The sequence below is a fragment of the Comamonas odontotermitis genome (genome assembly GCF_020080045.1).
GTDB classification, from domain to species: domain Bacteria; phylum Pseudomonadota; class Gammaproteobacteria; order Burkholderiales; family Burkholderiaceae_C; genus Comamonas; species Comamonas odontotermitis.
Genome location: NZ_CP083451.1, coordinates 1472094 through 1529568 on the forward strand (window position 1 = coordinate 1472094; position 57475 = coordinate 1529568).

The window sequence follows — 57475 nt, forward strand, 5'->3', positions numbered from 1 at the left end:
CTGGGCAAGACGCCCGAAGAAATCCAAGCACTGCTGCAGCACCTGGAAACCGATGAAGACACCAAGCTGATTGCTGCAGGCAAGCTCGATGAAGTGGTCAAGAAGCGCACCGAGCGCATGCAAGCTGATTACGACAAGAAGCTGCAAGCTGAAGCTGACAGCCGCACCAAGGCAGAAGGCAAAGCTGCAAAGCTGGCTGACCGCACCCTGCAAGCCGTACTGCGTGATGCAGCGGCCCGCGCTGGTGCCTTGCCTGAAGCGCTGGACGACGTTGTGCGCCGTGGCGCTGGCACCTGGGTGCTGAACGACGACGGCGATGTAGTGGCAATGAACGGTGACGAGGTCGTGTTGGGAAAAGACGGCAAGAAGCCGCTGACGACTCAAGAGTGGGCTGAATCCATTCGCGAGAGCGCTCCGTACTTCTGGCCTGCAACGCGTGGCTCTGGCGCTCCCGGCTCGGGTGGCGGCGGTGGCAATCAATCTGGCAACTTTGGCGGCAGCAAAGCCGAGCGAGTGGCCGCAATCAAGAAACTCACTTCCAAGGCCTGATAACAGGCAGAAAGGCAAGCTATGGCTTTGTCCGATATGAAGGTATTCAACGAGTACCTCAAGAGCGCAACCATTGAAACCCTGGCCCAAGATGTGGCCAAGTTCAATGCCGCATCCGCTGGTGCGATCCAGCTGACCACTCAAGGCATCGACGGCGACTTCCTGCAGGAATCGTTCTGGGCTGGTGTTCACAGCGCCCAGCGCCGTGTTGACCGCTATGCCGCCAACGGCGCCCAGGCTGCAACGCCCTTGGCCCAGAAGCAGTACGACAGCGTGAAAATCGCTGGCGGCTTCGGCCCGGTGCTTTTCGAGCCCAGCCAACTGAGCTGGATCCAGAAGTCGCCCGAGGAAGCGCTGGAGGTGATCTCGCGCAACCTATCCGAAGCGATCATGTCCGACCAGCTGAACACCGCGATCGCTGCCCTGGCTGCAGCCATTGGGAACCAAGCTGGTGCAGTCAACGATGTTTCCGCGACTGCTGGCGTGACCTATGTGGCCATCAACGGCGCGCATGCCAAGTTCGGCGACGCCTCGGCCCGCATCATCGCGCAAGTGATGACCGGTGCGATGTACCACAAGCTGATCGGTCAGAACCTGACCAACTCTAACCAACTGTTCCAGTTCCAAGGCGTGACCATTGTGGACATCCTGGGCAAGGCCGTCATCGTGACGGATGCGCCTGCATTGTTCACTGCAGGCACCCCTGACAAGGAGAAGGTGCTGTCGCTGGTGAGCGGCGCAGCAGTGGTGTCGGATGGCTCGGATCTGATCACCAACGTGCAGACCGCCAACGGTAAGGAGCGCATCGAAACCACGATGCAGGCCGACTACACCTTCGGCCTGGGCCTGAAGGGCTACACCTGGGACACGGCCAACGGCGGCAAGTCGCCTACCAACGCTGAGCTGGCGACCGGCTCCAACTGGGACCTGGTCGCAAACAGCATCAAGGCTTCGGCTGGTGTGATGACCATCGGCGACGCTGCCAAGTAAACGAAAGGGGCTCCGGCCCCTTTCTCTTTGGAGAAACCATGACCGAAAAGATTGCATACGAGAAGCATCCTGTGTCGCCTGAACGCAAGGCTGAGCTGCGCGCCCAAGGCTTCAAGATCATCGACGCCCGATTCAAGCCTGAAGAGGACCGTGTTCTTTCCGATGCCGAGCAGCGCGCAGATCTGATTGCGGAGCTGAAGGAGCGTGGTGTGGAGTTTGACGAGGATTGGCCGACTGACGAGCTGCGCGCCCTGTCCGTCACGCCAATACAGCCTCAGGAACAATCTGGAAAGCGCGGCCGCAAGCCCGCGCAGCCTCAGGAGTAAGCCATGCTGGTGGTCGCTCCAGAAGATGGCTATGACTCGCTGGTGTCGCTGGCTGAAGCGCAGAGCTATATGGAGCGCATGGGCTACGACTGGCCTGCAGAGGTGGCGAAGCAAGAAATCGCTCTGCGCCGTGGCACTCAGTATGTCGTGACCATGTACAGCATCCGGCCTGAATTCCTGAACCCGGTCGCTGAAGCCGTGAAGCACGCCACATGTGAGGCAGCGCTTCGTGCTTCCGATGGCTCACTGTTCTCCGACGTGGACGCCCAGGCCGTGACCGAGGAGTCGGTAGGCCCGATTACCACCAAATACGCCCAACCAGCAAACGGCGGACAGAAGCGCTTCGGCGTGATTGATGCCTTGATGCGTGGCATGACGGCTGGTGGGGTGGGGCAGGTCAAGTTTGTGAGGGCTTAGATGGCAGTCGTCCCCTTTATCCGCCCAGCACCTGAAGTTCAGCACGGCGCAGGGCAAGCCTTTTGTCTTGGTTGCGGGCATGAGTGGACAGCAGTCGCTCCAACGGGCACAAATCAACTGGAGTGTCCCTCCTGCAAGGCGCACAAAGGTCGGTGGAAGTTTGAGTTTTCGCCAGCCGAAGGCCAGATGGTGAGGGAGTGCAACTGTGGCAACCAGCTTTTCTACCTGACGCCCGACGGCCATATGTGCGCCAACTGTGGGATTTATCAAGGGTACTGATATGGCCAAGTTCGACTACTCCCGCCCAGCGGCGACTGCCAAGCGGCAGCTGGATCGATTCGGGCAAGACGGAGAGCTTTCACGCTCTACGCCTGGTGGCTATGAACCAGAAACGGGCCCAACCGCTCCTGTAGAGCTGCAGTCACCATGCACAGTCGCGCTGCTGGATTTTGATAACCGTCAGATTGACGGGGAGTTGATCCGGATCGGCGACCGCCGCGCCTTGATCGCTCCTGATGTCAGCTTCGAGCCGCAGGCCGGTGACTCATTGACTGTTGGCAGCGATGTTCTGCAGGTAGTGAGAAACCGGCCCGTGTCTCCTGCTGGTTTCGTCGTGCTCCATGATTGCGTAGTGAGGGTCTCATGAGCTTTGCTGATGATCTAGCCAAGTACTGCAAGGCGGCTGGCGACAAGGTGGAGCAGGTCGTTCGCAAGAGTGCGCTTGAAGTACTGGCGGGAATGATGTCTAAGTCGCCCGTTGACACTGGGCGTTTCAAATCGAACTGGCAGTGCGGCATAGGCGGCATCAACTCAGATACCAGTGCAGCGCCTAACAGCGATGCTTTGGGGCGTACAGGTGTTGTCCTGGAGACTTGGCGCCCAGGGCAAACGATCTTTCTGAGCAATTCGCTTCCTTACGCGAAGCGCCTAGAAAACGGATGGTCCCAGCAAGCACCTGCAGGGATTGTTCGCCTGACAGTCCAAGACTTCGCCCAGGCCGTCAAGCGCGCTGTGGAGGCTGCGAAATGAAGCTAACTGAGATCAAGGCGCTGCTGGAGCAAAAGCTGCTTGCTATGCCTGGAGTGCTGCCTACGGCCTTCGAGAACGTGCCATTCAAGCCGCCTGATGGACCGTATCAAGCTTGCTATCACTTGATCAACTCGCCTGTTGATCATGCCATGACCATGGATATGACAGAAGAGAGGGGCATATTGCAGCTCACTGTCCGTTATCCAGAGGGTAAAGGCAGGCAGCAGGCTGATGCAATGATCGACCAAGTCAAAGCGCACTTCAGGCCGCACCAGGTCATCAATGGTTCTAACTTCCGAATTGAGCTGACCAAGACACCAAGCGCCTCATCTGGCGTGCCTGACGAAGGGCGCTGGTGCATCCCTGTGTCCATTTATTGGCGAGCTTTCCAGAGCTAATTGCCATCTGTTCTAGCTGAGGCCCTCCGGGGCCTTTTTTTGTGCCCGAAGAGGGCGAAACCGACCCGTCATGCATAGCTGCTGGCGGGTTTTTTCATTCTGAAAGGCCCAACATGGCTTACTTTACCCCGGTCGGTTCGAAGTTCCTGTACTCGACCACCTTCGGATCGGCTGTTGCCGTCAACTCGATCTCCAACGCCTATCCGGCAATTGCGAATGCTCCAGCCCACGGCTTTGCGCCAGGCGCTGAACTGCTCCTGAAAAACGGCTGGGAGGACGTGTCCGACTCGATCTACCGCGCTGGCACTGGTACTGCTGGAAGTGTCATCACCTTGGACGAGCTCGATTCGGAAGACACCCAGTGGTATCCATCCGGCGCTGCCTCAGCTGGCACGGTGCAAGCGGTCAGCAACTGGCAGGAAATCGGCCAAGTGCTGGATGCCACTTCTGACGGCGGTGGAGCCAAGAACATCGAGTACCAGCCGCTTGCGCTGCGCAACTCGAAAAAGATGCCTACCGGCTTCGAGGCAGCCAGCTTTACCTTGACGCTCGGCTATGACCCAGCGCGTGCGGATCAGAAGGCTTTGAACCGTATCAGCCGCAACTTGAATCAACGAGCAGCATTCAAGTTCCTGATTGCCGGTGGCGCAGCCATCTACGCCTACGGCACGATTCAAAAGAGCGTGATCCCTCAGATGTCTACCTCGGATGTGATGAAGGTCACTGTGAGCGTGAACTTCGATGGGTTGGCCACCGCGTACGTAGGCTAAGCAACCCCAATAGTCCAGACGGCGCAGTTTCTTCTTCTTTGCGGGAGAAGGGCTGCGTCGTTCTGGCTTTTTCTTTCCCGCAAAGGATCAAATTATGTCGAATGAAGCAAAGATCGTAATCAAGTCTCTGACTGGAGAAGACAAGCCGTTTGTAGTGCCCGTCGATGTCGTAACCCTGGCTGGCGATGCCGCAGTCATCAACTTCAAGGGCATTGCCCGCAACAGGTCTGACTGGCTGCCAATTGCCAATGAAATGATGAACTCCCGTCTGGAGAAGGCTAAGAAGGCTCTTGAAGAAGCGCCAGTCGATGATCCAGATGCCAAGCCGGAGACAGCAGAGCAAGTGCGCGCGTTGCGCAAGAAGCGCGTCAAAGAGCTGACGGAGATGCAAAAGCGCGACCTTGCCAAGGAGTACAAGGGCACGGTGGATGACCAGATTGAGGAAGCCTTGAAGGTCGCCAGTGGCTGGGAGTTGGATGATCCATTTACCAAGGCGAACTTGGCGCTGGTCGAGGCGAAGTACCCAGGCTGCCTTGTTGCACTGGTGGACAAGTACGGTCGCGTTGTTAACGGAGAACGAGTAAAAAACTCGTAGAGGCTGTGTCCGCGCTCTACCCTAGGGGTGGCGGCGCAGCCAAAGTGGGAGCTGAGATCAAGATGGCAGGAGCGCACAACCTGGTTCAACAAGAGCCGGTTGCGCCCCGGTCAATTTGTCTGTTCATAGACAACATCCGCTCCTATGAAATCTTCCGACGCTTCCGCTCGCAGGTTGTGTCGGTGGGGATGGGTGGGATAGTTGGCCTCAACTATGTGCCTGTTCATCACTACTTGGATAAAACAGCCAAGGATGATGATGAGTGGGAAGACTTGTTTTCAGACTTCCAAGCCTGTGAGGCGGCAATGGTTGAGGCAATTCAAAAAATAAGGGACTGAGGCGCTGGCCACCATTCGGGAGTTCGCGCCGAAGAGCGATAAGAAGTAACCGAAAATGGCGGCAAGCATCTTGGAGACAGGGTGCTTGTTGAGGGGTGGTGACGCCAACAAGCATAGGTGGCGGATTTGTCTGCATAAGCTAGTATGACGCCTTTACTTACATGTTGAGGGTGCCATGGCAGGGGTTGACGGAGAAATTAGCCGCGAGGCACTGGAAATTGTCTCAACTGAGTCGTTCGCTCAGAATGTTGCCAGCCATCGATCACTGTTGCTTAAGTGGGAAAAAGAGGTCAAGGAGTCAAGGCCTAATTCAAAGCGTGCGCTGACTATCTATAAGGACGCCTTTCTCTTGCAAGGAGTCATCGAGCAACAGATCGCGGACGCAGGGGATAACGCGAGGCAACTGGGTGTTCCACCAGAAGCACTACAAGACAATCTTCGAATCTACAAACGAGTGATGGTTCTCGTTGCTTTAAAGATTGGGGCCGAGCTGGATTTGAATTCGCCCCAGGCTGAGCGGGTTCTGCAAGTTGCTGGAGATGATGGCGCTTCGGAAGAAGTCAAAGGCTTGGCGTCAAACATAAAAATGGCTAGGCTGTCGCTGGATAAGATCACAACGGCACCACAGGTTATTGATCTAATCGGTGGCGCCTTCTTGCAGTTGGCGCAGCAAATTCAAGGTCAGCTTGATGTGTATGGCGGTTTAAGCGCATTCAGTGGCACAGAAGCGAAAGCGCCAAGCTTCGACGCGGCACCGCCAGTTCCGCCAGGGGTGCCTCCGCGCCCTTCGGGAGGAGGCGACTCTGGTGGAGATTTGCCTAGGCGAGTCGACAAACTGGAAGAGAAAGTTGACAAGCTAAACGAAGGAATTGGCGACCTCAAGGTTCAACTTGGACGCATGGAGGAGCGCCTAATGCACTTAACAACCAAGTCTGATGTTGCGGCTGAACTGGGGCCTGTAAAGGTTTCCATTTCAAAAATTGATGAGCGCCTTACACATGTTCCTACCAAGTTTGATTTGGTTAAGGCGGCGATTGCGATTCCAGGGGCAACATGGCTTGTCACTAAATACGGCGACCCATTGCTGAATGCCATGCTGAGCTTTTTTAAGTAGTGGGCAGGCTATCGTGCTATTGCTGCAAATGGCGTAGTAATCCATCGCAAGCGCACATTGGCATTCCCAAGCCCTCCCTGGAGGGCTTTTTGCTGCACCATTGAATTCTGATTCATAGCCGCCCCCGAGGCGGTTTTTTTACGCCCGAACCCGCCCAGTGCGGGTTTTCTATTTGAGGCCCAAGCATGGAAGAAGTCACAGCAATCGGCGTCAAGATGCCGACAGATGATATTGAACGTGGCATCAAGAAGCTCGAAGAGCTATCCAAGCAAGGCCCCAAGGTTGAGCAATCGATGGCAGGCATCGCCGCCGAGAGCAAGCGTGTGGCGAAGTCCCTTGCTGACCTTGGCATTGGCGCTGGTGATGGCCTGAAGAAGACTGGTGATGCTGCGCAGAAGGCGGCTACTGGCCTGAAAGCTTCTGGCACTGCTGCGCGTGAAGCAGTCTCGGATACGGCCAGCCTGGCGCGTGCAATCTCTGGCCTCACAGTTGAGGAAGAGAAGCACATCCGCAAGCTGATTGAGGAGGCAAACTCTCTGCGCATGACTCGCGGGGAGATGGAGGCCTACCGCGCAGCTCAGAGAGGCATGAGCACTGGCGCGCAGGAGATCGCCAAGGCAATGGGGGATCGGATCTCCGGCCTGAAGGCAGAGCAAGACGCCCTCGCTAAATCAGCCTCTGCCACTGCAAACCTTGCATCGATCACTGGTGTGCTTGCGCGAGGCTTGGCGATCATTGGTGTTACGGCCACGGTTGGCGAGTTCATCAAGATGGCAGATGCCAGCACGAACGTCGCATCCAAGCTGAAGTTAGTCACTAACTCAAGCGCCGAGCTGCATACCGTGCAGGCAGAGCTTTTCAAGTCGGCCCAAAGCTCACGGGTCAACTACGTGGAACTGGTTGGTACGTACGCCCAGATGGCCCGAGCCACAAAGGAGCTGAATGTCTCGCAAAAGGACATGCTGGCCATTACACAGACAATCAGTCAGGCGGTGACTGTTAGTGGTGGTTCCGCACAGGCTGCACAGGCCGCACTGGTTCAGCTCTCCCAAGGTTTTGCTTCAGGCACTCTGCGGGGCGAGGAACTGAACTCTGTAATGGAGCAGACGCCTCGCTTGGCTATGGCAATCGCTCAGGGTATGGGAGTTTCTGTTGGTGAGCTGCGCAAACTAGGCTCAGAAGGCAAGCTGTCTGCTGAGGCAGTGGTGGAAGCACTGAAGAAGTCAGCCTCTTCGGTTGAGCGTGACTTTAGCCAGATGACTGTGACAGTCGAGCAAGCCTCTACCAATGTCACGAACAGTCTCACCCGTATGGTTGGGTCGTTTGACCAGGCAACAGGAGCGACCGGCGCGCTTGCTTCAGGCATGCAGTACCTGTCTCGCACCATGGATGAGGCTTCCGGCGAGATGGATCGCTTGGCCAAGGCCAAAAAACTGTCTGACTTCTTCCTGCTGGTGTCTGACACGACAGCCACCATGAATGGGAAGATTGGTGATGCCAAGGCAGAACTGGCTCGATTGGAAGCACAACTTGCCAAGAATCCTAACAACCTATTTTTGCAGGCGGCAATTGGCCGAACTCAGGATCTGATCACCAAGCTTTCCGAAGCCAAGGCGCATATGGTTGCGCTGGAGACTGGAAAGGATGTTGACCCGACAGGGCGCACTGGCACGCGCACAAGAAGCGATAGCTTTGCTGCATATGCGGATGCACAACGCAAGTCTGAGCAGGCGCTGATGGATGTGAGAGCGAAGGCGGCTGGCGTCAACAAGGACTACTTTGCCACCTTGAAGACATTGCAGGAAGCCAAAGCGCTGGGAACGATCAGTGAAAAGTCATACCTTGAGCAGGTCACGGCACTCGCTAAGGCCACGTGGGACTCTTCGACGGCAGGCAAAGAAGAAGCCAAGTCCAAGCGAGAAGCTGCTTCTGCAAGTAAGTCTGCTGAGTCGGCTCTGCAGAAGGAAATCCATGCGTACAACACCTTGGTTGCAGGGATTCAGGGAAAGATCGACGCTAATAACGAAGAGCTGCGCTACGCGGGCCGATTGAATGAAGCTCAAAAGGCTGAGGTCAAGCTAAACGCCGAACTAGCGTCTGGAAAGCTCAAGATCACAGCCGCCCATGAAGCCGATCTGAGAGCGCGCATTGCAATTTGGAAAGCTCAAGAGCAAGCCAAAGAGCAGACCAAACGTGACGTTGAGCTCTACAAGGAGCAGGTAACCGCTCAGGATGAAGTCAGTAAGGCCTATGCAAGGCAGTATGACGAAGTCACGCGGCTCAGGCTTGCGATCTACGAACTTCGTTCAGCCACCGAAAATGACACAAAACGCCTCCAACTGGAGGCGTCTCTTATTGGGGCGTCGAATGCTCAGCGACAGATTGCCATCCAACTGTATGACTTGCAGATCGAAAAGGCCAAAGAGTTAGAAAAGGTTGGCAAGGCAAACTATTTTGGTTCTCCTGAGGAGGCTCGGCAAGCCCGCGCAGAAGCGGAGGCTGAAGTAGAAAGAATCTACGCCCAGAAAGCTGCAAACGTCGCTGGCAAAGCATACATAGACGAGTGGAAGAACACCGTAGACCAAGTCGAAAACATCTTCGTCTCGGGCTTCGCTGACATGATGAACAACGGTAAGTCCGGCTGGGAATCGTTCTGCAAGTCACTCAAGACCTCGTTCTACACGTTGGTAGCGAAGGAAATCTACGCGATGTTCGCCAAGCCATTCGTGGTGCAGTTGGTTGGCGCTTTTCTGGGAATTACTGGAGGGGGAGCCGGAAGCGCCGCGATGCAGGTCGCCAGTGGTGGAAATGGAATGATGGGCTTGCTCTCCATGGGCAAGGACATCTTCTCTGCAATCACAGGCGGCTTCAACGCCCTTTCTGGTCAAGTCGCGGGCTACGTGCAAAGCGGCATGAACTGGATCAGTGGCTCTGGCGGGATGATCTCTCAGGGCCCTATTCAAGTAGGCGGTTTTGCATCAGGAGTCGGAGCGGCTGCAGCGTATGGCGCGGGGGCCTTAGGTGGCATCTATGGCGGTCGATTGATTGGTGGTGGCTACTCCCTAAATGGTGGCTCTGGAAATGGAACCATCAACGCAGGAACTGCAATAGGCGCAATCTTTGGCGGTCCTTTGGGAGCGCTTTTGGGTGGCATGGCTGGTGGCCTGGTCAACCGGCTGTTTGGTCGAAAGCTCAAGGAATCTGGGATCGAAGGTGAATTTGGTGGCGATACCGGGTTTGAGGGGCGTCTCTTTAAGTACTACAAGGGCGGACTCTTCCGGTCGAACAAAACGACCTACGAAGATTTGCCTGAGGAAATGCGCAAGGGTCTGGGCGATCAGTTCTTGGCAATGGATGAGTCCATTCGCACGATGGCTGATGCTGTAGGCCTGGGTGGGGAGGCTTTGGACGGGTTCACTGCCAAGATCAAAGTCAATCTCAAGGGGTTGAGCGAGGAAGAGGCCGCCAAGAAACTGCAGGAGGAATTCCAGAAGATCGCTGATCAGATGGGAGCCTTGGTGCTGACGAGTGAGGAATACACCCAGGCCGGGGAAACCCAGCTTGAAGCGCTCACCCGCTTGTCTACCTCGATCACACTGGCGAATGAATGGTTCAAGGCTGTCGGCGACACGTTGTACACGGTGGGCCTGGCGGGCGCTGACATGGCATCCGACCTGATGGATGCATTCGGCGGTGCAGACAAGTTCGCTGCCGCGACCAGCAACTACTACGACAAGTTCTTCTCGGATCAAGAGAAGGTGGCGAATCAAACGCGCCTGCTCGATGAGCAGTTGAAGAAGCTTGGCGTGGAGACAATGCCAGCGAGCCGCGAAGCGTTCCGAGATTACATCAACTCTATTGATGTAACCACGGAGGCTGGACAGAAGCTCTATGCGTCCCTGCTGCAGATGGCCGATGTGTTCGACCTGATTTACAGCTCAGCAGAGAACATTGCTGGCCTCAAGGAAGACCTGAACGTGCAGCTCATGCGCGCGAAGGGCGACGAAGAGGGTGCAACTCGCCTTGAACGAGAGAAACAACTTCGTGAGCTAGAGAAGTACAAGGACCCTGAACTTGTACGTCTGCAGGTTGAAGTCTGGGCGGCTGAGGACAAGTCCAAGAAGGATGCAGAGGCAAAGCAAGCCGCTGACGATATGGCTGAGAAACTGGCTGCTGCTCAAAAGGCGGCGCAGGACTTGGCCTTGAAGAACCTGGAAGCTGCCATCTCCCGTGAAAAGGAGTACTGGAACCAGTTCTCGGCAGACGCCAAGGACGCCCTGTCCAAAGCATCCAGCTACTGGACCCTTGTCACGGATGCCGCCAAGAACCTGCGCGGCTCTACGGAAGACATTTCTTCCTGGAGCGCCGCCCAGGGCATGGTATTCATCGAGCAAGCAGTTGCCAATGCCCGCAAGGGACTGGGGCTGTCTGATTACGACGCAACCAAGTCGGCCATCGACTCCGCCACTTCTGGACTGAGCATAGACAAATACGCCACTCAGGCGGAGTTGGACTATGACAAGAAAGTGCTGGCGGGGCAGTTGGACGAATTGGGTGATTTTGCAGGGTTGGCCAAGTCGGATGCCCAAAAGCAGATCGACTTGGCAACCGACCAGATCAAGCGCCTCGATGACACGCTCAAGTTCTGGCAGGACTACGGCAAGGAACAGGTGAATGCAACGCTTTCGGTGACGGAAGCAGTAAATGCCCTGTACAAGCTGCTGGATCCCAAGGAACAAGAGCGCATCCGCAAGGAAGAGGCAGAAAAGGCAGGCCTGACCGGAGGCGCGAAGCCGCCTACTTACACAGGTGGTGGAACGCTGGGCGGGACGGTCACTGGCTCGTCCTCGGGCACCAGCATCTACGGCTATGACAAGGACGGTCGCGCACTCTACTCGGATGGCTCCATTGGGGCCCGTCCAGGCGAGTACGACAAGAGCGGCGTGAGCAAGAACGCCTCCTTGTCTGAAGAGCAGTGGGAGCGCCTGAAATCTGGCCAGTCTGTCTACGACGGCTACTGGCTGGGTGGCAAGCAGTATGGCCTGGAGTCTTACTACTGGGATGAGCAAAAGCAGGCCTGGCTGAAGAAGGGCTCGTTTGCCGTTGGTACGAACTACGTGCCTTACGACATGACGGCCAACATTCACCAGGGCGAGCGGATCATCCCGGCAGCCGACAACCGGGCCTTGATTGCAGCGGTGCAGGGCGGAGGCAACTCTTTGCAACTTGCAGAGGTTGTAGCCGAGTTGCGCTCGGTCAAGGAAGAGCTGCAAGCCATCAAGGCAAGTGCCTCTATCAGTGCAGAGCAAAACCGCAAAGCTACTGACGTACTCAACCAGGTGACGGATGGCGGAAACGGCATGCGCTCGATCACGATGAACAAGGTTCTCACGGTCAGAACGACTTAAGAAAGGCGGGATTATGGCAATTGTCCTAGTCCCCATTCCCATCACCGACACCATGTTGCAGCCGGGCACCGTCCCGGCTGTTGACGTTGATGCAGGTGAATTGGCATGGGTATCAGGTCAGACGGTGACTGTGGGGAGCGAGCGGGTCTACAACAGGCGTATATGGAAATGCGCCGTTGTTCCTGTCAATCCAGCAGTCTCACCAGATAACGACCCAATAGCTTGGAGTGATATGCGGCCCTCAAACAGGGCCGCTCCTTTTGATGCGCAGGTGCAAACCAGGGCGGTCGGAAGGAAAGGTTCAGCCAAGTACATCATCGCAACAAAATTCGTGTCTGGGCTGGAGGTTCGCAACTTTGCTGGCCAGCGGCTCAAGATCACGGTCCGAGATGCGACGACCAACGAGGACCTGACGCCAGCGGTCGACCGGACGCTTAAGACCTCTCGTCCAAGCTTCTGGAACTACCTCTTTGGCTCCAAAACGCTCATCTCCAGCCATCGGATCGAAGGCATAGAAATGCGCCCCAGGGTGCTAGTCACGATTGAAGTAACGGGCGATGCGGCGGAGGAGGTTGGCATTGGCTATATCTCAATTGGCTCTTGGGTCACCTTGGGTTTGATGGATGGCCAGCCGGGAACTCTTTATGGCGCCCGCGCAGAAGCAGTGAACTACACCTTCCGAGAGGAAGCTCCAGATGGTTCCTATCGGCAACTTCCACGAGGCAGTGCAACCAATCTAACCCTGCCTGTGGCCATCAACCCCAACGACGCAAACCGGGTTTGGTCATCCATCCAGCAACTCAAAGACACGCCGGTGTCTGTCTATGCAAGCAAGTTGGAGAAATACCGCTATCTCTCCACAGTGGGCTTTGTGACAACCGATTTGTCCCCTGAGAACGGCGTAATGACGAAAGCAAATATTTTTGTGAAGGGAGTCGTGTAATGGCGATTCAACCTGTACCACCCATTGATCCGGCACTGCCAGACTTCCCCGGGCCAAATACGCCAGAAGCTCAGTACGACGATGCAGCATATAACTGGGGCTCGGCGATACCTGGCTACGGCAATCGTGTGAAGGCCATTGGGGATAACGTCTTCAACAATGCAAATGCTGCCGCTTCAATCTTGGAGCTGTGCGAAGATGCGCAGCGGCTTACAGAAATGGCGCGCGATACTGCAATGGGTGTCGCAAACTTCAAGGGTGATTGGGTAAATCTATCTGGCCCTTTGTCTCGACCTGCTACCGTTCAGCACAACAACAGCGTATGGCTGCTCATGCGCGATGTTGCCAACGTCGCAGCAGAAGTTCCGGGAGTGAGCACGGCTTGGGTCAACCAGACTGCCCGAGTTAGCTCCGTCAACGGTCGCACTGGGGATGTTGTCGGACTAGTAGAGGCATCAGGCCCTACCTACACCAAGGCTACGCCAATGTCCGCGGCTCCCATTGGGTGGGCGACATTTGCTGATGCAACTGGAGCGGGTACAGACTGGCCGACTACGCTTGCAAGTTCATGCTGGAACGTGTTCACATACGGCACATCAATCCGCAAGACGCAGCGCGCCTCACAGGTTTTGGCAGGCGGTCAGCAAGGATGGGTGTTTGAGCGTCAACTGCAAGATTCCACTTGGAGCCCATGGCAGCGCTTGTTCAGTGATCGGGCTTTGATTGAGTTTCATGCTCTGTTCGAAGCGCGCTCTGCTACAACCAATATCAGCTTCAGCAATGGATCGATCCAGACGATCACGCTGTATCAGAACACCAGCATAGTGATGCCCGCGCCACGAGATATTGGTGATCAGCTCACGCTGCGGATTATTCCCACTGGTGCGTTCAGTGCAAGCTTCTCTGGCACCCCAATTCGCCTGCCGATTGGCGCTTCGTTGCCGACCGTTGGGCCGTTCCAGCGTCTGACCCTGACATTTGTTCCTCGATACGACGGAGCGGTGTGGGACGCATTCATTGGCGGGGTGCATGAATCATGATGGCAAGAAACCTCATGATGAGCAGCGGCAGTGTTGGGATAACAATTGCTGCGACAGTGCGCAGTCCCGACATTGCTGCATTGGCCCGTGCGCGTGGCTGGAATGGCTATGGCCTGATAACTTGCACGATCAATGCCGGGGTAGACGTAGCCACTTTGAGCATTTCCGGCATTCCACATGATTGCCTGACGATCATCAACAACGGTCGTATCGGTGGTGTTCTTAACAGTGGCACAGGTCTCTACACACGCACCCGCATTCGTGTCTATAACTACGGAACGATCTTCGGCGGCGGAGGCAAAGGCGGCACGGGTGGTGGAGCGAGCGTCTGGCTGACATACGACCCAATTAACTATAAAGCGGATGCCTTCGGAGGCAGTGGTGGTAACGGCCAGGGCTTCTCTACGTCTGGATCTGTCACGCTAGTTGGCGCAACTGGCGGCGCGGCTGGTACGACTGGCTATACCGAGCGCTCGGGATCGGGAACTGCTACCGCTTACGGCGGCACCGGAGGCACTGGCGGTGCAGTCGGCCAGGCAGGTGGCCCAGGAAGTTCGGGGTCGTACACCGGCACTGGTGGCTATGGAGGTAACTACCTCGCTGGCGGCGCTGGCATAGCGGCTGGAGCCTATGTTGACGGTAATAGCTATGTGACTTGGGTAGCAAACGGCACGCGCCAGGGATTGGCTATCAACTGAGGATCAATATGTTCTACAACACAGAAACGGGCGACTTTGGCCTGACTGAGGGGGATGTGCGCTCCTATTTTGCGCAGTCAGAGTTCCTTATTGTCTGGCCTGAGCCCTTTGCGCCATACGAGCCTTTTGTGGCGGTCATCGCGGCAGAGAAGCCAACACACAACCTGGCAACCCACAAGGTGGTCGAGATCGCGCCCAAGGACACGTCAGACGGCTGGTTGCAGCAATGGAAGGTGGTCAAGCTGACCCAGGATGAACTAGCTCAGATCGAGGCCGAGCGTCTGGCAGCTGAGCAGGCAGCAAAGGATGCGGCGCGGATCACGGTCACCAAGCGACAGGTGCTTTTGGCCTTGTTCCTGCGAAAAGGGATCAAGGCGGATCAGATCGATGCGGTGATCAACGCCATTCCAGACGAAACCCAGCGCTACATGGCCCGGGTTGACTGGGATGGTGCTGCGGCCATCGAGTCGGACAGCCAGACAGTAGGGATGCTCTCCCAGGCACTGGGGCTGACAGAGGCGGAAATGCCTGATCTATTCGAATTCGCCCAGGCGCTTTGACCAGCAAAACACAACACATACCCGCATGGTGCGCCCAGCGGGTTTTTTCATTTTGAGAGGCCTGAATGAGCAATACAACTGAAAGTGCAGCGATTGTTGCCGGAAAAACTGCGGCCTACGGAGGGGCAACCACTGCGGTTGTGAGCGGTATGTCACTGTCAGAGATGGGGATCATTGTTGGCGCGATTGTCGGCGTTCTGGGATTGATCTTCGGTCAGTACTGGGCCTGGCGCAAAGACCGGCGAGAGGCGCGCGAGATGGAAGCGCGCATGCAGCACAAGTTTGGTACGGGATGGGATGAGCTATGACTGACGCATTGATTCCGAAAGAACCGAGCATTCCGGCTTCGCTGGCGCGCAAGGGGGTGATCCCTGCAGCTTTGTTGGCCGCGCTGACCAGCCCTCTGGCGTACACCACGTTGGAGCGCTGGGAGGGCAATATCAAACAGGTGTACGCGGACAACCTGGCGCATGGCATCCCCACGTACTGCGCTGGCCGTACTGACTGGAACGCCAAGGTAGGCGACAAGCTCACTGACGACCAGTGCCGGGCGGTGAACAAGGCAACGCTGCTTGAGTATGGCTTTGCCATGCTGGGGTGCGCAAATTGGGACTACCTGACAGCCAAGCGCCTGATCGGGTTGACCATGTTCGCAATCAACGTGGGCAAGGAGGGCGCTTGCGGCTCCCAGGCCGTCAAAAGTATCAACGCTGGCCAGATCGTGCAAGGCTGCAATCTGATCGCCCGCACGCCTTCTGGTGCGCCTAACTGGTCAAACGCTGGCGGAAAGTATGTGCAAGGCCTGCAGAACCGCCGCCAAGCTGAGCGCGCTTTGTGTTTGGAGGGACTGTAATGCTCCTGTTCTTCGCATTCATAGCCTGTCTGGCTGGTGCGCCGCTTTGGGGAGCGTTCTGGATATTCCTGCATTTCCTCATGAGGTGAGCCATGACCCTGCAGATTCAACTAGCGATAGCGGCCCTGGTGGCCGCTTTGTCATTTGGCGGAGGCTGGATGGTCAACGGCTGGCGCGGCGCATCCAAAGTTTCCGAATGCAAGACCGAGCAGGCCCAGGGCGTGGCCACCCGCGCCGAAGCCGCCCGGGCCGACGAAACCCAAACTGCACAACTGGAGAGCAAGCATGCCCAAGACACAATCTACAACGCTGACAAGCTGGCCAGCCTCAAAACTGGCATTGCTGTTGATGTGCGCTCTGAGCTTGAGCGTGCTCACCGGCTGCAGCTCAGCGCCGACAGCCGAGCCGCCACTTATCGCGCGCAAGCCCAAGCCGACGCCGCTGCCCGCAGCGATCTTGCAGATAAAGCCTCAGCCCTCGACCGACAGCTTGCAGAAGGCGTCGGAGTGGTCGCGGAACTCGGAGGCGCTCTTAAACAGCGAGACGCCGAAGTAGCTGCGCTGTGCGACCAGGTGAACATCGAACGGAGACTGAATGGTGAGGACAGCAACCAGGCCTGCAAAAATAGTTTGTTTGTTGATGAATGAATTTCTTGGTTGGCCCGCTTTATGAAAGAAGGATAGAAAACCGACAGATCAAAGAAAAAACCGAGAAATTACCGAGATTTCGGGGTTCTAACGATAGACAAGGCAGTGTTTTTTTGGTTACAAATTCAAGCATTAGTTAACAATCACTCCGCCCACCATGTCACTCCTCTCTCACTCATGGCTTGCCAGAAGCCTTATCAAGCTGGCACTTCCTGCTTTATTGACACTCGGGATGCTGGCTGCTCCGGCTCGGGCGCAGAGCATTGATACGACGCAAGTGGGTTACGGCGGTGTAGGCGCATTTGGTAAGAGTTTCACGCACACCTACGGTCAAACCATCACTGCACCTGCGCAGGCAGCAGTGCTGCACGGATTCAGTATTCGCATGTCCGCGCCTAGCAGCGGTTTGCCGTTTAAATTTTACGTGTACGCTTGGGATGACACTAGTAAACGCGCCACTGGACCAGCGCTGTACGTTGGTGCAGAGCAGATGACGACGGCAAACCAGTTCTATGGAGTTACTGGTCTGAATATCAGCTTGGTGCCTGATCAAAAGTATGTGCTGTTTGCCAGTGTCCTTGAAACATCCTGGCCCGCTCAAGCCGGTGCAATGTGGGGTTTCTGGAGTAGCGACATCTACCCGGGCGGTAATTTCGTTTACGGCTTCGATGCCACCACCGTATCCGAACTGACTACGAATGCCTGGGAGCAATCAACCTCTGGAGATCTGGCCTTTACCGCCGAGATTGCCTATACATCTCTGCCCATTGCACCCAATCTCTCCCTTGCTTCCAGAGGGGATAGCCAAGCCACATTCACAGTGAACGCTTCGGATTCTGGCGCCTATCCTCTGAAGCACTATGCTGTTAGCTGCACTCCGCAAGGTGGTGATTCGTCGGTATCTGCCACAGGCGCGAGCAGCCCGATCACGGTTACCGGACTGACGAATGGAACTACATACGACTGCACCGCGACGGTAACCAATCAAGGTGACATAACGGGACCAGCCTCGGCCGTAGTGAGTGTCACGCCCATCTCGGAACCTGTAATCACAGTGCCAAGCACGCTAGCAGGGCGCATTAACCAACTCTATAGCGTGACTCTACAGGCAACAGGCGGAGTTGCGCCCTACAACTGGTCTGCCTCAGGCCTACCAGCGAATCTGACGATTGACCCTGTATCAGGCATCATTAGCGGAACACCGACGGCAGCAGGTACATCGCAGGTTACTGTCACAGTTGCGGATGATGCGAGCCAAGTAAAGAACACATCTTTTGCAATTGTCATTGACCCGCTCGACCTGACGATTCCTGCTGATGGCCAAGCACTGCCTGCAGGGCAGGTTGGCCAAGCGTACAGTGCCCGCATCGTAGTTGCCGGAGGGGTGCCGCCATACTCGTTCACCTTGAGCGGAGCGCTGCCTGATGGCCTGACCCTGGACCCAGTAACGGGCGCGATCACCGGCACGCCAACCAAGGCGCAGACCAGCAATTTCAGCATCACTATCTCGGACAGCACCCAGGTAGGCGCGGCCAGCGTGGCCAAGGCTGCGGTGAACAATCTGACCCAGAGCTACAGCATCATGATTGCTGCTGAGCCTGTTGTCACTCCTACGCCAACTCCTGTACCGACTCTGGGCCTGTGGAGTGTGATCTCGTTGTCTTCATTGCTGGCGGTGTTTGGCCTGGTGCGAGGCCGTAGACGCTCAGCTTAGTCTGCCGAAATAGAGCGAGCCTCTCAGGTGCCAAATGCGGCGCCTGGGAGGCTATTTTTTCGTTTGTGCGGTCAGGTTGCTGGAATCACAGCAATGGACAGCTCTGAATCCATGGCATGGAAAGCAGCAGCCAAGATGTCAAAGTGTCTTTGTAATAGTTAAGGTGGGCTATTATTGATTTAAATTTTCTGTATTGCTTTTGTCCGGATCGAGATCAAAAGCTTTAAATATTTCTATTTTTATTTTCTGATTCTCAGGATTTCTTAAATCAAATTTTCTGTCATAACACTCTGTTGTACATGTCCAATATGGTTGATTGGATTTCTCTGTTATGCAAGATTGAAGAGTATTAATATTTAATCCGAATCCCGAGCTTTCTTTTCTGTATGGATTTTCTAGATGTCCATTGTATAGGGATTCATCTTCATGTGTGAGGTATTTGTTAAATTTTGAGATGTCGAGTTCTTTGTAAATAAGTCCGTGCTGTATGTAGACTTTGTTGCGATCATCGCTATTGATACTTTGGCTATACGAAATTGGCATATCAAGCTCATCGGTTGTAAGAGGTTTGTGACCAATTATCAAGTTTTCTCCATAGTAAAAATGATTGTCCATGATGAACTGCGATGGGAGTGCCATTGTTCTCGAAAGCTCATCAAGATCGACATTTATGCTGTTGCTTGTTTTGTGATACACCTTCACGACAAGGCACTTTCCCATCAAATTTGTCAATCCATAGTGCTCATTTCTTTGGATTTTCTTGGTTTTTATGTTCTTTTGTACATCGAATAGTATTCGTCCAAATCCCCATTTTCTTCTCTCTATTTTGAAGGCAAAGAAGTCGCCTTCTTTGTATTTGCAGTGAGTTCTGTTGGCAGTTCTGAATTTTTCGATGTCTTGAAGATCATCTTTTGATGAATCAGCAATCCACTCTTTAAGCCACAACTTCAAATACTCGATATTTTTATTGGTAAATCTTTCACTGTGATATTCAGTCTGAGTTGTGTAGTTGGAGATAGTAAGAAAGCTTTCAGAGAATGAAAAATAGACCCCTATTCCTTTGAAGGTTTGGGTGGCAGTGAAGTTAAGCTTCTTGGGTTTTCCTTTTTCCGTTTTTGGGAGTAGGATGGTTCGATTCTCTGTCGTTGTTTCTTTCAAATTTCTTTCTGTGTAAGAGTTTTCGCTGGAGGTAATTTCTTTGCGGATAATATCTCCATCAAAATACACATAGCTGTCGAATAATTTTACAAGCTCCCAGCCTTTTTCAATAGGATCAAGTCCTAAATATCTGCGTTGTTCGTTTGTTAACTCAAAAAACGGTTTTTCCATCTCGATTCTCCTTTTTCGGGTTGGGCTGCATTGCAACATTTGCATTTCCCTAAGATTACATATACTACAGCGTGTTATGTATTTGTCGGAATAGATGGGCTTTGCTGAATAAATTGACCTGAGGCCGAGCTACCCCAAACTCCAGAAGCAGTTATGCCACTATCGTTGTTTGGAGCCCCCCAGTTCGGTGAATCGATTGAGGGGAGATGCCCGAATGTTGAGTTCGGCTTTGAGCATGTGAGCATCGGAACCACCCCAGTCCTGCACATGCAGAACGACCCGGAGACGCTGGCCTCCAAACTAAAGCTGCTGCATGGGCAGTTCTGGGGGTGAAGGGTGACGAAGAACCGCCATCAAAACGGCACATCCGGCCCCAGATCACGGCAGACTTCCCGCATTTCCGCAGGTGTTGGTGCGCAGCGCCAGATCATTGAGCCGAGAACCTGCATGGCCTCGGGGTGCGACGACTTGATGCTGTCCGCGCGCTCATGCTCCTGCATCTTGACCCATTGATCTTGTGGCTTGATGTGCCATTGCCAGTATCTTGATCCAATCATGTCGATCTCCAAAACACTGTATATTTATACAGTAATCTGGAGTTGCCATGGAATCATTTGCACACTTTGAAGTCGGGGATTTGCCCGGTAGGTTTAATCAGGGCAGGGCCTCTCCTGGAACTGACGGGTACATTGCAGCCAAGAAAAAGGCAGGCTATCCATCCTGTGTTCTGAGGCTGCAGCATGCTGGCGTGTTTCTGCCTGTCCATCTGTTGCAATTCAGACCAAGACTGCATGGAAATTTGGTCACGACCCGCGCCCATAACGGTTCTGACTGCACCTGCTTGGTGGATCGCGAAGATCCTGCGAGGTTGCTTTGCCAGGCTTTGGAAAAGGCAGAGGTGTGGAAGGAGCGGGACAATGTGCTCTTGCTTCGTGGCATCGAGTGGGATGAAGCAGAGTTGCAGCAATGGCCTCAGATTTGGATCTGTGGACCTTCTCCCGCTGAGATTGGGAGCAGTCTAAAAATCCTGAGCCCTTGGCTTGAGAAGCAATACATGAAGGTCAAACGGCCTCCATATCCTGAATTTCCACGGAGGAAATAGTTTTGGTTCTACGCGCGCTGTAGGTGCGGAGGGCAGTTCTTCCACTTCACCCCCCCTTCAATCTGGAAGTTTTCTGTACTGCCACCCTGGAGCCAAGAGCTAGGGCGGCGACCTCAACTGTTCTAAAGAGTCATCTTCCGGCTCCTTGGTTGCTGGCACATTTTGCAACCAAAAATGGAATAAACCCGGGATAAATGCTTGGGTTTTAGACGAAATTTTGCTTCGCTTTTGCTACGGCGAAAACTGAAAGACTTGGCTGGAAGGCTGTGCAAATCAACAGTTTTCCGAAGCGGAAAACTATAGAATTGATAGCATTGAATCGTTGTATAGGCTGGCCTGCCCGACTGGAATCGAACCAGTGACCCACAGCTTAGAAGGCTGTTGCTCTATCCAACTGAGCTACGGGCAGGAGTTTGATTTGATTGAGGAAAGTTGACTTTTCCGCAATTGAAATTTTGACCAGATGCGGAGCGCGCCGCATTGGCCAATCAGCGATCTTCATGACCGCTTGTTATTATGCCCGGAATTTAGGGACTCACCTGGTTGCTTTGGCTGGGGGACGCCCACCAGTTGCCAGCTTGGCAACGGACATCCGGCCCGGGCGGTTTTGCTACTTTGGAGAGCCTATGGCTTCAAAGATGTGAGACGCAAGTTTTCAGGAATGCATGGCCTCGGAACAGACTGATTTTGACAAGCACAGAATGGCAAAGCCAAGGAAGGCCGAGCCGGAGGTGGCAGCGATGCTCGTCAAAAACAGAAAGGGCCTACTGGGTAGGCCCTTCACTCACTGAAACTTACCGATAGCAGAGGGCTTGAATAGGATTCAGTCGTGATCTCTCTCTAGATGGAGTTTCTGGTGAGTGACTCAATTGTGTTCTTCTTGCTCAAAAGGTTTATAGGTAAAAACCCTTGTGCGTTTGGCAGGGAAGGGCTGAGGGATAGCTTGAGGTAGTGCGGAAGGCGGATGCCAAGGAAACCGCCTAAGCCCTGCACCCGGCCTGGATGCAAAGCGCTTTTGACTAATGGCAGTGGCAGATGCCCAGCACACCCCAAGCCGAAATGGGAGAAGAGGCCGGACGCTACCCAGCGGATCACAGATCGAAAGCTCCAGTGACTGAGAGAGAGCGGAGCGGAAGCCTGCATGAGAGCGTCAGTGAGCACCCCATTGCGATCCTTGCGCATGTCGGCAGGTACCCGCGCCCTTCAGGCAAAAAAGAAGCCACCCGAAGGTGGCGCGAGTTTCGCTGTAAAAAAGCCGACCCTGGGTTACCAGGGATATCGTGCAAGTATAGAGAGGGAGGGAGGAGAGCACGAACTCGGCGCAAATCGAGGAATCGATATTAGCGCATCACTATCGATTCTTGAAAAATATTTGTATTTTTTCTCGTTGCGGGGCAAAAAAAGAGCCTGCTATGCGCAGGCTCAAAGCTGAACTAACTTTTTGTCGTGGTATTCCCTCTCTCTATAAGGGTGCAATGATATATTAAATTTATAATAAATTGAATTTGATAATTTTTATAAATATCATTACTTGGCCGGTGGGTAGTGGGCGCGCGCCACTTTGGGCGAAGCCCAGCAGTGGCCCGAGCCCTTGCACTGCCGTCGTTGCTTTGCGAGATGCCCGTGAAAGCATTCTTGCACGCAGGCATTGCAGAAGTGAGGCAGCGAAACGCTCGCAGCAGTGCCAGCTTTCCAGGTCGCTTAGTCCAGGTTCGCTATCATGACTTCATGACCCATCCCTTGAGCCCCATTGCCAGCACCCTCTGCGCTCTTGCTGTCAGTGCCTGTGCGCAGACCGAGCCGCAGCCCCGCATTGGCATGCCCAACCCGGCCTCGGCATACTGCGTCAAGAGGGGTGGGGCATTGCAGATCAAGGATACGCCCCAGGGGCAGGTAGGCATCTGTGTGCTTCCCGACGGCTCGCAGATTGAGGAGTGGGAGCTTTTCAGGCGCGACCATCCGCTCTCGCCCAAGCAGTGAAAGCGCACTGGTGATAGGCTGCGAGGCAGTTAACATGGCCGAGTACCTCGTCGAAAGCCCTATCTATGTCGCCTCCATTGTACTGTCTCCTTTACACAAGCCAGATAGCCCCTGATCTGGACGTTCACCAGGTTGGACAGATCGTCAAGCAGGCCAGAGAACTCAACGCCATCCAGGGCATCACAGGGATACTGGTTTTCGACGGAGAGCGATTTGCGCAGTATGTCGAAGGACCCGCAGAGGCGATTTCACCCCTGGCCACCAAGCTGGCAGTGGATGCACGGCACAGGCATTTCAACCCGTTGCTGACGCAGGAACTTGCAGGGGAGCGCCGGTTCGCCAGCTGGGCGATGGGGTATTCCGATGTGGATATGGATGCGCTCGATATCGAAGCGCTGAGCAGCATGGAGGCCGGCAGGGCGCTTGAATACTTCTGCGCCACGACCACGGCCATCGATAGTTTGTAGCTGGCTCCTGATTGCAACCGCCGCAGCGGATGTTATGGCAAAGAAGCGGCATGGTTAAAAAGAGCTTCGTGTGGTAACGTTGGCTATCAGTAGATATCCAAAGCATGCAAGCCTGCGTTTTCAAACCGAATGAAATGCGCAATGAAAAGCGCAATTTGCACGGATTTTTCCGTACTTTCCTCACCCATCCATTGTCTTCCCATGAACAAAAACGCCTTTTTCCGAAACTTCGCTGTTGCCTGTGGACTGGCTGCATCGGCCATGCAGATTTCCGCGCAGGTGGCCCCCGCTTTTTTTCTGAATGACACGATCATCCGGAATATTCCGGCAAAGGATTTGCCTTCGTTTCGTTCGGCCCTGGGCAGCGTGCTGGAGAGCCCTCAGGATGGCGTGGCCAAGTCCTGGAGCAGCACCAACGCGGTGGCATCCAAGGCCATCAAGGTGGTTTTGACGCCTTTGCAGACGGCGCAGACAAAATCTGCCAACACATGCAGGCTGGTCAAGGCCGATGTGGCAAGAGGCAGCCAGTCGGAAAACTGGCAGTTCTGGTTCTGCAAGCAGGGTGACGGTGCCTGGAAGGCAAGCGGAAGCTCCACTCCGCGCTGAAGGACCGACGTATGGCGATCTCCAAACCTACCAAGGGCAATTGCATGCATTCCTGCAGGAGCCGGTTCCTTGGTATCAAGCCATTGCTTCTCAGCCTGGCGTTGCTGAATGCACTGCCCGGCGCGTCGGCATGCACGAGGCTGGTCTTTCTGGGCGATGGCGGGCAAGTGGTCACCGCGCGCTCCATGGACTGGAAGAGCGATATCACGAGCAACCTGTGGGTGATGCCGCGCGGTATGGCGAGAAGCGGTGAAGCAGGGCCGAATTCGCTGCGCTGGACGTCGCGTTATGGCAGTGTCGTCACATCGGGCTATGACATCTCCACAACCGATGGCGTCAATGAGGCGGGCCTGAGCGCCAACCTGCTGTGGCTCGTGGAGTCGCAGTACCCCAAATTCGATTCGAACAGCAAGCCGGGGTTGAGCATCGCTGCCTGGGCACAGTATGTTCTGGATAATTTTGCGACCGTCGAAGAGGCGGTGGCCGCCTTGCAACAGCAGCCTTTCACCATTGTCACGGATAGCGTTCCAGGCGAAAGCCGGCTGGCTACGCTGCATCTGTCGATATCGGACGCCAGCGGTGACAGCGCCATCGTTGAATATATTGATGGGCGTCAAGTCATTCGCCACAGCCGCAGCTACCAGGTAATGACGAACTCGCCTGTTTTTGACCAGCAACTGGCGCTCAACAGCTATTGGCAGCAGGTGGGTGGAACGACGATGTTGCCGGGCACCAATCGCGCAGCAGACCGCTTTGCCCGCGCCTCGTTCTATGTAAACGCCATTCCCAAGGACCAGGATGCCAACAAGACGCTTGCAAGCGTCTTCAGCGTCATCCGCAATGTCTCGGTGCCCTATGGCTTGACCACCCCTGGCGAGCCCAATATCTCGTCGACGCGCTGGCGCACCGTGTTTGACCACCAACGCAAGCTGTATTTCTTTGAGTCGGCACTCACGCCCAATACCTTCTGGGTGGATCTCAAGCGCATCGATTTCAGCAGCGGCAAGGGAAAGGTGCTCAAGCTTGATCTGGGGCCCAACCAGGACCATCCCTTTGCCGGGGATGCCACCAGTGCCTTCAGGCCTGCCGAGCCGTTCAGGTTTCTCGGAATCTGAACGCTGCGGGGGTGTGAGCGCGTTCCGCAATCACAAGGCTTGATCTTCATGCGGGGCCCACGCTGTGGGCCTTTTTCATGGCTGCTCGCTCTCCAACGATTCCAGGGTTGACTGCGCATTGGGGTAGCCACTGTCCCTCGCTTTTCGTGCCCAGTAGATGGCTCTCTCGTAGTTGTTCTCATGCCGGTAGATCTGGGCCAGGATGTATTGCGAAGACGGGTAGCCCAGCTCGCCGGACATCAAGAGCCACTCCATGGCCTTTGGCTGGTCATTGGCGGTAGATCGGTAGTACGTATACACGTTGAAGGCGGCTCTGCCGTCACCGTTGTTGGCCAGTCCTTTCTGGCGTGTCAACTCGGCTGCTGACATGGTTGGAATGCCGGTGATGGATGCCTTTGAATCGTACCGGATGCCCGTGTCCGGGGGCGGGCGGTTGAAATGAGGAATATTGGTGCATGAGGCGACGCTCAGAACTGCAAGTGATGCGATCAGGTGGTGTTTCATGGATTGCCAATTTGCCTTGGTTTAGAGGGTGTGCCGTTCAGCGCTGGCTCAATCGCCCAGTATCAGCAGCTCCGCCAGCCGCTGCTGCAGCCATAGCGCGGTGCCGTCCAGCGTTGCGCCCTGCAGGCTGAGCATGCGCACGGCCAACGGTGGCAGGCGCAGTTCCGGGCAATCGAGTGCGACGATGCGCGGCTCGATGCCCGGTGCCTCGGCAATGTTGCGTGGCAGGATGCCCCAGCCTATGCCGTCGGCCAGCATGTCGGCGAGCACGTAAAAGCTCTCCGAACGCCAGATGCGCGGGCTGATCACGAGGTCTTCAACGTCTTCGATGTGCATCACCAACTGGCGGTGGCTGGCCAGGTCCTCGCGGGTGATGCGGGTCTTTGCAGCCAACGGATGGTCTCGCGCCACGAACACCATCTGCGGCACGCCTGCCACATAGCTCTGGGCAAACTGCGCGTCCGCAGGCCCGCGCACGAACTGGAAGGCCAGCGCCGCCTGGCGCGACTGCACGGTTTGGGCCACCTCGGCTGCAGTGCCATTGAGCAGGGTCAATTCCAGCGCAGGAAACTGCTGCGCCAGCTCCCGTAGCAGTCTGGCGATTGGTGGGTAGGGCAGGGCCTCGTCAATGGCCACGCACAGCTGTGCGGCCTGACCGGCGGCCAGCGCCTGGGCGCGCAGATCGAGCGCCTGGGCCTGGTTGAGCAGGGCCCGCGCCTCCACCAGCATGACTTCCCCCGCCGGCGTGAGGTGCACCGAGCGCCCGATGCGCTGGAACAGCGCCAGCCCCAGGTCCGCCTCCAGCAGGCCCATGGCCATGCTCACTGCCGACTGGGCGCGCCCCAGCCGCCGCGCAGCCTGGGTCATGGAGCCGCAGTCGGCCACGGTGACGAATTGGTTCAGGCGCTCAAGAGTCCATTCCATGCATCAATTTTACTGATTAATCTAAGCTTTTATCAAATATAAAAATGATAGACCATGGGGTTTTATTCAAGACAACCTCCCTCCACAAGAGGATTCCATGCAAACCACAACACGCTCCACTTCGCTGACTCCGGGCCTCGGGTCTCGCCGCTGGCTGGTGCTGGGCATCGTCTCCGTCGCGCTGCTGCTCATCGTCATCGACATGACGGTGCTGTATACGGCACTGCCGCGTCTCACCCATGACCTGGCTGCCACCGCATCGGCCAAGCTCTGGATCATCAACAGCTACTCCCTCGTCGTCTCCGGCCTGCTGCTGGGCATGGGCACGCTGGGCGACCGCCTGGGCCACAAGCGCCTGTTCATCGCGGGCCTGGCCGTATTTGGCGGTGCCTCGCTGGCGGCGGCCTTTGCGCCAAGCGCGGGCGTGCTGATCGCGGCCCGTGCGCTGCTGGGCGTGGGCGCGGCCATGATGATGCCGGCCACGCTGTCGCTGATCCGACTGAGCTTTTGCGACGAGAAGGAGCGCGCCCTGGCCATCGGCATCTGGGCCTCGGTGGCTTCTGGTGGCGCTGCCTTTGGCCCGGTGCTGGGCGGGGCGCTGCTGGAGCACTTCTGGTGGGGCTCGGTGTTCCTGATCAACGTGCCCATCGTGCTGATCGCCTTGCCGCTCGCCTGGCGGTACATCCCCGCCAGCCAAGGCAATCGGGAGCGGCCCTGGGATCTGGTGGCCTCCATCCAGGTCATGCTGGGCCTGATGGCAGGCACCTATGCGATCAAGGAGCTGGGCAAGCAATCACCGGACTGGGCCTTGGCTGCCTTCGCGTTGTTGACAGGTATTGGCTTCCTGTGGATCTTTGTGCGCCGCCAGCGCAGCAGCAGCCACCCGCTGCTCGATCTGGCCCTGTTTCAGGACAAGGGCTTCAGCACCGCCGTGATCTCGGCCCTGGTGGCGGCGGCTGCGCTGCTGGGCATGGAGCTGGTGTTCAGCCAGCGCCTGCAACTGGTGCTGGGCTTCAGCCCGCTGGAGGCTGGCTGGGCCGTATTGCCGCTGCCGATTGCAGCCTTCGTGGCAGGCCCTATTGCCGGGCGCCTGCTGCCGCGCTGGGGCAGCAGCCGTCTGCTGGCGCTGGCACTGCTGGCCTCCGGCCTGGGCATGGGGGCCTATCTGGCACTGCACGAGGCGACAGCGCTGTGGCAGTCGCTGAGCCTGGTGCTGCTGGGTCTGGGGATTGGCGGTGCCATCACGGCGGCCTCGGCCACCATGCTGATGCGTGCGCCTGCCGACCGTGCCGGCATGGCAGCCTCGGTGGAGGAGGTGTCGTACGAGCTGGGTGGCGCCCTGGGGGTGACTGTCATGGGCAGCCTGCTCTCGGCCGTCTATGCCCATTCGCTGGTCGTGCCAGAAGCGGCTGCTGCGGCTGCATTGCCACCTACGGTGCGCGACAGCCTGGACGAAGCCCTGCTGGCGTCGGAACGCATGCCGCTGGATGCCGCCCAAAGCCTGGTGCAAGCGGCCAGCGCCGCCTTCGATAAAGGCTTTGCCGCGGTGCTGCTGCTGGCGACCCTTTTGCTGCTGGTCACCGCCTGGGTGGCCTGGCGCACACGCACGCGCTAAGGAACCTCTGCAAAACTCCCTGCCGTGGCCTGAACGCGGTCTCGGGCGATCCGCTGCGTTGTCTTCCTCGGCAATAGCTACGGCTATTGCCGAGGAAGACGCCTTGCGGCTCATCCCGATCCGCGTCCATCCCATCTGGCGAGGGTTTTGCAGAGGCTCCCTAAGCGGGCAGTTGCTCATGGCAAAGAATTTGAAATTGATTAGAAATTAAAAAGGATTGATTCATGAATACGAATATTCAACTGAGGCCACTGGAACGTGAGGATTTGCGCTTCGTGCACCTGCTGGACAACAATGCCAGCGTCATGCGGTACTGGTTCGAGGAGCCCTACGCCACATTTGATGAGCTGACCAGCCTGTACGATGCCCATGTGCATGACCAGGGCGAGCGGCGCTTTGTGGTGCAGCACGCGGGTGAGCGCGCTGGCCTCGTGGAGTTGGTGGAGATCAATCTGATCCACCGCAGCGCAGAGTTTCAGATCATCATCGCCCCCGACCAGCAGGGCAAGGGCATTGCAGCCCATGCCACGCGACTGGCGTTGGACCATGGCTTTCGTGTGCTGAACCTGCACAAGATTTACCTGTACGTCGACAAGGAAAACGCCAAGGCCATCCACATCTATGGCAAGCTGGGCTTTCAGCCGGAGGGCGAGCTGGTGGATGAGTTCTTTTCGAACGGCCAGTACCGCAGTGCGATCCGCATGTACATGCTGCAGGGGCCTTACCTGCAGCGAATAGCCTGACGGAGCCAAACAAGAAAGAGGAAAGAAGAAAGCCACCCTGGCATGCCGGGGTGGCTTTCTTGTTCAGGGCTGCCGGTCAGGCCGTGCGCACGAGGCAGCTCAATCCGTTTCGTCGTACACCAGCGATGGATTGTTCATCGACCGGGCCACATCGCTCAGGCCGGTGATGATGTGATTGGCAAAAAAGCTGCTTTGGGTATCGGGCTCCAGGGCGGCAATGGCCAGGTTGGCCATGGGCTGGTTCAATGGCACGTAGTAGCTGCCTTCCGGCACATCGATGGCAATGCGCTGCAACTGAACCTTGACCCGCTCCACCGAGCGGGAAGAGGGGCCCAGCACATCATTCTTGGCGCTGCTGCTGCGTTCTACTTCCTGGTAGGTGTCTGCCAGCATATTGCCCGGCTCGGCCACCCGCAGTACCTGCAGCCCCAGGGCGCGCAGCTTGTCGGCGGCTTCACCGGCATTGGTGGACAGCCAGTAGCCGCAAGGGCGGGCACGGCTCTCGCCCGGCTGCAGCTTGACGGACGACTTCCAGTCCACTTCCTGCGGACGGTCCTCACCCGTCTGCGGGTCGAGGAAGACGATGCGCCGCTTTTCGGTGGTTTGCTGGGATTCGAGGGTGAACTGGCCCCGGCAGGCCTGCGAAGCCACGTCGCGGGCCACGAATGCGCGCACCTGCTCCAACTCCTTGGCGCGCTGCGCCGTGGTCTGCAGTGCTGATGTGAGAGCCACCACATGGCTGTGGACGCGGCGCTGGATATGGGCGCGACCAATGCCGACGCCACGGGTCTCGATCAACAGGCTGGGCGCATTCTTGAGGGCATAGACATTGCGGCCGGTATCGGGGCGCACGCCGCCCATCGACAGTGTCAGGTCGTCGGCCTTCTTCGTGGTGGTGTAGTACCAGTTGGTGCTCATGCCCTGGTCGGTCAGCGCCTTCTGCATGGGCAGCAGATACCATTCATTGGCGGCCTTGCCCACAAATTCATGCGTATTGGCCGTGGTCGGGGTCTGCAGCAGGGCGTCGTAGCGCTGTACGGCCTGGAATTTTTCCAGATAGCGTCCGGCAACGGTGAATTCATGCGAATCAAATACCGCGACGGGACGGTAGTTGCGGCTGAGCTTGGCCAGCGCATCGGCTTCAGGCGTCTGCAGCAGCAGGTGGTCGCGGTTCATGTCGATGCCGTTGGAGGTGGTGCGTCGGCCCGAGGCAGCGCCATCGGGGTTGGCGCGCGGCACCAGCAAGACATTCAGCTTGTCGAGCAAAGGCCCAAGTGGGCCCTGCGCGAGGGATTGTGCCATGGCAAGCAGGGCTTCGCTGCCGGCAGGCTCGTCACCGTGCTGCTGGCCGATCAGCAATACCGTTGGGCGTCCGCTGGCATCGAGGTCGTGCAAGCTGGTGCCAGCAGCGCGCGTGAGCAGCAAGGCATGGATGGGGGTGCCTTCCTGCGAGGTGCCGGCCGTGATCAGCTCGGCCTTGGTTCCCCCAGCCGGTGCTGACGCAATCTGGCGCAGCATCTGGCCCAATTCCGCATTGCTGGTGAATGTGGTGCGTCCGTTGGTCAGGCCAGGGGTGCTGTAAGGGGTGGCCGGGTCTGGAAACCGTGCGGCAACTTCGGGGCTTTCCTGCCACACGCTCAAGGGGACGGCCTGCAGCGGCGTGGTTTCCACGGGGGTGCTGATGACCCCCGGGTTGCTGACACCGGGGATGTGCACGGGGGCAGGCCCCTGGCTCTTGGGGGCGGTGGTGACCGTGCCGGGCGTTGCCGTGGGCGCGCTCGTCCAGGGTGGCAGGGGCGTGCTGGTGCATGCGCTCAGCAGGACTGCTGCAGAAACGGCACTGAGCGTCATCCAGCGCGAGGCAGTGAGAGAGGAATGGGGTTGCATCATTGTTGTTGCGTGACGAAGCACGGCCCTCCTGAAAATTATGTTGCCATTATGCAAAACAGAGGCGGGTGTCTGCGTAGGATGGGTGCGAAAGAAAAGCCGACTGCTGCTGTGGTTGCAGCCGGGAGTCAAGACCCTTCGAATGTACCAGCGACCGGCGGGGCTCCGGCCGAGCCGGGTGGGCTGGCTGCCTGTTCCTTGTCCGGGATGCGCAGGCGCAGCAGGGCGCGGACAAACCCGTGATCGGAGCGTGTGCGGTCGCGGCCTTCATGCAGGTGGTCGTTGAAATAGTCCACCCGGCGCACATCGCCAATGGAATGCTTGCTGCCCGGGTCAAACTCCTCGCTCACCAGAATCTGGTCGAGCACGGCAGGTGCGCCCTGGTGGATGTGCGAATAGGCGACATCCTTCTTGAGGGCCGCATCACCAAGCAGATCGTAGGCATTGAACAGGGCGCGGTCGCGTGCTCCCCGGTCATAGGCGACCTCGGATGTGGCCGCAATCAGCTGCGTGGTGACGCTGTCGGGCGTGTCATTGAAGTCGCCCATCACCACCAGGGGCATGCGCGTATGGCGCAGCAGATCGATCACGAGGCAGCGCAGGGCCAGGGCTTCCACCCCGCGCATGATGAGCGAGCGTAGCGAGGCGAGTGCCGCAATCTTGGGGTTGTCGCGGTCTTCGAGCGGATTGCCTGCTTCGTCCTGCAGGAATTTGGGGCGCTTGGATTTGAGGTGGCATGTGAGCACCGACACCACCTGGCCGTGCTTCATCTGCAAGGTGGCCACCAGCGGCGGGCGCTCGAATTTGTCGTGCATGCCCAGACCCGGAATCGGCTGGCCAAGGCCTGCCGGGAAATCTGGAAAGGAGCGGCAGGCCAGCACCTTGAGCCTCGTGGCAATGCCCACGCGGGGTGTACCGCTGGCGCCAGGCTGTCCATCGGTGTTCTCTGCGCCCGGCACGCTCACAAAGGGGTAATGCAGGCCACTGATCTTGAGGGCCTCCTGCAGCGCGGCGGCATCCCAGACCTCCTGCACGGCCAGGATGTCGGCGTTGAGCGTCTGGAAGCGATTGCCCAGCCACTGCACCTTGCGTTCGTACTGGTTGCGCGTGTAGGCGTCCTGGTTGGGGTAGAACATGCGCTCGGCAAGCGCCAGATTCAGGGTGTTGCAGGTCGCAACCGTGAGGGTGTCAAGAGGTACAGGTGAAACAAAGGGCCGCATGGAAATCTCTTTCTGATGCGGCCCTACCGTAGCGGAATCTGGTGACTAGATCAACGAAAAGAAGATTTGTTCACCATGCAAATGCTTATCTTGAAAACGAATGGTTACGATTTCCTCGCCCACCATTGCCGCCATTGCGATTGCCGCCGCCAAAGCCGCCACGACGGCCGCGTTCGGCCATGCTGTCTACGCTGGTGCGCATGGGGTCGGGTTGCGCAGCGCCGCTGCGGCGGTGATCGCGGCCATCCACGGTGCCACCAAACTGGGTACCCAGATGGGCATCGGCGCGGGGCTGGCGCTCATCCTGGCGTGGAGCGCGCGGGCCGCTGTGGCGCGGATTGGCACCCTGTGGGTGGCGCGGCTGTGCACCTTGGCCACCTGGCCGACGTGCCTCTCCGGAGCCGCGCGGGCCCTGGCGGTTGGCATCACGGCGTGGAGGGCGCTGGTCGCGGCGAGGCTGCTCTGCGCCTGCGGGCTCGAATTCGCCGTTGGCTTCTGCGCGAGGGGCCGCACCGCGCTTGGCGTTGCGTTGGCCGCCATTGGCATTGCCTGCGGTGCCCGTGCCGCGGGTCGACTTGGTCGTGCGGATGCGCTCCATCATTTCCTGGCGCGCAGCCTTGGCAGCCGCTTGCATCACATCACGGCTTGGTGGCTTGCCGGCACCGCCCCAGATGGTTTGCCGGCCCATGGCGATGGGTTCGGCCTTTTCGCCTTCTTCAGGGCCAAAGCCGTCGATCACCTGCACCGGGATTTCCTGCTTGGTGAAGCGCTCGATGTCCATCATGAAGCCTTCTTCATCCATGCACACCAGGCTCACGGCATTGCCTTCGCGACCGGCGCGGCCCGTGCGGCCGATGCGGTGCACGTAGTCTTCCGAGACATTGGGGATCTCGTAGTTCACCACGTTGGGCAGCTCGTCGATGTCGATGCCGCGTGCTGCAATGTCAGTCGCGACCAGGGCGCGCAGATCACCCGTCTTGAAGCCTTCGAGGGCCTGGGTGCGTGCGCTTTGGCTCTTGTTGCCGTGCAGGGCCATGGCAGAGACGCCATTCTTGGTCAGAAAATCAGCCACATTGTTGGCGCCAAACTTGGTGCGCGTGAACACCAGCACCTGGCTCCAGTTGTTTTCCTGGATGATGTGCAGCAGCACCTGCTTTTTCTTGCCGCGGCCCACAGGGTGGATCACCTGCTTGATGCGCTGCACCGTGGTGTTGCGCGGGGTGACCTGGATGGACTGCGGGTTCTTCAGCAGGCCATTGGCCAGTTCGCGGATCTCGTCGCTGAAGGTGGCGGAGAACAGCAGGCTCTGCTTGTCCTTGGGCACCAGGGCCAGCACCTTCTTCACATCGTGGATGAAGCCCATGTCCAGCATGCGGTCGGCTTCGTCCAGCACCAGGATTTCCACGGTGGACAGGTCCAGAAAGCCTTGCTGCTGCAGATCCAGCAGACGGCCAGGCGTGGCCACCAGTACGTCGATACCTTTTTTGATGCGGTCGATCTGTGGCTTCATGCCAACGCCGCCAAAGATGACGGTGGATTGGATGTCCAGATGCGTTGCATAGTGGCGCACGTTCTCTTCCACCTGGGCTGCCAGCTCGCGGGTGGGCGCCAGGATCAGCGCGCGGATGGCCTTGCCGCCCCATTTGTTGCGGCTACCTTCGGATTGGGTGAGGCGGTGCAGCAAGGGCAGCGTGAACGCTGCGGTCTTGCCGGTGCCGGTCTGTGCACCGGCCAACAGGTCTCCACCTTGGAGCACCACGGGAATGGCCTGGGCCTGGATGGGGGTAGGGGCGTCATAGCCCTGCTCGCGCACAGCCTGCACAATGGCTGGTGCCAGATTCAGTTCTTCAAATGTCATTGGATCAGATGCGTCCAACCTGGACGCTGGGTATCAGCCTTGTCTCAGCAATTTCTTGGAGTTATTGCCGCCAGTCAAAGGCAGATGGGTTCAAAGAGTGGAGCCTGGAACTGATGTCCGTCGTCCCCAGCATTAGCGCTGAAGTCCTAGGCAACTGGAGCCTTTGACTGGGGGTATTGTCGCATGCACCGATAATCCTGGGGTGGCCGCGACCAAAAATCGCATATTTTTTTACTGATTTACCAAAACAACACATGGCTCAATACGTTTTTTCGATGAACAACGTCACCAAGACGGTTCCTCCGAAGCGACAGATTCTGAAGGGCATTTCGCTCAGCTTCTTCCCCGGTGCCAAGATCGGCGTGCTGGGCCTGAACGGCTCTGGCAAATCGTCGCTGCTCAAGATCATGGCGGGCGTGGACAAGGAGTTCGAAGGAGAGGCCATTCCCATGCAGGGCCTGTCCATCGGCTACCTGCCGCAGGAGCCACAGCTCAACCCCGAGCACACCGTGCGCCAGGCCGTGGAAGAAGCCATGGCCGAGGTGAACAACGCCAAGGCGCGCCTGGAAGAGGTGTATGCCGCCTATGCCGAAGAAGACGCCGATTTTGATGCGCTGGCTGCGGAGCAAGGCCAGCTCGAAGCCATCATTGCAGCTGCTGGCACTGATTCGGAACACCAGCTCGAAATCGCAGCGGATGCGCTGCGCCTGCCGCCATGGGATGCCATCGTTGGCAAGCTCTCCGGTGGTGAAAAGCGCCGCGTCGCGCTGTGCAAGCTGCTGTTGTCCAAACCCGACATGCTGCTGCTCGACGAACCCACCAACCACTTGGATGCGGAATCCGTCGACTGGCTGGAGCAGTTCCTGCACCGCTTCAGCGGCACCGTCGTGGCCATTACCCACGACCGCTACTTCCTCGACAACGCCGCCGAGTGGATTCTGGAACTGGATCGGGGCCACGGCATTCCCTACAAGGGCAATTATTCCGATTGGCTCTTGCAGAAGGGCAACCGTCTGGAGCAGGAACAGAAGGGCGAGGAAGCCCGTGCCAAGGCGCTGAAGAAAGAGCTGGAATGGGTGCGCCAGAACGCCAAGGGGCGCCAGGCCAAGTCCAAGGCCCGTATTGCCCGCTTCGAAGAGCTGAGCGACTACGAATACCAGCAGCGCAACGAGACGCAGGAAATCTTCATTCCTGTGGCCGAGCGCCTGGGCAGCCGCGTGATCGAGTTCAAGAACGTCTCCAAGGCCTTTGGCGACCGTCTGCTGATCGACAACCTGAGCATGAACATTCCCGCTGGTGCCATCGTCGGCATCATCGGCCCCAATGGTGCGGGCAAGTCGACCCTGTTCAAGCTGATTGCAGGCAAGGAGCAGCCCGATTCCGGTGAAGTCGACATCGGCCAGACCGTGAAGATGGCCTATGTGGAACAGAGCCGCGATGCCCTCTCCGATGAAAAGACGGTGTGGGAAGACATCTCCGGCGGCCTCGATATCATCAATGTGGGCAAGTTCCAGATGGCTTCGCGCGCCTATGCCGGGCGTTTCAACTTCAATGGTCAGGACCAGCAGAAAAAGGTCGGCAACCTCTCCGGCGGGGAACGAGGCCGCCTGCACCTGGCAAAGACCTTGATCCAGGGGGGCAACGTGCTGCTGCTGGACGAGCCGTCCAATGACCTGGACGTGGAAACCCTGCGTGCGCTGGAAGACGCTTTGCTGGAATATGCAGGTACTGTGTTGGTGATTTCCCACGACCGTTGGTTCCTTGATCGCATCGCTACCCATATCCTTGCTGCAGAAGGGGATAGCCAATGGGTATTTTTTGATGGAAACTATCAAGAATACGAAATTGATAAGAAGAAGCGGTTGGGTGAAGAAGGGGCGGCGCCAAAGCGTATGCGCTACAAAGCCCTGAAGTAAAGCCAACCACCGCCCGCCGCTTCGCGCAAGTGCCGGGCGTTTTACTTTGGGGGAGTGATTACCGTGGAACAGCGCGCAGCATCCGTATTCGATACCTGCCTGGAGCAGGCTTTGCAGGAGGCAGAGCCCTTGATGAAGGCCATGGGCAATGCCGCCCTGGCCTCTTTGCGGGCCAAGTTGTTGGATTCAGCCAACAGTCATCAGGAACCGGTTCTGCAAGATGCCATGGAGCAGCTCAAGCGCCGCCGAGACACCTTGCCGGTAGGTTACGCCAGGCGGCTGCGCGAGCTGGCCTTTCTGATTGCACAGGGAAAAACGGCCGATTACCACCAGTTGATGGGGGGGGACGGCATGGCCTTTGCTGGTGTGCTGGAGTCGGAGATGCTGCGGGCCCAGATCGAGTGGGGCCGTGCCCAGATCAGCCTGCTGCAGCAGACCGAGGAAAGCAGGACTGCACTGGAGCGTGTGTACCAGCCGCTGCGCAAGATCACCCGCTACTGGCGCAATGGCAATCCGCTGCACCACACGGTGTACCTGGACAGCCTGCAGGCGAGCCTGCAGGACCAGGGCATCTCCATCGAAGTGACTTCGCTCTTCCTCGCCGACATGGTGGGCGTGATGGCCGATCACCTGCAGATCAGCTACCGGCGCATCATGACTTTGGCGATGAACAGCTATGCCGAGCTGCTCTCCAAGGCCGAAGCAAAGCGCCAGGCGGATAAAGCCAATACCAAGGCGTTTGCGCGCAAATTGAAAAAGCTGTTCGCGATACCGGAGCATTGCCCGGTGGGCGCCGTGCGTGCCTACAAGCGGCTGATCCCCGTGCTGGAGCGCCTGTCGGAGCACGATGCCGGCTTCTGGACGGATGCAGCGCACCCGGCGCGCCTGCTGGTGCAGGCCATCGTGGACAAGGCCACCACATTGAAAGAGGGCGGCAGCACCGTGTCTTACCCGCAGTTTCCGGGCGTGGTCTTGGAGACGGTCGAGACCTTGTCGGCGCTCAAGCTGCCAGCCAGCGCGGATTTTGCGCAGGCGCTGGTGCGGTTGAATGCTGCCGCACCCGTGGCACCCCGCAAGACGCCTGTCAGCATCAGGGCTGGCCTTGTCGGCGAGCCCAGCAGCATGCCCATGGAAAGCCAATGGGATGCCTCCGAGCTGATCAGCATCCATCCCGAATCCGAACTGGCGGCATCGGATGGCGTCGGCCTGGAATCTGCACTCGCACCGCTGGCAGAGCCATCAGCACGCGCCACGCCTGCAGGCAGTGCGCAACCGGCGCACGCAGGCAGCCTTGACGCCATGGAGCAGGACGTCATGGCCATGGTGGCTGTGCATGTGCGCAGCATTGACGTTGATCCGGCGGTACTGGCGGTGCTCACCAATGCCTGGCCCCGGGTGCTGTACCAGACAGCACAACGCGCGGGCATGGATTCGTCGAGCTTCCGCGCCTACCGCCAGGTGGTGCCCGAGGTGCTGGCATTGGCTGATGCCCACGCCGGAGCCGGGGTACGCATCGAAACGGACATGCTGATCCCGTCCTTGCTGACCCGTCTGAAATCGGGGCTGACCGGCATTGGCTGGATGCCGGAGCGGATTGCACCTGTACTGACTGCGGTGGCCCATATGGCACCCAGTGCCATTGTGGAGTTGCAGGTCGTGCAGGAGGATGAGGTGGCCGAGGTAGCAGAGGTGGTCAGCGGCTCACCGCAGGCACCCGCTGCCGTGGCGCAGGCACCCGCTGCCGCGCCTGTTTCGGTGGCGCAAGCAGCTCCGGCGGCCCCAGCCGCTTCGGGTGCAGCAGGCCTGCACATATGTGGTCGCAAGGTGCAAAAAGGGGTGCGCCTGGAGTTCCTCAGCCGTGGTGAATGGGTTGCCAAGGAGCTGAGCTGGTCCAACCCGCAGGCGACGATGTTCCTGTTCACGGCCAGCAATGGCGCCAACCAGTCCATTACCCGGCGCATGCTTGAAAAGCTTGAGCAGGAGCGAGCCGTTCGCGCCACCTGATCCGGCTCCTTCACACTGAGGCTGGAACCGCCTTGCGCCGCAGCGCCGGTGCGTCGTTACGCCGGGGCGGCATGCAGGCGTGGGGCAAGGCCTTTGACAACCGGGTTCGCGACCGGTGACTGCTCGCCTGCCCATCCATGCATGCATGGCTGCACGCCAAGGCCCCGGTTCCGCTGGATGGCCCATGGCACAATGGCGGCCATTGGTGGTTTCCGGGCAATTACGACCGGCGCCACCTGCCGTCATGTGCGGCTGCGGGCAACGATCCTGCCGCTGTGCATGCAGCGCCACACCCGGTGAGCCTCTGCAAAAATCCCTGCCGTGGTCTGAGCGTGGTCTCGGGCGACCCGCTGCATTGTCTTTTCGTCGATAACGATGGTTATTGGCTTCAAAAGACGCTTTGCGGCGAGTCCCGATCCACGTTCAGCCCATCTGGCGAGGGTTCTGCAGGGGATCCCTGGCAAACAAACCGGTCTGCCGTGCTCAGCGGCAGGCTCTCAAGGGGACAAACATGAGCCATATTTCTCGCCGCGCCCAGGGCCTGGGCAATGCCGCATCGCGCCGTACCGTTCTGGCCGCTGCACTGCTGGGTGCCAGCGCCCTGGTGCCTTTGGCCGCGCAGGCAGCCGACGTCAAAAAATACCCGGAGCGCCCCGTGCGCGTGGTGGTCGGCTTTTCTGCCGGCGGCACCACCGATGTGGTGGCCCGCATCATGGCCAAGGAACTGACGGCCGAGCTCGGCCAGTCGTTCGTGATCGACAACAAGCCCGGTGCGGGCAGCAACATCGCCACCGAACAGGTGGCGCGCGCTGAGCCCGATGGCTACACCTTGCTGTTTGTCGCGGTGACCAGCGCCATCAACCAGACGCTGTACCCCAAGGTGCGTTTTGACCTCGTCAAGGACTTTGCGCCGGTCGCCCTGGGCGCCAAGGTGCCCAATGTGCTGGTGGTCAACCCCAGCGTGCCCGTCAAGAACGTGCAGGAGCTGATCGCCTACGCCAAGGCCAACCCGGACAAGGTGTCCTACGCTTCTTCCGGCAGCGGCACCTCCATCCACATGGCGGGTGAACTGTTCAAGCTGCGCACCGGCCTCAAGACCCAGCACATTCCCTACAAGGGCAGCGCCCCCGCGCTCACCGACCTGATGGCTGGCCAGGTGCAATTCATGTTCGACAACATGCCCTCGTCGTGGCCGCATGTGATGAACGGCAAACTCAAGGCGTTGGCGGTTACCACCAGCAAGCGCTCGCCCACGGCGCCTGACCTGCCCACCATGGAAGAAAGCGGTATCAAACCGTTTGATGTATCTTCGTGGTTCGGCCTGATCGCCCCTGCAGGTACGCCGCCCGAGGTGGTCAACAAGCTCAATGCCGCCATGAACAAGGCCTTTGACAAGCCCGAGGTAAAGGAAGCCTATGCCAAGCTGGGCGCCGTGTCGGAAAAGAACACCCCCGAGCAGTTCGGCGTTTTCATCAAATCGGAAGTGGCCAGCTGGGCGCCTGTGGTCAAATCCTCGGGTGCCACGGTGGATTGATGGGGCATGCCGCGCGTAGCGGCCACCGCAATCTATCAAAACGAGAGCTGTCAGCGCTTGTTGGTGTTGGATTTCATGGTGTTTAAATTCTGAAATCAAGCAATGACACGCGCGGACAGCTATTATTTTTTTATAGCCAACCCCTGGGTGGTGTGGCGTGCCATGTTTTCCGCCCTGCAGGACTGATCCGCCATCGATGAACGCCCCCGTATCGCCAGCCATCACCCCCGGTCTGATGGTGATCCACAGCAACCACCCCGAAGCCCTGCGCGATCTGGTGGTGGCCTGGATGCGGCGCTACCCGCTCGCGCCGCTGGAGAGCGAAACCATTCTGGTGCAGAGCAATGGCATCGCGCAGTGGCTCAAGCTGTCGCTGGCGCAGCCCGTGGCGCAAGGCGGCTGTGGGGTGACGGCTGCCGTCGATGTGCAGCTGCCCGCGCAGTTTCTGTGGCGCGCCTACCGCACCGTGCTGGGCAAGCACCAGGTGCCCGAGATTTCGCCGCTCGACAAGCAACCGCTGACCTGGCGGCTGATGCACCTGCTGCCTCAGTTGCTGCAGCAGGACACCTTTGCCGCGCTGCGCCGCTTTCTGCAGGATGATGGCGACCAGCGCAAGCGCTACCAGCTGGCCGAGCGCATTGCCGATTTGTTCGACCAGTACCAGGTCTACCGTGCAGACTGGCTCGAAGACTGGGCGCAGGGCCGCGATGTGCTGCGCACGGCCAGAGGCGGCGAGGCACCACTCGCGGCAGACCAGCGCTGGCAGGCCGCGCTGTGGCGCAGCCTGCTGGGCGACGTAGGCACTGCAGGCATGCAGACCAGCCGCGCTGCCGTGCACCAGCAGTTTCTGGGCTTCTGGCAGGCACCGCACACCACACCCCTGGGGTTGCCGCGCCGCATTGTGGTGTTCGGTATCTCGTCCATGCCTGCCCAGACCTTGCAGGCACTGGCTGCCATTTCTTCTACCTGCCAGGTGCTGCTGTGCGTGCACAACCCGTGCCGCCACCATTGGTCGGACATCGTGGCCGACAAGGACCTGCTGCGCCACCAGTACCGCCGCCAGGCCCGCAAGCGCAGCATGGCCCATGTGCTGAGCGATGACGAACTGCACCAGCATGCCCACCCCCTGTTGGCAGCCTGGGGCAAGCAGGGGCGCGATTACATCCATCTGATCGACGAGTTTGATGACTCGCGCCAATGCGCAGCGCAACTGGCACCCATCAACGGTGGCCGCATCGACCTGTTCAGCGACGATGAACCTCGCCACATGCTGGCCCAGTTGCAGGACGACATTCTGGACCTGCGACCGCTCGCAGAAAGCCGCGCGCGCTGGCCGGTGTTCTCGCCTGTGCAGGACGGCACCATCCGCTTTGCGACGGCTTTCAGCCCGCAGCGCGAGGTGGAAGCCCTGCACGACCAGCTGCTGGCGCGCATGGATGCCGACCCCGCGCTTGCGCCGCGCGACATCATCGTGATGGTGCCGGACATCAACGACTACGCGCCGCATATCGAGGCCGTGTTTGGCCGCATCGGCCGCGACGACCCGCGCTACATCCCCTACACCGTGGCAGACCAGGGCCAGCGCGGCCGCGCGCCGCTGCTGGTGGCGCTGGAGCATGTGCTGGCCATGCCGGAGAGCCGCTTTGCCGTCAGCGAAATTCTGGATCTGCTGGCGGTGGACGCCGTGCGCCAGCGCTTTGGCATTGGTGAAAGCGATGTGCCGCTGCTGCACCGCTGGATCGAAGGCGCGGGCGTGCGCTGGGGGCTGGATGGCGCGCAGCGCGCGCGCATCGGCCTTGCACAGGCCGGAGAAACCAACAGCTGGCGCTTTGGCCTGCGCCGCATGCTGCTGGGTTTTGCCGTGGGGCAGGGCGAGGCGCTGGCAGACATCGAGCCGTACGACGAAATTGGCGGCCTCGATGCCGTGGCGCTGGGCGGGCTGGCCGCGCTGCTGCGCGCGCTGGAGCAATCCTGCACCCTGCTGGCCGAGCCGGTGTCGCCTGAGGAATGGGTGGAGCGCGCCCGCACCGTGCTGGAGCTGCTGCTGGCACCCCGCCAGGAGCGCGAAAGCCTGCTGCGCGATCAGCTGCTGCAGGGGCTGGACAAATGGCTCACCCAGTGCAAGGTCGCGGAGTTTGCAGACGCGGTGCCGCTGTCGGTGCTGCGCGAGGTGTGGCTGGCGGGCATGGATGCTGGCAGCCTCAACCAGCGCTTCATGGCGGGCTCGGTGAGCTTCTGCTCGCTGATGCCGATGCGGGCGATCCCGTTCAAGCTCGTGTGCCTGCTGGGCATGAACGACGGCGCCTACCCGCGCCCCGTCTCCGTACTCGATTTTGACCTGATGCGCCAGGAATACCGGCCGGGCGACCGCTCGCGCCGCGACGACGACCGCTACCTGCTGCTGGAAGCCGTGCTCTCGGCGCGCGAGCAGCTCTACATCAGCTGGGTGGGGCGCAGCATCCGCGACAGCACCGTGCGGCCTGCCTCGGTGCTGGTTGGCCAGTTGCGCGACCATCTTTCACAAGGCTGGCGACTGGCGGGGGGTGGCGAGGCGCCGGACGGCAGCCAGCCGCCCACCGACGCGGAGCGCGCACGCATGCTTGCCGCCATCACGCTGGAACACCCGCTGCAGGCCTTCAGCCCGCGTTACTTCGCGCAGCCTATGGCAGGCGGCAACCCCACGGGCAGCCTGTTCACCTATGCGCAGGAATGGCACGGCGTGCATGCGCCTGCAATTCTTGATGAATATCAAGAGGCAGGCGCAGGTCTGCTGCCGATGGAGGAGCGCGATACCGCAGTGGGATTGCGCATGCTGCAGGACTTTGCCCTGCAACCCGTGCAGGCCTTCTTCCGCCAGCGCCTGCGCGTCTACTTTGCCGAGGAAGACCTGACCAGCCAGGACGACGAAATGTTCACCCCCGATGGCCTGCAGGCCTGGCAGTTGCAGGCCCGCCTGCTGGCGGATGTGCAGCCCTGGCTGGAGTCGCAGGACGCCCAGGCCCTGCAGGGCCAGAGTCTGCCGGGCGATCTGGCAGCGCAGCTGGCACTGTCAGCAGCCCGCCTGCAGCGCGAAGGCATGCTGCCGCTGCAAGGTTTTGCCGAATGTGCGGTGCAGCCTGCCACCCAGGCGGCCCAGCGCGGCCTGCTGCATTACGCCCAGGCACTGCGCATCTGGCCGCAGCGAATGGGCGAAGCCTGGGAGCTGCGCAGCAGCGATGCCGATGCCGGTATCGACGTGGCAGACTGGCTGCGCGGCCTGCGCGCGGCAGCGGGCGTGGCCGAGGCCGACCTGCCCCGGCCAGACCTCACACGCCCCGAGCAATGCGCGCGCATCACGCTCTCCGCCGGGCGGCTGCATTCAGGCAAGGAAGTGCGGCATGACCGCCTGCTACGCCACTGGGTGGAGCACCTGGCCTGGCACGTAGCCGGGCGGCCGCTGGTGAGCGTGGTGTGCAGCGAATCGGGCATTGCCGTATTGCCGCCGCTGCCCGGCGCGCAGGCCCGGATGCACTGGCACGCCCTGCTGGCGCTGTGGGCTGAAGGCATGCGCGAGCCGCTGCCGCTGGCCGCACGCACCGGCATTGCCGCTGCGCAGGGCATGCAGGCGCAGCAGGTTGCCAGCGTATATGACGACGCCTACCGTGGCACCGGAGAGGTGCAGCGCCTGCCCGAGCTGGCGCGCAGCTACCCCGATTTTGACCACCTGCAGGCCGATGGCCGATTTGCGCAACTGGCGGCGCAGCTGTATGGCCCGATGCTGGAATGCGTGCGCCTCATCAGCAGCCACGACCCCGCAGCGCTGGGTCGCATCGCCCGTGGCGAGGCAGATACGGGAGGCGCGCCATGAGCGGGCAGGGCAGCGTGCCGCAAGGCCTGGCAGACGCGGTGCAGGCGCTGCACCCCCTGCAGTTTCCGCTGTGGGGCAGCCGCCTGATCGAGGCGAGCGCGGGCACGGGCAAAACCTACACCATTGCGGCCCTCTACCTGCGGCTGGTGCTGCAGCATGGCGCAGGCAATGCCTATGGCCGCCCGCTGGTGCCGCCAGAAATCCTGGTGGTCACCTTCACCGACGCTGCGACCCAGGAGCTGCGCGACCGCATTCGCCAGCGCCTGGCCGAGGCAGCTGAGTTGTTTGGCCGCAACCCGGCAGACACCATCGGGCTGGATGCGGTCGATCCCTTGCTGCTGGCGCTGCGTGCAGACTACCCCGACGCCCAATGGCCCGGCTGCGCCCGCCGCTTGCGTGAAGCCGCCAACTGGATGGACGAGGCCGCCGTCTCCACCATCCACAGCTGGTGCTACCGCATGCTGCGCGAACATGCCTTTGACAGCGGCAGCCTGTTCCAGCAGCAACTGGTGACCGACCAGACCGAGCTGCTCACCCAGGTCGTGCAGGATTACTGGCGCACCCAGTTCTACGGCCTGCCTGCCAGCGCGTTGCGCAGCCTGCAGACCGTGGTGGCTTCCCCCGCGGCGCTGCAAGATGCGCTGCAAGGCATGCTGGCGCGGCAGGAGGCCGAGTGGCAGTTCGAGGGCCAGGCGCTGCCAGCATCTGCGGAGGTGGATGTTGCGGCGCTCCTGAACCAGGCTGCCGAGCAGACCGAGCGCTGCGAGCAGCTGCAGGCAGTCGCTCGTGATGCCTGGCGTGCCCACCGCGCCGATCTGGAGCAACTCTTTGCCACGCTGCTGCCGCACTTCAATGGCACCACCTACCCCAAGAAAGACGAAGAGGGCGTGTTCGACGGCTGGATGGCCGGCATGGCCGCATGGAGCGAAGGGGCCGATGCACCCGCAAAGATCCGCGCCTTCAGCCAGTCGGGCATTCGCCTGAAAAAGGGCGCCAATGTACCCACGCACACCGCGCTGGCAGCGCTGGACGACTGGCTGGCTGCCGACGGCGAAGCCTTGCCAGCCGCAGCGCAGATCAAGCCGCTTTTGCTGCGCCATGCGCTGGGCCACGTCAGGCGTGCGCTGAACGCCGAAAAGCAGCGCCGAGCCGAGCTGGGTTTTGACGACCTGCTGCAACGCCTGGACGCCGCCTTGCAGGCCGAAGGAGGCGAGGCGCTGGCAGCACGCATCCGCGCGCAGTTTCCGGTGGCGATGATCGATGAGTTTCAGGACACCGACCCGCTGCAGTACCGCATCTTCGAGCGGGTGTATGCCATCGACGCCAACGACGCCGCTCTGGGTTTTTTCATGATTGGCGACCCCAAGCAGGCGATCTATGCGTTTCGTGGTGCAGATATCTACACCTACCTGCGCGCCCGTGCGGCAACGGCCGGGCGCCACTATTCGCTGGGCACCAACTACCGCTCCACCACGGCGGTGGTCGACGCCGTCAACCACTGCTTTGCCCATGCCGAGGGGCATGACAGCGGTGCATTCCGCTTTCGCCAGGGCGCAGCCAACCCGGTACCGTTTGTACCCGTGGGCGCCAATGGCCGCAGGGATGGCTTGTTTCTGGAAGGAGCCACCCAGCCCGCCATGACGCTGTGGACCGTGCTGGCACCGGAGCGGGAAGCGGATGGCGAAGGCGCGGAGGGGGCAGGCGGTGCAGAGGATGCCGCCGCCAGTGCCGCATCCTCACGCACCGGCGTGCCCGAAGGCCAGTACCGCCGCCGCATGGCAGCGTCTGCGGCTGCGCAGATCACCGAATGGCTCAATGCCGCGCAACGCGGACAGGCCGGGTTTGGCACCGGCCCCGATGCCCTGCAGCGGGCGCTGCGCCCGGCCGATATCGCCGTGCTGGTGCGCGGCCGTGCCGAGGCTGAGCTGGTGCGCGATCAGCTCGCGCTGCGCGGCTTGGCCAGCGTCTACCTGTCCGACCGCGATTCGGTCTTCCAGACTGCAGAAGCCGCCGACATGCTGCGCTGGCTGCGCGCGGTGCATGCGCCGTCTGATGACGGCCTGCTGCGCGCGGCCCTCGCCACCGCCGCCATGGGCTGGTCGTGGCAGGCGCTGGACCGGCTCAACCACGACGAACAACACTGGGAGCAACTGGCCCTGCGCATGCGCGCGCTGCAGCAGCTGTGGCAGAAAAAGGGCGTGCTGCCCATGCTGCGCCAGTGGCTGCTCGATTTTGACCTGCCCGCGCGCTGGCTGTCGCAGGCCGGAGGCGAGCGCCGCCTCACCAATGTGCTGCACCTGGCCGAATGGCTGCAGCGCACCTCGGCCGCCGTCGATGGCGAGCAGGCGCTGATGCGCGCCCTGGCCGAGCAGATGGCGCGGCCCGAGGGCGACGAGGAAATCCTGCACCTGGAAAGCGATGCCGATCTGATCAAGATCGTCACTATCCACAAATCCAAAGGCCTGGAGTACCCGCTGGTGCTGCTGCCATTCATCAGCAGCTGGCGCGATTTCGATGGCAAGAGCCGGGGCTATGCCCAGTTTCACGACGCGGCCACGGGCGCCCTGGTGGTGGAGCTGAGCAACAGGCACGCGCCCGCCGTGGCGGGCCACAACGACGAACGCCTCAGCGAAGACATGCGCCTGCTGTACGTGGCGCTCACGCGCGCGCAGTACGCGCTGTGGCTGGGCATTGCGCCCATCGCCAAGGGCAGCAGCAAGGCCGGTACGCTGGAGAAAAGCGCCGTCGGCTACCTGCTGGCGGGCGGCAACAAGCTGCCGGATGCGACGCTGGGTGCCACCTTGCAGGCGTTTGCCCAAGGCTGCACAGGCATGGCCGTGCAGCCGCTGCCACCAGCAACCAGCCCGGACGCTGTGCGCTACACACCGCCGCCGGCCCCCGCACTGCATGCGCCGCGCCAACCGCAGCGTCGCTACGACGAACACTGGTGGATCGCCAGTTTCTCGGCGCTGACCGACAAGCTCGGCCCTGTTGGAGCGGTTGGCCCTGTTGGCGACGTGGCAGGCCTGGCCCCGCAGCCAGTGGATGCTATTGATTTTGATGCCTTGGCGCAGGATGGACGGGTGCCAGAGCCCGAAACGGCCCAGGAAGACCAGTACCTGGAGCTGCAGGACGTGGCCCCCGATACGCCAGGCGCTACGCTGCCCGTGCGTCCAGCCGCTGCCGAGCCCGGCAGCCTGCACGCCTTCCCCAAGGGGCCGGATGCCGGTAATTTTCTGCACGGCATGCTGGAATGGTGCGCGCAGGAAGGCTTTGGCACCGTACTGGCGCAGCCTGCGCAACTCGACAGCCTCATTGCCCACCGCTGCAAGGTGCGTGGCTGGGCCGACTGGGCCGAGCCGCTGCAGGGCATCGTGCGCCAATGGTTGCAGGCGCCGCTGGTGCTGCAGGGTGAAGCCGGGCCTTCGCTGGCCCAACTGGCGCAGTGGCAGGTCGAGATGGAATTCTGGCTGCCCGTGGTGGGCCAGGCATCGTCTGCCCAGCTCGATGCGCTGGTGCAGCAGCACATTGCGCCCGGCCAGCCCCGGCCTGCGCTCGCTTACAACCGGCTCCATGGCATGCTCAAGGGCTACATGGACCTGGTGCTGGAGCACGGCGGTCGCTACTACGTGCTCGACTACAAATCGAACTGGCTGGGCACGGACAGCACGGCCTATACACCTGCTGCCATGCAGGCTGCAGTGCTCCAGCACCGTTACGATGTGCAGTATGTGATCTACACCTATGCGCTGCACCGCCTGTTGCAGCTGCGCCTGCCTGGTTACGATTACGAGCGCGATGTGGGTGGCGTGGTGTACTGGTTTCTGCGGGGCGTGGATGCTGCGGGCGCCGGCATGTATGCCGACAAGCCGCCGCGCGCGCTGATGGATGCGCTCGATGCCCTGTGGGCGGCGCCGTGATGAAGAATGCAATGACACGAGAAGAACAAGATCTGACTGTGAACACCCCTGGCCAGGAGCACCGCCAGGAGGCGCAGGCGCGGCCTGCTGCGAAGGTGGCCGCCGACAGCGCCACGGCCACCCTGCTGCACACGGTGCAGCGCTGGACGGCGCACGGCTGGCTGCGCAGCCTGGATGAGGCGCTGGTGCTCTTTCTGCACGAGCTGGACCCTTCTGCATCGCCGCTGGTGCTGCTGGCCGCCGCGCTGGCCAGCCACCAGCTGGGGCGTGGCCACGTCTGCCTGGACTTGCGCGCCACCCTGGCCGGCAGCCGTTTTGTCCTGTCGCTGCCGCCCGATGCGGCTGACCAGGGCAGCGGCGCGGTGGAGGCTACGCCCCTGCCATTGCCCAGCGAACTGCTGGCGAACGTGAGCCTGCCCCAATGGCAGGGCGCGCTGTTGGCCAGCGCACTGGTGGCGGGCGAAGGCAAGGCCACGCAGGGCGGCACGCCGCTGGTGCTGCAGGGCGACCGCCTGTACCTTCGCCGCTACTGGCAGCACGAGCAGGACGTGGCGCGCGCCGTCGGCCAGCGCATCGATGCCAGCGGCATCCTGCGCGCTGCGCGCACGCCCGCGCAGGATGCCGCGCTGCGCGAGGCGCTCGATGTGCTGTTTGCCCCGCAGAGCGCAGATGCCGAGGGCCCTGACTGGCAGAAAATGGCCTGCGCGCTGGCCGCCACCAGCGCCTTTGCCATCATCACCGGCGGCCCGGGCACCGGCAAGACGACCACCGTCGTCAAGCTGCTGGCGCTGCTGCAGCACATGGCCTTGCAGCCCGATGCGGCCAGCGGCAAGCCTGCGCGTCCGTTGCGCATCTGCCTCGCCGCGCCCACGGGCAAAGCCGCCGCGCGGCTGACTGAATCCATCGTGCAGGCGCTGGGCCGCATTTCTGACGCTGAAATGCCCGAGACGCCGCCGGTGGTGATGAACGGCGAGTCGCGCAGCCTGAAGCAGCTCATTCCCGCCGAAGCGCAGACCCTGCACCGCCTGCTGGGCAGCCGGCCCGAGAGCCGCCACTTTCGCCACAATGCGCAGAACCCGCTGGCGCTCGATGTGCTGGTGATCGACGAGGCGTCGATGGTCGATCTGGAAATGATGGCCGCCGTGCTGACCGCGCTGCCGCGCGATGCGCGCCTGGTGCTGCTGGGCGACAAAGACCAGCTCGCATCGGTGGAGGCGGGAGCCGTGCTGGGCGAGCTGTGTGCGCAATCGGAGCGCGGCCTGTACTGGCACGAGACTGCGCACTGGCTGCAGCAGGTGACTGGTCAGCAAGTGCCCGCGCAACTGCAGGACATTGCGGGCAAACCGCTCGACCAGGAGGTGGTGATGCTGCGCGTAAGCCACCGCTTTCATGCCCAAAGCGGCATTGGTAGGCTGGCGCGCGAAGTCAACGCAGGCAACGGCAAGGCCATCAAGGGCCTGCTCAAGGAGCAGTACCCCGATGTGGCCGCCTACCCGGTGCCGGACATCACCCACTCATCGCTGGCGCAGCTGGTGATTGATGGCGGCGGCAAGCGCTTTCCTGAAAGCGTGCAAAAGCAGCAGGGCGGCCCGGTAGGCTATGGCCATTACCTGCAACTGCTGCGCGCCATGCCCCAAGAAGGAGGCCAGGCCGCGCTGGATGAGTGGGCCCACGCCCTGTTGGCCGCGCACAGCCGCTTTCAGGTGCTGTGCGCGCTGCGCAGTGGGCCCTGGGGAGTGGAGGGCATGAACGAGCGCATTGCCCAGCTGCTGGCCCATCGCGACCTGATTGCGCACAGCAGCGGCTGGTATGCCGGCCGGCCGGTACTGGTCACGCGCAACGACTACAGCCTGAAGCTGATGAATGGCGACATCGGCATCACGGTCGAAGTTCCGCTACACAATCAGGAGCTGATGGCGCATGCTGGTCGGGCGCAAGAGGCCCATACGTCTGCAAACCCGGCGCGCGGCCTGCGCGTGGTATTTGCCACCGGTGAAGGCCTGCGCTGGGTGCTGCCCAGCCGCCTGCAGGCGGTGGAGACGGTGTACGCAATGACCATCCACAAATCGCAGGGCTCGGAGTTCGACCACGCCGCCGTGGTGTTGCCGCCGCAGCTCTCGCCCATCATGACGCGCGAACTCGTCTACACCGGCATCACCCGCGCCAAGAACTGGCTGACGGTGGTGGCAGGCGGCACCAGCAGCTTTGCGGTGCTGGAGCAGGCGAGCCACCTGCAGGTCAAACGCGCCAGCGGTCTGCGGCAGGGCGAGCTGTGATGTGATGCACAAAGGCTGGCAGGTGGCGCGGGCAGAGCCCCGTGCGCCTTGCGCAGCGACTGAAAAAGCAAAAAGCGCCGACAGTGCAGACTGCGGCGCAATGGAAAGCGGAAGCCAGCCCATGCCGGATGGGCAGGGTGCGACAGGCTGAGCGACAAGGCACTCAGGGGCGAAATCGTTTCATCGAAAAAAATGCGTGGCTACCCGACAAGTCGTTGGCTGGCTAAAACGACCCCGAAGCTGAACAGGCCCCGAGTGTCGCCCCACGATGAAACAATCACTGTTGCGTTGGCACAAGCGCTTTTTGAGGGAGCGTTTGCGCCGTCTGCAGCGGCGATGGGTGAACTATAACACTGAATGAGAATAATTATCAATAAGAATGTGGATGAATTCTTTGCCAGACCCCAGTTTTGTGTAAGTGTTTGTTTTTGTGTTGGTTTCTGCCGCAAATTGCGCATAGGCAGAGGTGCGCGCGCTGCGAAATTTTGGTAACTTCTAGCTATCAATACAACAAAATTGCGGAGGATTGCAATGATGAACAACAGCGAGAGTTTTCGATCGAGTGTGGTGGCGCTTTTGGCGCTGACGGCTTCTGCATGGTCGCACGCAGCGTGCTACACCGTCTACAACGCCAAGAGTGAAGTGGTGTACCGCAGCGTAGAGCCGCCGGTGGACATGTCCAAGCAACTGCACCAGACGCAAAGCCAGCTGCCTGCCGGCAGCCAGGTGGTGTTTTCGCCCAACAACAGCATTTGCGTGACCGAGGTGAACGAGCTGCAAAAGGGCAAGGGGTTCAAGTCCACCAACGCCAATATGGTCACCGATCAGTTGAATCTGGGCAGCATGATCACCGCCCAGTGATCCGGGTCGTAGAGTCATAGGCAGCTTGCCTGCCTGCAAAGCCAGCTTCGTGCTGGCTTTTGTTTTTTGGGGAGTAGCGCCGGGCCCGCCTTTTGCGCGCTGCGCCTGCCCATTCCGGCTGAAATTGCCAGAGGTTTGCTTTGGGCCATTGCCCGGCCTGCGAAAATAGCGGGATGAGTGAAGCGCAGACCCCACCAACACATCCCACCCCACCCCCGACAGCCGCCGAAATGGCAGCCGGCATTGCCGCCAGCGAAGCTGCGCAATTTCCTGCAGATGCCCTGTGCATCACCTCCATGGACATGGACGCCCAAGGCGTGGCGCGCCGCGCCGACGGCAAGGTCGTGTTTGTCGACGGTGCCTTGCCTACCGAATGGGTCAGTGCCAAGACCCGCCGCAAGAAAAACAACTGGGAGCAGGCCGATCTGCTGCAGATCCACCGTGAATCCTCGCAGCGCGTGCGCCCCGGCTGCCCCCACTTTGGCCTGCATGCCGGCGCCTGCGGCGGCTGCAAGATGCAGCACATGCACGTAAGCGGGCAGATCGCCATCAAGCAGCGGGTGCTGGAGGACAACCTCTGGCACCTGGGCAAGGTGGTGCCCGAGACCGTGATGCGCCCCATCGAAGGCCCGAGCTGGGGCTACCGCTTCCGGGCGCGCCTGTCGGTGCGCTATGTGGCCAAGAAGGGCAAGGTGCTGGTGGGCTTTCATGAGCGCAAGAGCCGCTACATCGCCGACATGGAAACCTGCAAGGTGCTGCCGCCCCATGTCGATGCTCTGCTGATGCCCATGCGCGAGCTGATCGCCAGCATGGATGCGCGCGAGACCTGCCCGCAGATTGAGGTGGCCTGCGGCGATGAGGTGACCGCGCTGGTGCTGCGCCACCTGGAGCCGCTGTCCGATGCCGACCAGCAGCGCCTGCGCGATTTTGCCGCTGCCCACAACGTGCAATGGTGGTTGCAGCCCAAGGGGCCGGACACCGTGCGCCTGATGGACGAGGGCGGCACGCAGCTGTCGTACGGTCTGCCCGATTTCGGCATCACCATGCCTTTCAAGCCGACCGACTTCACCCAGGTCAACCCGCACATCAACCGCGTGCTGGTCACCCGCGCGCTGCGCCTCTTGGATGCGAAGAAGACCGAGCGTGTGATCGACTGGTTCTGCGGCCTGGGCAACTTCACGCTGCCGATTGCCACCATGGCGCGCGAAGTGCTCGGTATCGAGGGATCGGACACGCTGGTACAGCGCTCGCATGAGAACTACGCGGCCAACAATGCTGCAAGGCCAGCTGGTCAGGCGCTTGCTGCTACTAGCTTTGTAGCGCGCAACCTGTTCGAGATGACGCCCGAGATGCTGGTGGCCGATGGCCAGGCTGACAAATGGCTGGTTGATCCGCCACGCGAAGGCGCGTTTGCTCTCTCCAAGGCACTGGCGGACATCCACAAGGCGCGTCACCAGGTGCCCGATGCGCCTGTGCTGCCCACATCTGCCAAGGAATGGACGCCGCCCCGCCGCATTGTCTATGTCAGCTGCAACCCGGCCACGCTCGCGCGTGATGCGGGGCTGCTGGTGCACCAGGGCGGTTACCGTTGCGTGGCAGCGGGCGTGGTCAACATGTTCCCGCATACGGCCCACGTCGAGAGCATGGCCGTCTTCGAATGGGACGGCCACCCGCCCTCCGTCAAGACAGACGCAGAGGCAGACCTGGCCGCGCTGGCTGCAGAGAGCGAAAACAACCTCATGGATGCCTGACAAGGTGGATTACCACCTTTTCAGGCACAAATGATGTGATGACGGCGACGGATTCCATCTGTTCATAGCCGGTTATGCTTGTGGAACGAGGAATGTGCGCAAAGTCCCCTCCTGCCCGGGAAAGTGGCTTTGGACACATCCTTTCCATCTGAACTGAGTTGAACCGATTCGATTGAGGAGAGACACCATGAAAACCAAACCCGTGCTGGAACTGGCCGACGTCAAGGCCATCCTGAACGCTGCCGAGGCCGAAGCGGCCAAGAACAACTGGGTTGTCAGCATTGCCGTGGTGGACGATGGCGGCAACCTGCTGGGCATGATCCGCCGCGACGGCGCAGCCCCCGTGTCTGCCCACATCTGCCAGGCCAAGGCGCGCACCGCTGCGCTGGGCCGCCGCGACACCAAGGGCTACGAAGACATGATCAACGGTGGCCGTACCGCATTCCTGAGCGCTCCCGTGATCGACGGCATGCTCGAAGGCGGCCTGCCGGTCATGAAGGATGGCGAATGCCTGGGTGCTGTGGGCGTGAGCGGCGTCAAGTCCAACGAAGACGCGCAGATCGCCAAGGCCGGTATTGCTGGCATCGGCCTGTAATCACCAGCTTCACTGGCAGGAGAGCAATCTCTATGCGCAAGGCGGCCGCGAGGCCGCTTTTTTCATGCAGGAGCGCTACGGCAAACTGCCCGGACTGCTTCCTGATACATGGCGGCTTGCAACCACCGCCTCCGGCGGGTCAGCTGCAGGTATAGCTCGATGCCTGGTTCACATCGCCCGAGCCGTTGTACCGAGGGTAGAGGGGATGCCGGCAGACCGGCTTGCTGCGGGTTGTTGTGCCGCTGGTGGCGGTATAGATAAGCTGCTGGGGCGCTGCACCTTTTTCTACCCAATCCATGATGGCGCTGGCCCAATCCACCTCCCACAGGCTCTGGCCCACTCCGTGGGTGGCGCCCGGCACAATGAAAAAACGTGTTGCCGTCCCCGGGTCAGCCAGGCCCTTGGACTGTGCAATGCCAGCCATGGCTGTCCAGTTGCGGTAGTGGTCGGCCGGCGAGAGCAGTCCATCGCTGCCGCCATGCCAGGAGATAAGCTTTCTGCCCGATGCCACAAAGCCGGCAATGGCCGCTTTGTCGTGGTCAGCGCCAATCTGTGACAGGCCGGTCTTCAAAATCGGGTAGTCCGTCTCCAGTTGGAAAGTCGATTGCCTGGCAGGCGTGAGCCAGACCGCATCGCCGCTGGCCAGCAGCGCAAAGCCGCCGCCGAGCAGCTCCCAGCCTTGGCCCAGTCCGCTGGACCACCAGTAACCCGAGAGCAGGCTGGTGCCGTTCTGCAGTTTCAGATCGGTAAAGTAGGACTTCATCGTTGCCACCTGCGGCGCGCTCAGGCAAATGGCCGGGTCGGGGCTCGCCCCTGCTGCGCCGCACTGAAGCGCTGCGGGGTCAAACCTGCAGGCCATGGGGTTGGCAATCACCTCGTCTGCCACACCATCCAGCCCATCGCAGGCAGCTACGGCGGCACCATGGGCCGCATTGATCTGCGCCGCACTCAGCGCGGCTGGCGTTCCCTTGGCAGCAGCTTCCTGCAACCACGCACTGGTCTGCCCGGCCATGTCCATGGTTTCGCAGCCGGACACGATGCCGTCAAACTCCTGGGGCCAGCGCTGTGCGGCGATATACGCATTGCGCCCGCCATTGGAGCAGCCATTGAAGTAACTGTGGCTTGGTGCCTTGCCGAAGAAGGCCTTCGTCACTGCCTTCCCGAAGTGGACCGTTGTACCCAATGCCGCGTATGCATAGTCGGTGGCCGATTGGCGGCCCTCCGGACTGGTACTCGCCCAGATGCCGGGCGCCGCCTGCGCAGCCACGTTTGCGCGGTTTCCGCCATTGGAGGCGGCGTACACCGCGCCCTTGTTCGCCACGATGGCACTGAGCGCCGTGATGGCGCCACCTGCGTCAGTCGTGACTGCGGAGGGGATCTGGCCATCGAAGCCGCCACCCCCTTGCTGCCAATAGCGCCCGGTCCAGTGATCCGGTACATCGATTTCGATGTCGAGATAGGGCGCACGCGTTCCCAATACCTGGCAGAAGCCGGGCGAGGAAACAGCCGCGTTCGCTTCATGGCGCGTGGTTTTGGTGATGGTCACCCCTTCAATGACCTGACCGGCAAGGCTCAGGCAGGTCGCCTTCAACTGCTCGGCAGTCGGCGGGGTGGGCGCCGGAGAACCGCTGCCCCCGCCACCACAGCCTTGCAGGACCAACCCCGCCGCAAGCAACAGTTCACTCAGGGGCAGGGCGCGGGGCAGGAGTTCTTCGCTCATGGTTGTCTCTCCGATCTGTGCGTAGCGTAACAGAGGCCGAAGGGGCAGATGCCGTTGGATGACCTGCATCAAGTGTCGCAAGCTCTACCGTGCGTGCCGTATGGCAGAAGAGGGATCACCAAAAGCACAACGGCCGCAATGGCGGCCGTTGTGAGTCTGTGACGGTGGGGAAAAAAAGTGCCTGGCTACGTGGCAAGCCTCTGGCTGGCAAATACGACCTTTGGAGGGTGTGTTGGCCTCCTAGAGTCGCCCCACGATGAAACCTATTTCGTCAGAATGAGCTTGCCCAGCTTGGTGGCCTGCAAGCGGTAGATGGCGCCATTGTGCAGAATGGAAACGGCTTTGGCGCCTTGCAGCAATTCGCTGCTCTCCAGGGTACCTGCAGGGCACACGGGCTGGGCCGTGCTGGCAGTGCTGAGCGGAGCAGTCGTTGGAAGGGCAAGAGGTGCGCTGGTTTGCATGGCAATCGCTTGTTGATTCAAAACTTGATCAAATGATAACGATTCTTATTTCCAAAGTCCAGGGGATCTTTCGAATAACCATACGGAACGTCAGAAAAAGCCGCCACAGCAATCCCTGGCTCACGGGCTGATCCAAAGCACATCAGGTCGTATGCATCAAGGGATAAACGGCCAGCCCCAGTAGCGCAGCGGCAAGTACAACGACAGGCTCAGGCAGCTTTTTAAATCGCAAGAGCAATACCGCAGTCCCTACAGCCAGACATGCGGTGACCCAGTCACCAATTGAGCGCTGCCCAATGACAATGACGGCCCCAATGATTGCTCCGATAGCTGCAGCGGTAACACCGTCCACAAATGCCACAAGAGCAGGCACTTTGCCGTATTTTTTGAAGTAGGGAGCTGGAATCACGGTAAGCAAGAAGCATGGCAGAAATGTGGCAATCGCTGCAACCACGGCGCCCCAAAAGCCGGACACTAGAAAGCCAATAAATCCTGTAGTGATGACAACCGGCCCTGGCGTAATCATTGCCACTGCGACAGCGTCCACGAACTGGTGGTCGGTCAACCATGCGTACTCTTTGACGACGCCCGAGTACAGGAACGGAACGATGGCTAAACCACTACCGAAAACGAATGTCCCGGCATAGGCAAAATAGCGCCCAATTTGAGCAATTTTTTCCAAGTCAACATTGCTCAATGCAAAGAACCCAATCACTGGTGCCGCCGATACATGCAGGGTGCGTTTGGAGATCCAGGCCGGAGGCGCACGCAGCAACCAAACGAGAACCCCGGAGCCGATGAAAAGCCACAGTTCCTCGGACTGGGTGACAAAGGTAACGCATGCACTTGTGGCACATATAAGCCATAGAAGCTTGTCTTTGCCGATGTTCTTGGTTGTGAGCTTGTACGCGCTGATGCTGATGATGCCTATCACGCATGCCCCAACGCCATAGAAAACGGCTTGCATCCATGTGAGACCTCCGTACGTTCTGTAGGTAACACCAAGCGCCACGACCATGACAAACGAAGGCAGCACAAAGGCAAGGCCGACGAGAGAAGCTCCAAGCAGGCGATATTGAACAAATCCAAGATAGATTGCCAACTGAGCAGCTAGTGGCCCAGGCATCAACTGTGCAAGTGCGAGTCCTTCTTTGTAATCGGACTCAGTGAACCATTGGCGTCGCTCTACCAGGTCGCGATACATGTAGCCCACAAGCGCGACTGGGCCACCGAAACCCCAGGTGCCAAGGCCCAGCATGTAGAGGGTGAGCTGCCACAACGTATAAGGTGTTGGGCTTGCGACCGTTTCAGGTGTGGATGGGGTGAGGGAGGGGGTGGGGGATGTCAAGATACGCTCCTACCCGGGCATATAGCCCGAAATTAGGAGCAGCACTTGGGACAGAGGCTGTCCTTGGTGGCGGGGAGACTGCTCAAATCCCCAACTGCGAAAATTCTACCTTTAAACAGTGGACTTTGCGAAGAGAATAATGCTCTCAGGCTCAACCGGTGATCCGGCACCGCTATACGAGCAAGTAATTGGCTGCGACATATGGTGACATCGTCCAAGTCCTGACCGAAAACCAACTGGAAGGAAGCCATGAATGCTCTGACAAATCGGGGTGTGCTCGCTGCACTGGGCGCCGCAGTTCTCTTCGGTGCGGGAACACCTGCCGTCAAGCTGCTGCTGGAACACGCCAGCCCATGGCTGCTGGCAGGCATCCTTTATTTGGGTTCAGGAATTGGCTTGCTGATTTACAGGCTGGTGACTCACGCTTGTCCTGTTGAGCTCAAGAGCAATGAGATCGGATGGCTGGGCGGGGCTGTCATCGCAGGTGGCATGGTGGGCCCACTTTTGCTAATGACCGGTCTTACTGGAATGGCTGCCTCCGACGCCTCGCTGTTATTGAATGCCGAAGGCGTACTGACAGCAGTCCTGGCCTGGTTCGTCTTCAAAGAAAACTTTGACCGCCGAATTGCCCTTGGAACGCTTGCCATTGTGGCTGGCGCTATTGTTCTCAGTTGGCCCAATCAAAAGAGCGCGGCAGCGCTCTGGCCATCGCTTTCTGTGATGGGTGCGTGCCTTTGCTGGGCGATTGATAACAATCTCACACGCAAGGTCTCTATTGCTGATGCGTCCTTCATTGCCATGGTCAAGGGCCTGGCTGCAGGGGCAACCAACCTGGTGCTTGCACTGGTAACAGGTGCTCACTTGCCATCATTCCCCATCATTGCCATAGGTGCCGTCATCGGTTTTCTCAGCTATGGCAGCAGCCTTGTACTCTTTGTCATTGCATTGCGCAATCTCGGCACAGCGCGGACTGGCGCCTATTTTTCCATTGCGCCGTTCTTTGGTGCAATTCTCGCTATCGTATTTCTGGGCGAGACTGCTTCACCTCAGCTTTTGATTGCAGGCGTTCTGATGGGGGTTGGCGTCTGGCTGCATTTGACTGAAACGCATGAGCATGAACACACGCATGAGCTGCTGGAGCACAGCCATGAGCACGAACATGATGAGCACCACCAGCATGCGCACGAGGACGGGTCAAATTTGACAGGAAAGCATGTTCATTGGCACCGTCACGAACCAATGACACACAGACATGCGCATTTCCCGGATGTACACCATCAACACCAGCATTGAGCCAAAGCGGGTGGAGCAGGCTGAGCCGTTGCAAGCGGCCCGACCTGGCTGCAACCCGCACGGTATCTGCCCTGCAGGCATGTATTCCTCCATGGGGCAAGCAACTACATCTGCTTTTTCTGCTGGTCCTGCTTCTGCTGATCGGTCTGTTGACCGGGCTTCTGAGGATTCGATTGGTCTTGCTGTTTTTGACCAGGCTTCTGGTCATGC

General features: G+C 59.7%; 50 protein-coding genes and 1 tRNA gene (2 of these 51 only partly in view). 38 read left to right on the top strand and 13 right to left on the bottom strand.

Annotation, left to right across the window (positions count from 1 at the left end; all coding sequences use genetic code 11):
• From LAD35_RS06910 to LAD35_RS07005, 20 genes are all read left to right on the top strand, one after another.
• Window positions 1–549, top strand: partial view of a hypothetical protein gene (locus LAD35_RS06910; protein ID WP_224151967.1) — the 3' portion only. It extends 192 nt beyond the left edge of the window; the window shows 549 of its 741 coding nt (coding positions 193–741); its start codon lies beyond the left edge, outside the window; the stop codon is at window positions 547–549.
• 21 nt (window positions 550–570) lie between these two features.
• A complete protein-coding gene (locus LAD35_RS06915; RefSeq protein ID WP_224151968.1) occupies window positions 571–1539 on the top strand; it encodes a major capsid protein in 969 nt (322 codons plus the stop codon).
• A gap of 38 nt (window positions 1540–1577) precedes the next feature.
• Window positions 1578–1865 carry a hypothetical protein gene (locus tag LAD35_RS06920; protein ID WP_224151969.1) on the top strand — a complete coding sequence of 96 codons (288 nt, stop codon included), beginning with the start codon at window positions 1578–1580 and terminating at the stop codon, window positions 1863–1865.
• Between the two features lie 3 nt (window positions 1866–1868).
• A complete protein-coding gene (locus LAD35_RS06925; RefSeq protein ID WP_224151970.1) occupies window positions 1869–2282 on the top strand; it encodes a DnaT-like ssDNA-binding protein in 414 nt (137 codons plus the stop codon).
• A gap of 280 nt (window positions 2283–2562) precedes the next feature.
• Window positions 2563–2928, top strand: coding sequence for a hypothetical protein (locus tag LAD35_RS06930; protein ID WP_224151971.1), 366 nt, complete (start codon window positions 2563–2565; stop codon window positions 2926–2928).
• The gene (locus LAD35_RS06935; RefSeq protein WP_224151972.1) at window positions 2925–3311 is read left to right on the top strand and encodes an HK97 gp10 family phage protein; all 387 of its coding nucleotides are present in this window, start codon (window positions 2925–2927) and stop codon (window positions 3309–3311) included. The genes LAD35_RS06930 and LAD35_RS06935 overlap by 4 nt, the downstream gene beginning before the upstream one ends.
• Window positions 3308–3709 (top strand): phage tail terminator-like protein, encoded by a 402-nt coding sequence (locus tag LAD35_RS06940; RefSeq protein WP_224151973.1) that lies wholly within the window; start codon window positions 3308–3310, stop codon window positions 3707–3709. Before LAD35_RS06935 ends, LAD35_RS06940 begins: the two co-directional genes overlap by 4 nt.
• A 113-nt stretch (window positions 3710–3822) precedes the next feature.
• On the top strand, window positions 3823–4479 hold the full coding sequence (locus LAD35_RS06945; RefSeq protein ID WP_224151974.1) for a phage tail protein: 657 nt from the start codon (window positions 3823–3825) through the stop codon (window positions 4477–4479).
• A 94-nt stretch (window positions 4480–4573) separates the two neighbouring features.
• Window positions 4574–5074, top strand: a complete 501-nt coding sequence (locus tag LAD35_RS06950) for a phage tail assembly chaperone (RefSeq protein ID WP_224151975.1) — start codon at window positions 4574–4576, stop codon at window positions 5072–5074.
• A 5-nt stretch (window positions 5075–5079) separates the two neighbouring features.
• The gene (locus LAD35_RS06955; RefSeq protein ID WP_224151976.1) at window positions 5080–5412 is read left to right on the top strand and encodes a DUF1799 domain-containing protein; all 333 of its coding nucleotides are present in this window, start codon (window positions 5080–5082) and stop codon (window positions 5410–5412) included.
• A gap of 175 nt (window positions 5413–5587) precedes the next feature.
• A complete protein-coding gene (locus tag LAD35_RS06960; RefSeq protein WP_224151977.1) occupies window positions 5588–6526 on the top strand; it encodes a hypothetical protein in 939 nt (312 codons plus the stop codon).
• A gap of 185 nt (window positions 6527–6711) precedes the next feature.
• On the top strand, window positions 6712–11934 hold the full coding sequence (locus tag LAD35_RS06965; protein ID WP_224151978.1) for a tape measure protein: 5223 nt from the start codon (window positions 6712–6714) through the stop codon (window positions 11932–11934).
• A gap of 13 nt (window positions 11935–11947) precedes the next feature.
• Entirely contained in the window at window positions 11948–12877 is a 930-nt protein-coding gene (locus tag LAD35_RS06970) for a hypothetical protein (protein WP_224151979.1), read from the top strand.
• Window positions 12877–13917 carry a hypothetical protein gene (locus tag LAD35_RS06975; protein WP_224151980.1) on the top strand — a complete coding sequence of 347 codons (1041 nt, stop codon included), beginning with the start codon at window positions 12877–12879 and terminating at the stop codon, window positions 13915–13917. Before LAD35_RS06970 ends, LAD35_RS06975 begins: the two co-directional genes overlap by 1 nt.
• Before the next feature lie 56 nt (window positions 13918–13973).
• Window positions 13974–14615: a hypothetical protein gene (locus LAD35_RS06980; protein WP_224151981.1), complete on the top strand. Its 642-nt coding sequence runs from the start codon at window positions 13974–13976 to the stop codon at window positions 14613–14615.
• 8 nt (window positions 14616–14623) lie between these two features.
• On the top strand, window positions 14624–15175 hold the full coding sequence (locus LAD35_RS06985) for a hypothetical protein (protein WP_224151982.1): 552 nt from the start codon (window positions 14624–14626) through the stop codon (window positions 15173–15175).
• 65 nt (window positions 15176–15240) lie between these two features.
• Entirely contained in the window at window positions 15241–15483 is a 243-nt protein-coding gene (locus tag LAD35_RS06990; protein ID WP_184711133.1) for a phage holin family protein, read from the top strand.
• Window positions 15480–16028, top strand: a complete 549-nt coding sequence (locus tag LAD35_RS06995) for a glycoside hydrolase family protein (RefSeq protein ID WP_224151983.1) — start codon at window positions 15480–15482, stop codon at window positions 16026–16028. Before LAD35_RS06990 ends, LAD35_RS06995 begins: the two co-directional genes overlap by 4 nt.
• 92 nt (window positions 16029–16120) lie before the next feature.
• Entirely contained in the window at window positions 16121–16675 is a 555-nt protein-coding gene (locus LAD35_RS07000) for a hypothetical protein (protein WP_224151984.1), read from the top strand.
• A gap of 157 nt (window positions 16676–16832) precedes the next feature.
• A complete protein-coding gene (locus LAD35_RS07005) occupies window positions 16833–18389 on the top strand; it encodes an IPTL-CTERM sorting domain-containing protein (protein ID WP_224151985.1) in 1557 nt (518 codons plus the stop codon).
• 171 nt (window positions 18390–18560) lie between these two features.
• Here the strand turns inward: LAD35_RS07005 and LAD35_RS07010 are convergent, their stop codons facing one another.
• Entirely contained in the window at window positions 18561–19718 is a 1158-nt protein-coding gene (locus tag LAD35_RS07010) for an immunity 26/phosphotriesterase HocA family protein (RefSeq protein ID WP_224151986.1), read from the bottom strand.
• A gap of 353 nt (window positions 19719–20071) precedes the next feature.
• On the bottom strand, window positions 20072–20275 hold the full coding sequence (locus LAD35_RS07015) for a hypothetical protein (protein ID WP_224151987.1): 204 nt from the start codon (window positions 20273–20275) through the stop codon (window positions 20072–20074).
• Between the two features lie 47 nt (window positions 20276–20322).
• Between LAD35_RS07015 and LAD35_RS07020 the strand changes: the two genes are divergently transcribed.
• Window positions 20323–20820 carry a hypothetical protein gene (locus LAD35_RS07020; RefSeq protein WP_224151988.1) on the top strand — a complete coding sequence of 166 codons (498 nt, stop codon included), beginning with the start codon at window positions 20323–20325 and terminating at the stop codon, window positions 20818–20820.
• A gap of 332 nt (window positions 20821–21152) precedes the next feature.
• Here LAD35_RS07020 and LAD35_RS07025 read toward each other — a convergent pair.
• Window positions 21153–21229 (bottom strand) — tRNA-Arg (locus LAD35_RS07025).
• Window positions 21230–22000: 771 nt separating this feature from the next.
• Between LAD35_RS07025 and LAD35_RS07030 the strand changes: the two genes are divergently transcribed.
• The 3 genes from LAD35_RS07030 (at window position 22001) to LAD35_RS07040 (ending at window position 23267) form a co-directional block, all read left to right on the top strand.
• Complete coding sequence (locus tag LAD35_RS07030) at window positions 22001–22252, top strand: hypothetical protein (RefSeq protein WP_224151989.1); 252 nt, start codon at window positions 22001–22003, stop codon at window positions 22250–22252.
• Window positions 22253–22548: 296 nt separating this feature from the next.
• Window positions 22549–22800, top strand: a complete 252-nt coding sequence (locus tag LAD35_RS07035; RefSeq protein WP_224151990.1) for a putative hemolysin — start codon at window positions 22549–22551, stop codon at window positions 22798–22800.
• Between the two features lie 77 nt (window positions 22801–22877).
• Window positions 22878–23267, top strand: coding sequence for a BLUF domain-containing protein (locus tag LAD35_RS07040; RefSeq protein WP_224151991.1), 390 nt, complete (start codon window positions 22878–22880; stop codon window positions 23265–23267).
• A gap of 86 nt (window positions 23268–23353) precedes the next feature.
• On the opposite strand, the gene LAD35_RS07045 is transcribed toward LAD35_RS07040, so the two are convergent.
• On the bottom strand, window positions 23354–23530 hold the full coding sequence (locus LAD35_RS07045; protein WP_224151992.1) for a hypothetical protein: 177 nt from the start codon (window positions 23528–23530) through the stop codon (window positions 23354–23356).
• Here LAD35_RS07045 and LAD35_RS07050 point away from each other — a divergent pair.
• Both LAD35_RS07050 and LAD35_RS07055 read left to right on the top strand, forming a co-directional pair.
• Complete coding sequence (locus LAD35_RS07050; RefSeq protein WP_224151993.1) at window positions 23529–23873, top strand: hypothetical protein; 345 nt, start codon at window positions 23529–23531, stop codon at window positions 23871–23873. The two genes, LAD35_RS07045 and LAD35_RS07050, sit on opposite strands and share 2 nt — an antisense overlap.
• A 44-nt stretch (window positions 23874–23917) precedes the next feature.
• The gene (locus LAD35_RS07055) at window positions 23918–24988 is read left to right on the top strand and encodes a linear amide C-N hydrolase (protein ID WP_224152607.1); all 1071 of its coding nucleotides are present in this window, start codon (window positions 23918–23920) and stop codon (window positions 24986–24988) included.
• 75 nt (window positions 24989–25063) lie between these two features.
• Here the strand turns inward: LAD35_RS07055 and LAD35_RS07060 are convergent, their stop codons facing one another.
• Both LAD35_RS07060 and LAD35_RS07065 read right to left on the bottom strand, forming a co-directional pair.
• On the bottom strand, window positions 25064–25492 hold the full coding sequence (locus tag LAD35_RS07060; RefSeq protein ID WP_224151994.1) for a tetratricopeptide repeat protein: 429 nt from the start codon (window positions 25490–25492) through the stop codon (window positions 25064–25066).
• A 48-nt stretch (window positions 25493–25540) separates the two neighbouring features.
• Window positions 25541–26416 carry a LysR family transcriptional regulator gene (locus tag LAD35_RS07065; protein WP_224151995.1) on the bottom strand — a complete coding sequence of 292 codons (876 nt, stop codon included), beginning with the start codon at window positions 26414–26416 and terminating at the stop codon, window positions 25541–25543.
• Between the two features lie 97 nt (window positions 26417–26513).
• Here LAD35_RS07065 and LAD35_RS07070 point away from each other — a divergent pair, with 97 nt between their 5' ends.
• Together LAD35_RS07070 and speG are read left to right on the top strand one after the other, a co-directional pair.
• Window positions 26514–28031: an MFS transporter gene (locus LAD35_RS07070; RefSeq protein ID WP_224151996.1), complete on the top strand. Its 1518-nt coding sequence runs from the start codon at window positions 26514–26516 to the stop codon at window positions 28029–28031.
• Between the two features lie 224 nt (window positions 28032–28255).
• Window positions 28256–28774 carry a spermidine N1-acetyltransferase gene (speG, locus tag LAD35_RS07075; RefSeq protein ID WP_224151997.1) on the top strand — a complete coding sequence of 173 codons (519 nt, stop codon included), beginning with the start codon at window positions 28256–28258 and terminating at the stop codon, window positions 28772–28774.
• A gap of 99 nt (window positions 28775–28873) precedes the next feature.
• Here the strand turns inward: speG and LAD35_RS07080 are convergent, their stop codons facing one another.
• The 3 genes from LAD35_RS07080 to LAD35_RS07090 all read right to left on the bottom strand — a co-directional run bounded on the left by LAD35_RS07080 (window position 28874) and on the right by LAD35_RS07090 (window position 33739).
• Window positions 28874–30664, bottom strand: a complete 1791-nt coding sequence (locus LAD35_RS07080) for a M14 family metallopeptidase (protein WP_224151998.1) — start codon at window positions 30662–30664, stop codon at window positions 28874–28876.
• A gap of 125 nt (window positions 30665–30789) precedes the next feature.
• Window positions 30790–31881 carry an endonuclease/exonuclease/phosphatase family protein gene (locus LAD35_RS07085; RefSeq protein ID WP_224151999.1) on the bottom strand — a complete coding sequence of 364 codons (1092 nt, stop codon included), beginning with the start codon at window positions 31879–31881 and terminating at the stop codon, window positions 30790–30792.
• Between the two features lie 85 nt (window positions 31882–31966).
• Entirely contained in the window at window positions 31967–33739 is a 1773-nt protein-coding gene (locus tag LAD35_RS07090; protein WP_224152000.1) for a DEAD/DEAH box helicase, read from the bottom strand.
• A gap of 254 nt (window positions 33740–33993) precedes the next feature.
• On the opposite strand from LAD35_RS07090, the gene ettA reads away from it, so the two are divergent.
• The 9 genes from ettA (at window position 33994) to LAD35_RS07135 (ending at window position 52443) form a co-directional block, all read left to right on the top strand.
• Window positions 33994–35655 (top strand): energy-dependent translational throttle protein EttA, encoded by a 1662-nt coding sequence (gene ettA / locus LAD35_RS07095; protein WP_224152001.1) that lies wholly within the window; start codon window positions 33994–33996, stop codon window positions 35653–35655.
• A gap of 63 nt (window positions 35656–35718) precedes the next feature.
• Entirely contained in the window at window positions 35719–37659 is a 1941-nt protein-coding gene (locus tag LAD35_RS07100) for a DUF1631 family protein (protein WP_224152002.1), read from the top strand.
• A gap of 511 nt (window positions 37660–38170) precedes the next feature.
• Window positions 38171–39193 (top strand): Bug family tripartite tricarboxylate transporter substrate binding protein, encoded by a 1023-nt coding sequence (locus LAD35_RS07105; RefSeq protein WP_224152003.1) that lies wholly within the window; start codon window positions 38171–38173, stop codon window positions 39191–39193.
• Window positions 39194–39389: 196 nt separating this feature from the next.
• Entirely contained in the window at window positions 39390–43040 is a 3651-nt protein-coding gene (gene recC, locus LAD35_RS07110) for an exodeoxyribonuclease V subunit gamma (protein WP_224152004.1), read from the top strand.
• Entirely contained in the window at window positions 43037–46960 is a 3924-nt protein-coding gene (gene recB / locus LAD35_RS07115) for an exodeoxyribonuclease V subunit beta (RefSeq protein WP_224152005.1), read from the top strand. Before recC ends, recB begins: the two co-directional genes overlap by 4 nt.
• An 11-nt stretch (window positions 46961–46971) precedes the next feature.
• Window positions 46972–49236 carry an exodeoxyribonuclease V subunit alpha gene (recD, locus tag LAD35_RS07120; RefSeq protein WP_224152006.1) on the top strand — a complete coding sequence of 755 codons (2265 nt, stop codon included), beginning with the start codon at window positions 46972–46974 and terminating at the stop codon, window positions 49234–49236.
• 531 nt (window positions 49237–49767) lie between these two features.
• A complete protein-coding gene (locus LAD35_RS07125) occupies window positions 49768–50097 on the top strand; it encodes a hypothetical protein (protein WP_224152007.1) in 330 nt (109 codons plus the stop codon).
• 230 nt (window positions 50098–50327) lie between these two features.
• Window positions 50328–51848: a 23S rRNA (uracil(1939)-C(5))-methyltransferase RlmD gene (gene rlmD / locus LAD35_RS07130; RefSeq protein ID WP_224152008.1), complete on the top strand. Its 1521-nt coding sequence runs from the start codon at window positions 50328–50330 to the stop codon at window positions 51846–51848.
• Window positions 51849–52035: 187 nt separating this feature from the next.
• Window positions 52036–52443: a heme-binding protein gene (locus LAD35_RS07135; RefSeq protein WP_224152009.1), complete on the top strand. Its 408-nt coding sequence runs from the start codon at window positions 52036–52038 to the stop codon at window positions 52441–52443.
• A 139-nt stretch (window positions 52444–52582) separates the two neighbouring features.
• On the opposite strand, the gene LAD35_RS07140 is transcribed toward LAD35_RS07135, so the two are convergent.
• The 3 genes from LAD35_RS07140 to LAD35_RS07150 all read right to left on the bottom strand — a co-directional run bounded on the left by LAD35_RS07140 (window position 52583) and on the right by LAD35_RS07150 (window position 55882).
• Complete coding sequence (locus tag LAD35_RS07140; RefSeq protein ID WP_224152010.1) at window positions 52583–54163, bottom strand: tannase/feruloyl esterase family alpha/beta hydrolase; 1581 nt, start codon at window positions 54161–54163, stop codon at window positions 52583–52585.
• Window positions 54164–54426: 263 nt separating this feature from the next.
• The gene (hemP, locus tag LAD35_RS07145; protein WP_224152011.1) at window positions 54427–54624 is read right to left on the bottom strand and encodes a hemin uptake protein HemP; all 198 of its coding nucleotides are present in this window, start codon (window positions 54622–54624) and stop codon (window positions 54427–54429) included.
• Window positions 54625–54766: 142 nt separating this feature from the next.
• Window positions 54767–55882, bottom strand: a complete 1116-nt coding sequence (locus LAD35_RS07150; protein WP_377780166.1) for a chromate transporter — start codon at window positions 55880–55882, stop codon at window positions 54767–54769.
• 339 nt (window positions 55883–56221) lie between these two features.
• Between LAD35_RS07150 and LAD35_RS07155 the strand changes: the two genes are divergently transcribed.
• Window positions 56222–57265: a DMT family transporter gene (locus LAD35_RS07155; protein WP_224152013.1), complete on the top strand. Its 1044-nt coding sequence runs from the start codon at window positions 56222–56224 to the stop codon at window positions 57263–57265.
• Window positions 57266–57369: 104 nt separating this feature from the next.
• Here LAD35_RS07155 and LAD35_RS07160 read toward each other — a convergent pair whose 3' ends face one another.
• A protein-coding gene (locus tag LAD35_RS07160) for a transcription initiation factor TFIID subunit D10 (protein ID WP_224152014.1) crosses the window boundary here: on the bottom strand, window positions 57370–57475 show its 3' portion. The gene runs 26 nt beyond the window's last position; the window shows 106 of its 132 coding nt (coding positions 27–132); the start codon falls outside the window, past its right edge — the gene reads right to left on this strand; its stop codon occupies window positions 57370–57372.

What these genes read in the sequence shown, in the direction of transcription:
- LAD35_RS07035 (WP_224151990.1), top strand. Translation starts at nt 22,549, where the DNA reads ATGACCCATCCCTTGAGCCCCATTGCCAGCACCCTCTGCGCTCTTGCT.
- LAD35_RS07005 (WP_224151985.1), top strand. Translation starts at nt 16,833, where the DNA reads ATGTCACTCCTCTCTCACTCATGGCTTGCCAGAAGCCTTATCAAGCTG.
- LAD35_RS07050 (WP_224151993.1), top strand. Translation starts at nt 23,529, where the DNA reads ATGCAGATTTCCGCGCAGGTGGCCCCCGCTTTTTTTCTGAATGACACG.
- LAD35_RS06935 (WP_224151972.1), top strand. Translation starts at nt 2,925, where the DNA reads ATGAGCTTTGCTGATGATCTAGCCAAGTACTGCAAGGCGGCTGGCGAC.
- LAD35_RS06990 (WP_184711133.1), top strand. Translation starts at nt 15,241, where the DNA reads ATGAGCAATACAACTGAAAGTGCAGCGATTGTTGCCGGAAAAACTGCG.
- LAD35_RS06985 (WP_224151982.1), top strand. Translation starts at nt 14,624, where the DNA reads ATGTTCTACAACACAGAAACGGGCGACTTTGGCCTGACTGAGGGGGAT.
- hemP (WP_224152011.1), bottom strand. Translation starts at nt 54,624, where the DNA reads ATGCAAACCAGCGCACCTCTTGCCCTTCCAACGACTGCTCCGCTCAGC.
- LAD35_RS07020 (WP_224151988.1), top strand. Translation starts at nt 20,323, where the DNA reads ATGGAATCATTTGCACACTTTGAAGTCGGGGATTTGCCCGGTAGGTTT.
- LAD35_RS07150 (WP_377780166.1), bottom strand. Translation starts at nt 55,882, where the DNA reads ATGCTGGGCCTTGGCACCTGGGGTTTCGGTGGCCCAGTCGCGCTTGTG.
- LAD35_RS07125 (WP_224152007.1), top strand. Translation starts at nt 49,768, where the DNA reads ATGATGAACAACAGCGAGAGTTTTCGATCGAGTGTGGTGGCGCTTTTG.
- LAD35_RS07080 (WP_224151998.1), bottom strand. Translation starts at nt 30,664, where the DNA reads ATGATGCAACCCCATTCCTCTCTCACTGCCTCGCGCTGGATGACGCTC.
- LAD35_RS07070 (WP_224151996.1), top strand. Translation starts at nt 26,514, where the DNA reads ATGCAAACCACAACACGCTCCACTTCGCTGACTCCGGGCCTCGGGTCT.
- LAD35_RS06945 (WP_224151974.1), top strand. Translation starts at nt 3,823, where the DNA reads ATGGCTTACTTTACCCCGGTCGGTTCGAAGTTCCTGTACTCGACCACC.
- LAD35_RS06950 (WP_224151975.1), top strand. Translation starts at nt 4,574, where the DNA reads ATGTCGAATGAAGCAAAGATCGTAATCAAGTCTCTGACTGGAGAAGAC.
- LAD35_RS06940 (WP_224151973.1), top strand. Translation starts at nt 3,308, where the DNA reads ATGAAGCTAACTGAGATCAAGGCGCTGCTGGAGCAAAAGCTGCTTGCT.
- LAD35_RS07065 (WP_224151995.1), bottom strand. Translation starts at nt 26,416, where the DNA reads ATGGAATGGACTCTTGAGCGCCTGAACCAATTCGTCACCGTGGCCGAC.
- LAD35_RS07060 (WP_224151994.1), bottom strand. Translation starts at nt 25,492, where the DNA reads ATGAAACACCACCTGATCGCATCACTTGCAGTTCTGAGCGTCGCCTCA.
- recC (WP_224152004.1), top strand. Translation starts at nt 39,390, where the DNA reads ATGAACGCCCCCGTATCGCCAGCCATCACCCCCGGTCTGATGGTGATC.
- recB (WP_224152005.1), top strand. Translation starts at nt 43,037, where the DNA reads ATGAGCGGGCAGGGCAGCGTGCCGCAAGGCCTGGCAGACGCGGTGCAG.
- LAD35_RS07105 (WP_224152003.1), top strand. Translation starts at nt 38,171, where the DNA reads ATGAGCCATATTTCTCGCCGCGCCCAGGGCCTGGGCAATGCCGCATCG.
- ettA (WP_224152001.1), top strand. Translation starts at nt 33,994, where the DNA reads ATGGCTCAATACGTTTTTTCGATGAACAACGTCACCAAGACGGTTCCT.
- LAD35_RS07155 (WP_224152013.1), top strand. Translation starts at nt 56,222, where the DNA reads ATGAATGCTCTGACAAATCGGGGTGTGCTCGCTGCACTGGGCGCCGCA.
- LAD35_RS06930 (WP_224151971.1), top strand. Translation starts at nt 2,563, where the DNA reads ATGGCCAAGTTCGACTACTCCCGCCCAGCGGCGACTGCCAAGCGGCAG.
- LAD35_RS07015 (WP_224151987.1), bottom strand. Translation starts at nt 20,275, where the DNA reads ATGATTGGATCAAGATACTGGCAATGGCACATCAAGCCACAAGATCAA.
- LAD35_RS07090 (WP_224152000.1), bottom strand. Translation starts at nt 33,739, where the DNA reads ATGACATTTGAAGAACTGAATCTGGCACCAGCCATTGTGCAGGCTGTG.
- LAD35_RS06970 (WP_224151979.1), top strand. Translation starts at nt 11,948, where the DNA reads ATGGCAATTGTCCTAGTCCCCATTCCCATCACCGACACCATGTTGCAG.
- LAD35_RS07045 (WP_224151992.1), bottom strand. Translation starts at nt 23,530, where the DNA reads ATGGCCGATGCAGCCAGTCCACAGGCAACAGCGAAGTTTCGGAAAAAG.
- LAD35_RS07135 (WP_224152009.1), top strand. Translation starts at nt 52,036, where the DNA reads ATGAAAACCAAACCCGTGCTGGAACTGGCCGACGTCAAGGCCATCCTG.
- LAD35_RS06920 (WP_224151969.1), top strand. Translation starts at nt 1,578, where the DNA reads ATGACCGAAAAGATTGCATACGAGAAGCATCCTGTGTCGCCTGAACGC.
- rlmD (WP_224152008.1), top strand. Translation starts at nt 50,328, where the DNA reads ATGGCAGCCGGCATTGCCGCCAGCGAAGCTGCGCAATTTCCTGCAGAT.
- speG (WP_224151997.1), top strand. Translation starts at nt 28,256, where the DNA reads ATGAATACGAATATTCAACTGAGGCCACTGGAACGTGAGGATTTGCGC.
- recD (WP_224152006.1), top strand. Translation starts at nt 46,972, where the DNA reads ATGACACGAGAAGAACAAGATCTGACTGTGAACACCCCTGGCCAGGAG.
- LAD35_RS07000 (WP_224151984.1), top strand. Translation starts at nt 16,121, where the DNA reads ATGACCCTGCAGATTCAACTAGCGATAGCGGCCCTGGTGGCCGCTTTG.
- LAD35_RS07085 (WP_224151999.1), bottom strand. Translation starts at nt 31,881, where the DNA reads ATGCGGCCCTTTGTTTCACCTGTACCTCTTGACACCCTCACGGTTGCG.
- LAD35_RS06965 (WP_224151978.1), top strand. Translation starts at nt 6,712, where the DNA reads ATGGAAGAAGTCACAGCAATCGGCGTCAAGATGCCGACAGATGATATT.
- LAD35_RS06915 (WP_224151968.1), top strand. Translation starts at nt 571, where the DNA reads ATGGCTTTGTCCGATATGAAGGTATTCAACGAGTACCTCAAGAGCGCA.
- LAD35_RS07055 (WP_224152607.1), top strand. Translation starts at nt 23,918, where the DNA reads ATGCATTCCTGCAGGAGCCGGTTCCTTGGTATCAAGCCATTGCTTCTC.
- LAD35_RS06925 (WP_224151970.1), top strand. Translation starts at nt 1,869, where the DNA reads ATGCTGGTGGTCGCTCCAGAAGATGGCTATGACTCGCTGGTGTCGCTG.
- LAD35_RS07140 (WP_224152010.1), bottom strand. Translation starts at nt 54,163, where the DNA reads ATGAGCGAAGAACTCCTGCCCCGCGCCCTGCCCCTGAGTGAACTGTTG.
- LAD35_RS06960 (WP_224151977.1), top strand. Translation starts at nt 5,588, where the DNA reads ATGGCAGGGGTTGACGGAGAAATTAGCCGCGAGGCACTGGAAATTGTC.
- LAD35_RS07010 (WP_224151986.1), bottom strand. Translation starts at nt 19,718, where the DNA reads ATGGAAAAACCGTTTTTTGAGTTAACAAACGAACAACGCAGATATTTA.
- LAD35_RS06975 (WP_224151980.1), top strand. Translation starts at nt 12,877, where the DNA reads ATGGCGATTCAACCTGTACCACCCATTGATCCGGCACTGCCAGACTTC.
- LAD35_RS07030 (WP_224151989.1), top strand. Translation starts at nt 22,001, where the DNA reads ATGTCGGCAGGTACCCGCGCCCTTCAGGCAAAAAAGAAGCCACCCGAA.
- LAD35_RS06995 (WP_224151983.1), top strand. Translation starts at nt 15,480, where the DNA reads ATGACTGACGCATTGATTCCGAAAGAACCGAGCATTCCGGCTTCGCTG.